The 56,943-nt window shown below is 63.6% G+C and carries 50 protein-coding genes, 1 tRNA gene and 1 riboswitch; of the genes, 37 read left to right on the top strand and 14 right to left on the bottom strand.

Annotation, left to right across the window (positions count from 1 at the left end):
• Positions 1–349: 349 nt before the first annotated feature.
• From HKD46_RS12085 to HKD46_RS12055, 7 genes are all read left to right on the top strand, one after another.
• Entirely contained in the window at positions 350–985 is a 636-nt protein-coding gene (locus HKD46_RS12085) for a YchE family NAAT transporter (protein ID WP_010674328.1), read from the top strand.
• A gap of 280 nt (positions 986–1,265) precedes the next feature.
• Positions 1,266–2,885 carry an ABC transporter substrate-binding protein gene (locus tag HKD46_RS12080; RefSeq protein WP_041212840.1) on the top strand — a complete coding sequence of 540 codons (1,620 nt, stop codon included), beginning with the start codon at positions 1,266–1,268 and terminating at the stop codon, positions 2,883–2,885.
• Between the two features lie 97 nt (positions 2,886–2,982).
• On the top strand, positions 2,983–3,903 hold the full coding sequence (oppB, locus tag HKD46_RS12075) for an oligopeptide ABC transporter permease OppB (RefSeq protein ID WP_010674330.1): 921 nt from the start codon (positions 2,983–2,985) through the stop codon (positions 3,901–3,903).
• A 14-nt stretch (positions 3,904–3,917) separates the two neighbouring features.
• Positions 3,918–4,829, top strand: a complete 912-nt coding sequence (gene oppC, locus HKD46_RS12070; protein ID WP_010674331.1) for an oligopeptide ABC transporter permease OppC — start codon at positions 3,918–3,920, stop codon at positions 4,827–4,829.
• A 108-nt stretch (positions 4,830–4,937) separates the two neighbouring features.
• Complete coding sequence (locus tag HKD46_RS12065) at positions 4,938–5,918, top strand: ABC transporter ATP-binding protein (RefSeq protein ID WP_039038983.1); 981 nt, start codon at positions 4,938–4,940, stop codon at positions 5,916–5,918.
• Positions 5,919–6,914 (top strand): murein tripeptide/oligopeptide ABC transporter ATP binding protein OppF, encoded by a 996-nt coding sequence (gene oppF, locus HKD46_RS12060; RefSeq protein ID WP_010674333.1) that lies wholly within the window; start codon positions 5,919–5,921, stop codon positions 6,912–6,914.
• 292 nt (positions 6,915–7,206) lie between these two features.
• Positions 7,207–8,151 carry a TerC family protein gene (locus tag HKD46_RS12055; protein ID WP_041212841.1) on the top strand — a complete coding sequence of 315 codons (945 nt, stop codon included), beginning with the start codon at positions 7,207–7,209 and terminating at the stop codon, positions 8,149–8,151.
• Positions 8,152–8,208: 57 nt separating this feature from the next.
• Here HKD46_RS12055 and alr read toward each other — a convergent pair whose 3' ends face one another.
• Complete coding sequence (alr, locus tag HKD46_RS12050; protein WP_041212842.1) at positions 8,209–9,435, bottom strand: alanine racemase; 1,227 nt, start codon at positions 9,433–9,435, stop codon at positions 8,209–8,211.
• 179 nt (positions 9,436–9,614) lie between these two features.
• On the opposite strand from alr, the gene HKD46_RS12045 reads away from it, so the two are divergent.
• A complete protein-coding gene (locus HKD46_RS12045; RefSeq protein ID WP_010674336.1) occupies positions 9,615–10,061 on the top strand; it encodes an isoprenylcysteine carboxylmethyltransferase family protein in 447 nt (148 codons plus the stop codon).
• A gap of 73 nt (positions 10,062–10,134) precedes the next feature.
• On the opposite strand, the gene HKD46_RS12040 is transcribed toward HKD46_RS12045, so the two are convergent.
• The 3 genes from HKD46_RS12040 to HKD46_RS12030 form a co-directional block, all read right to left on the bottom strand.
• Positions 10,135–11,394, bottom strand: a complete 1,260-nt coding sequence (locus tag HKD46_RS12040) for a dicarboxylate/amino acid:cation symporter (protein WP_041212843.1) — start codon at positions 11,392–11,394, stop codon at positions 10,135–10,137.
• A 203-nt stretch (positions 11,395–11,597) separates the two neighbouring features.
• A complete protein-coding gene (locus HKD46_RS12035) occupies positions 11,598–12,074 on the bottom strand; it encodes a CC0125/CC1285 family lipoprotein (RefSeq protein ID WP_041212844.1) in 477 nt (158 codons plus the stop codon).
• 120 nt (positions 12,075–12,194) lie between these two features.
• Positions 12,195–12,271, bottom strand: a tRNA-Pro gene (locus HKD46_RS12030).
• 33 nt (positions 12,272–12,304) lie between these two features.
• On the opposite strand from HKD46_RS12030, the gene HKD46_RS12025 reads away from it, so the two are divergent.
• Entirely contained in the window at positions 12,305–12,619 is a 315-nt protein-coding gene (locus HKD46_RS12025; RefSeq protein WP_041212845.1) for a hypothetical protein, read from the top strand.
• Here HKD46_RS12025 and HKD46_RS12020 read toward each other — a convergent pair.
• The gene (locus HKD46_RS12020; protein WP_041212846.1) at positions 12,609–13,952 is read right to left on the bottom strand and encodes a dihydroorotase; all 1,344 of its coding nucleotides are present in this window, start codon (positions 13,950–13,952) and stop codon (positions 12,609–12,611) included. The genes HKD46_RS12025 and HKD46_RS12020 overlap by 11 nt on opposite strands.
• A gap of 79 nt (positions 13,953–14,031) precedes the next feature.
• Here HKD46_RS12020 and HKD46_RS12015 point away from each other — a divergent pair, with 79 nt between their 5' ends.
• The gene (locus HKD46_RS12015) at positions 14,032–14,916 is read left to right on the top strand and encodes a 6-carboxytetrahydropterin synthase (RefSeq protein WP_069652656.1); all 885 of its coding nucleotides are present in this window, start codon (positions 14,032–14,034) and stop codon (positions 14,914–14,916) included.
• A 67-nt stretch (positions 14,917–14,983) separates the two neighbouring features.
• Here the strand turns inward: HKD46_RS12015 and HKD46_RS12010 are convergent, their stop codons facing one another.
• A complete protein-coding gene (locus HKD46_RS12010; protein WP_171865462.1) occupies positions 14,984–16,996 on the bottom strand; it encodes a methyl-accepting chemotaxis protein in 2,013 nt (670 codons plus the stop codon).
• Between the two features lie 256 nt (positions 16,997–17,252).
• Between HKD46_RS12010 and hinT the strand changes: the two genes are divergently transcribed.
• The 10 genes from hinT to HKD46_RS11960 all read left to right on the top strand — a co-directional run bounded on the left by hinT (position 17,253) and on the right by HKD46_RS11960 (position 27,270).
• Positions 17,253–17,603: a purine nucleoside phosphoramidase gene (gene hinT / locus HKD46_RS12005; protein ID WP_010674343.1), complete on the top strand. Its 351-nt coding sequence runs from the start codon at positions 17,253–17,255 to the stop codon at positions 17,601–17,603.
• A complete protein-coding gene (locus HKD46_RS12000; protein ID WP_171865461.1) occupies positions 17,603–19,024 on the top strand; it encodes a COG3014 family protein in 1,422 nt (473 codons plus the stop codon). Before hinT ends, HKD46_RS12000 begins: the two co-directional genes overlap by 1 nt.
• Positions 19,025–19,092: 68 nt before the next feature.
• Entirely contained in the window at positions 19,093–19,491 is a 399-nt protein-coding gene (locus HKD46_RS11995; protein ID WP_010674345.1) for a YcfL family protein, read from the top strand.
• Positions 19,491–20,087, top strand: a complete 597-nt coding sequence (gene lpoB, locus HKD46_RS11990; RefSeq protein ID WP_103261852.1) for a penicillin-binding protein activator LpoB — start codon at positions 19,491–19,493, stop codon at positions 20,085–20,087. The genes HKD46_RS11995 and lpoB overlap by 1 nt, the downstream gene beginning before the upstream one ends.
• On the top strand, positions 20,077–20,940 hold the full coding sequence (locus HKD46_RS11985) for a phosphotransferase (protein WP_171865460.1): 864 nt from the start codon (positions 20,077–20,079) through the stop codon (positions 20,938–20,940). Before lpoB ends, HKD46_RS11985 begins: the two co-directional genes overlap by 11 nt.
• Before the next feature lie 51 nt (positions 20,941–20,991).
• Entirely contained in the window at positions 20,992–21,852 is an 861-nt protein-coding gene (locus HKD46_RS11980) for a DUF6279 family lipoprotein (RefSeq protein ID WP_041215412.1), read from the top strand.
• A gap of 106 nt (positions 21,853–21,958) precedes the next feature.
• Positions 21,959–22,426, top strand: a complete 468-nt coding sequence (locus HKD46_RS11975) for a hypothetical protein (protein WP_041212852.1) — start codon at positions 21,959–21,961, stop codon at positions 22,424–22,426.
• Between the two features lie 148 nt (positions 22,427–22,574).
• Positions 22,575–24,377: a protein translocase subunit SecD gene (secD, locus tag HKD46_RS11970; RefSeq protein ID WP_103261854.1), complete on the top strand. Its 1,803-nt coding sequence runs from the start codon at positions 22,575–22,577 to the stop codon at positions 24,375–24,377.
• A gap of 109 nt (positions 24,378–24,486) precedes the next feature.
• Positions 24,487–25,401, top strand: a complete 915-nt coding sequence (gene secF, locus HKD46_RS11965) for a protein translocase subunit SecF (RefSeq protein WP_029314368.1) — start codon at positions 24,487–24,489, stop codon at positions 25,399–25,401.
• 249 nt (positions 25,402–25,650) lie between these two features.
• A complete protein-coding gene (locus tag HKD46_RS11960; RefSeq protein ID WP_171865459.1) occupies positions 25,651–27,270 on the top strand; it encodes a methyl-accepting chemotaxis protein in 1,620 nt (539 codons plus the stop codon).
• A gap of 54 nt (positions 27,271–27,324) precedes the next feature.
• On the opposite strand, the gene HKD46_RS11955 is transcribed toward HKD46_RS11960, so the two are convergent.
• Complete coding sequence (locus HKD46_RS11955; protein WP_139700309.1) at positions 27,325–27,927, bottom strand: DUF924 family protein; 603 nt, start codon at positions 27,925–27,927, stop codon at positions 27,325–27,327.
• Between the two features lie 206 nt (positions 27,928–28,133).
• Here HKD46_RS11955 and HKD46_RS11950 point away from each other — a divergent pair, with 206 nt between their 5' ends.
• The 7 genes from HKD46_RS11950 to HKD46_RS11920 all read left to right on the top strand — a co-directional run bounded on the left by HKD46_RS11950 (position 28,134) and on the right by HKD46_RS11920 (position 37,041).
• On the top strand, positions 28,134–29,045 hold the full coding sequence (locus tag HKD46_RS11950) for a DUF808 domain-containing protein (protein ID WP_139700307.1): 912 nt from the start codon (positions 28,134–28,136) through the stop codon (positions 29,043–29,045).
• Between the two features lie 169 nt (positions 29,046–29,214).
• Positions 29,215–31,005, top strand: coding sequence for a M3 family oligoendopeptidase (locus tag HKD46_RS11945; protein ID WP_139700305.1), 1,791 nt, complete (start codon positions 29,215–29,217; stop codon positions 31,003–31,005).
• 78 nt (positions 31,006–31,083) lie between these two features.
• Positions 31,084–32,892: a M3 family oligoendopeptidase gene (locus tag HKD46_RS11940; RefSeq protein ID WP_161470746.1), complete on the top strand. Its 1,809-nt coding sequence runs from the start codon at positions 31,084–31,086 to the stop codon at positions 32,890–32,892.
• A 184-nt stretch (positions 32,893–33,076) separates the two neighbouring features.
• A complete protein-coding gene (ycfP, locus tag HKD46_RS11935) occupies positions 33,077–33,616 on the top strand; it encodes an alpha/beta hydrolase YcfP (protein ID WP_005331594.1) in 540 nt (179 codons plus the stop codon).
• Positions 33,617–33,690: 74 nt separating this feature from the next.
• Positions 33,691–34,983, top strand: coding sequence for an NAD(P)/FAD-dependent oxidoreductase (locus tag HKD46_RS11930; RefSeq protein WP_041212859.1), 1,293 nt, complete (start codon positions 33,691–33,693; stop codon positions 34,981–34,983).
• A gap of 379 nt (positions 34,984–35,362) precedes the next feature.
• Complete coding sequence (locus tag HKD46_RS11925) at positions 35,363–35,680, top strand: heavy metal-binding domain-containing protein (RefSeq protein ID WP_124244354.1); 318 nt, start codon at positions 35,363–35,365, stop codon at positions 35,678–35,680.
• Between the two features lie 347 nt (positions 35,681–36,027).
• The gene (locus HKD46_RS11920; protein WP_171865458.1) at positions 36,028–37,041 is read left to right on the top strand and encodes a S66 peptidase family protein; all 1,014 of its coding nucleotides are present in this window, start codon (positions 36,028–36,030) and stop codon (positions 37,039–37,041) included.
• Between the two features lie 151 nt (positions 37,042–37,192).
• Here the strand turns inward: HKD46_RS11920 and HKD46_RS11915 are convergent, their stop codons facing one another.
• On the bottom strand, positions 37,193–39,463 hold the full coding sequence (locus HKD46_RS11915; RefSeq protein WP_171865457.1) for an LTA synthase family protein: 2,271 nt from the start codon (positions 39,461–39,463) through the stop codon (positions 37,193–37,195).
• 251 nt (positions 39,464–39,714) lie between these two features.
• On the opposite strand from HKD46_RS11915, the gene HKD46_RS11910 reads away from it, so the two are divergent.
• Positions 39,715–40,809: a hypothetical protein gene (locus HKD46_RS11910; protein ID WP_161470427.1), complete on the top strand. Its 1,095-nt coding sequence runs from the start codon at positions 39,715–39,717 to the stop codon at positions 40,807–40,809.
• A gap of 105 nt (positions 40,810–40,914) precedes the next feature.
• On the opposite strand, the gene lysC is transcribed toward HKD46_RS11910, so the two are convergent.
• Together lysC and argA are read right to left on the bottom strand one after the other, a co-directional pair.
• A complete protein-coding gene (gene lysC, locus HKD46_RS11905; RefSeq protein ID WP_128297322.1) occupies positions 40,915–42,267 on the bottom strand; it encodes a lysine-sensitive aspartokinase 3 in 1,353 nt (450 codons plus the stop codon).
• Positions 42,268–42,353: 86 nt separating this feature from the next.
• Positions 42,354–42,579: riboswitch (Lysine riboswitch) on the bottom strand.
• Positions 42,580–42,688: 109 nt separating this feature from the next.
• A complete protein-coding gene (gene argA, locus HKD46_RS11900; RefSeq protein ID WP_041215931.1) occupies positions 42,689–44,017 on the bottom strand; it encodes an amino-acid N-acetyltransferase in 1,329 nt (442 codons plus the stop codon).
• Positions 44,018–44,269: 252 nt separating this feature from the next.
• Here argA and msrA point away from each other — a divergent pair, with 252 nt between their 5' ends.
• Entirely contained in the window at positions 44,270–44,902 is a 633-nt protein-coding gene (gene msrA, locus HKD46_RS11895; protein WP_010674365.1) for a peptide-methionine (S)-S-oxide reductase MsrA, read from the top strand.
• A 304-nt stretch (positions 44,903–45,206) separates the two neighbouring features.
• Here msrA and HKD46_RS11890 read toward each other — a convergent pair whose 3' ends face one another.
• From HKD46_RS11890 to HKD46_RS11880, 3 genes are read right to left on the bottom strand one after another with little or no spacing between them, the layout of a single operon-like run.
• Positions 45,207–45,542 carry a DUF3802 family protein gene (locus HKD46_RS11890; RefSeq protein ID WP_010674366.1) on the bottom strand — a complete coding sequence of 112 codons (336 nt, stop codon included), beginning with the start codon at positions 45,540–45,542 and terminating at the stop codon, positions 45,207–45,209.
• Positions 45,543–45,602: 60 nt separating this feature from the next.
• Positions 45,603–46,082 (bottom strand): GNAT family N-acetyltransferase, encoded by a 480-nt coding sequence (locus tag HKD46_RS11885; RefSeq protein WP_139700296.1) that lies wholly within the window; start codon positions 46,080–46,082, stop codon positions 45,603–45,605.
• A gap of 3 nt (positions 46,083–46,085) precedes the next feature.
• A complete protein-coding gene (locus HKD46_RS11880; protein WP_039038958.1) occupies positions 46,086–46,457 on the bottom strand; it encodes an MmcQ/YjbR family DNA-binding protein in 372 nt (123 codons plus the stop codon).
• Between the two features lie 107 nt (positions 46,458–46,564).
• Between HKD46_RS11880 and HKD46_RS11875 the strand changes: the two genes are divergently transcribed.
• Positions 46,565–47,359, top strand: a complete 795-nt coding sequence (locus HKD46_RS11875; RefSeq protein WP_010674369.1) for an alpha/beta fold hydrolase — start codon at positions 46,565–46,567, stop codon at positions 47,357–47,359.
• A 15-nt stretch (positions 47,360–47,374) separates the two neighbouring features.
• On the opposite strand, the gene HKD46_RS11870 is transcribed toward HKD46_RS11875, so the two are convergent.
• Complete coding sequence (locus HKD46_RS11870) at positions 47,375–48,352, bottom strand: LysR family transcriptional regulator (protein WP_080988704.1); 978 nt, start codon at positions 48,350–48,352, stop codon at positions 47,375–47,377.
• Between the two features lie 61 nt (positions 48,353–48,413).
• On the opposite strand from HKD46_RS11870, the gene HKD46_RS11865 reads away from it, so the two are divergent.
• The 7 genes from HKD46_RS11865 to HKD46_RS11835 all read left to right on the top strand — a co-directional run bounded on the left by HKD46_RS11865 (position 48,414) and on the right by HKD46_RS11835 (position 56,704).
• A complete protein-coding gene (locus HKD46_RS11865; RefSeq protein ID WP_139700293.1) occupies positions 48,414–50,111 on the top strand; it encodes an L-lactate permease in 1,698 nt (565 codons plus the stop codon).
• A gap of 12 nt (positions 50,112–50,123) precedes the next feature.
• Positions 50,124–50,915 carry a (Fe-S)-binding protein gene (locus tag HKD46_RS11860; protein WP_139700331.1) on the top strand — a complete coding sequence of 264 codons (792 nt, stop codon included), beginning with the start codon at positions 50,124–50,126 and terminating at the stop codon, positions 50,913–50,915.
• Positions 50,908–52,344, top strand: a complete 1,437-nt coding sequence (locus HKD46_RS11855) for a LutB/LldF family L-lactate oxidation iron-sulfur protein (protein WP_139700292.1) — start codon at positions 50,908–50,910, stop codon at positions 52,342–52,344. Before HKD46_RS11860 ends, HKD46_RS11855 begins: the two co-directional genes overlap by 8 nt.
• A 1-nt stretch (position 52,345) precedes the next feature.
• Entirely contained in the window at positions 52,346–52,990 is a 645-nt protein-coding gene (locus HKD46_RS11850; RefSeq protein ID WP_124813430.1) for an LUD domain-containing protein, read from the top strand.
• Positions 52,990–55,797, top strand: a complete 2,808-nt coding sequence (locus HKD46_RS11845) for an FAD-binding and (Fe-S)-binding domain-containing protein (RefSeq protein WP_171865456.1) — start codon at positions 52,990–52,992, stop codon at positions 55,795–55,797. The genes HKD46_RS11850 and HKD46_RS11845 overlap by 1 nt, the downstream gene beginning before the upstream one ends.
• Positions 55,798–55,931: 134 nt before the next feature.
• Positions 55,932–56,489, top strand: a complete 558-nt coding sequence (locus HKD46_RS11840; RefSeq protein ID WP_139700289.1) for a hypothetical protein — start codon at positions 55,932–55,934, stop codon at positions 56,487–56,489.
• Between the two features lie 62 nt (positions 56,490–56,551).
• Entirely contained in the window at positions 56,552–56,704 is a 153-nt protein-coding gene (locus HKD46_RS11835) for a hypothetical protein (RefSeq protein WP_171865455.1), read from the top strand.
• The last annotated feature ends 239 nt before the right edge of the window (positions 56,705–56,943 follow it).

Genomic DNA, 56,943 nt, shown 5'->3' with positions numbered 1-56,943 from the left:
GCCCCGCTTGCGCCGCACCAGGGTGAGAAAGGCCAAAAATCGGGGTCACAGGAGCGGGTGGGGGCGGCAAGCAGGCGTGGTGAGAAGCAAGGGTGCCATTTGCCGAAAATATCGTTTCTTGGCTGAGGGTTGATATAACGCGCTGCCATGGCACCCGGCGATGTTAATGGCGGCCTCTCTCCCTTAACAACCCGATATGTTGAATTTTATCGATACATTAGCGGAACTAACTAAAAAGCCCCGGTAAGGGTGAGATTATTTGATTGGAGAAGGGAAAAGCCATGGTGTAAATTTACGCGCAGTTTGGGGGTTGGCCCCTTGTGGCTCGTATTGGTTCTGGATGGCGCCTATGGCAGCAATAGACTTCTCTTTATACCTGAAATTTTTCGTCGGCCTGTTTGCGATCATCAACCCGCTGGGTCTGTTGCCGGTTTTTGTGAGCCTGACGGGCCACATGTCGCCGGAGGAGCGACGCAAGACCAACACCACCGCCCACATTGCCGTGATGATCATCCTGATGGTCTCCATGTGCATGGGACAGCTCATCCTCGACAGTTTCGGCATCTCCCTGGCATCGTTTCGCATTGCCGGTGGCTCGCTGATCACCCTGATCGCCTGGTCCATGCTGCAGGGCAAGCTGGGGGAGGTGAAGCACAACAAGCAGGAGAAGGGTGAACTGGCTGCGCGTGAATCCATTGCCGTGGTGCCCCTGGCTCTGCCGCTGATGGCCGGACCCGGTGCCATCTCCTCTTCCATCGTCTATGCCAGCCAGAAGACCCTGCCCCAGATGGCCGGCATGTTCGTGGTGGTGGTGGCGTTTGCCTGCTGCTCCTGGCTCATCTTCCGCGCCGCTCCCCTGCTGTTCAAGCTGATGGGCAACACCGGCATCAACGTGGTGACCCGTATCATGGGTCTCATCATGATGTCCCTTGGCATCGAGATCATCGTGGCGGGCATCAAGGGAGTCTTCCCCGGTCTGGTGTGAGCCAGGTCCGTTTTTGTCGGAGCCGGTCCTTGTGACCGGCTTTTTATTGTTTCTTTTTTGTTGGTCATTTCCTAGAATCGAGCTGCCTTGTACGAAAAATGACCGCTGCGGGATATTTAAATGCTGAATAAATGGTTTTAAGTTGTTTTTTTGACCATGAAAGCGGCCTGTTCCTGATGATATCTATTGCATTATCAGAATTGTCAGGGAATTATGCGGGCAGCGAGGTGTTTGTCTCGTGGATAACAAATGCATGGAATGTTCTTGTTGGAGTATGGAAATGACTCATAGAAAAACAATTATTAATACCCTTTTATTGACTGCACTTTTCGGTGGCGCCACCCTGGCTCACGCCGCCGATGTCCCCGCCGGTACCAAGCTTGCTCCCGAGCAAACCCTGGTGAAAGGCAATGGTTCCGAACCCGCCACCCTGGATCCCCAGAAAGTGGAAGGTACCCCCGAATCCAACGTATTGCGTGACCTGTTCGAAGGTCTCGTCTCCTCCGGCCCCAAGGGTGAGACCCTGCCCGGCGTCGCCGAGTCCTGGGAAACCAAGGACAACAAACATTACGTGTTCCACCTGCGCAAGGATGCCAAGTGGTCCAACGGGGATCCCGTCACCGCTCATGACTTCGTCTTTGCCTTCCAGCGCGCGGTGGATCCCAAGACGGCCTCTCCCTACTCCTGGTACATGGAGATCCCGACCATCATCAATGCCTCCGACATCATCGCGGGCAAGAAGCCGGCCGACACTCTGGGTGTGAAGGCGGTGGACGATCATACCTTCGAGGTGCAGCTGGAGAAGGCGGTGCCTTACTTCGTCAGCATGCTCTCCCACACCACCACCTATCCGGTCCCGAAGAAGGTGATCGAGAAGTTCGGTGACAAGTGGACCCAGCCCGGCAACATGGTATCCAACGGCGCCTACGTGCTGAAGGACTGGGTGGTCAACGAGCGCGTCGACGTCGAGCGCAACCCCAACTACTGGAACAACGGCAAGACCGTCATCAACAAGGTGACCTACCTGCCCATCCAGTCCACCAACGCCGAGCTGAACCGCTATCTGGCTGGCGAAGTGGATCTGACCTACAACATGCCCATCGAACGCTTCAAGCAGATGAAGAAAGAGCTGCCGGACGAAGTAAAGGTCAGCGGCTATGTGGGCACCTACTACTACCAGTACAACTTCAAGCACAAGCCGTTTGACGACGTGCGGGTGCGTACCGCCCTCTCCTATGCCATCGATCGCAACGTGATCGCCGACAAGGTGATGGGCAAGGGCGAAACCCCGGGCTACACGCTCGTGCCTGACTTTGTAGATGGCTTCAAGCCGGTGGCGCCGGCCTGGTCCAAGCTGACCCAGGCAGAGCGCGATGCCAAGGCGAAAGAGCTGCTGACCGAAGCCGGTTACGGCCCGGGCAAGCCGCTCAAGTTCGAGCTGCTCTACAACACCGACGACAACCACAAAAAGGTGGCCGTGGCCGTCGCCTCCATGTGGAAGAAGCTCGGCGTGCAGGTGAGCCTGGTGAACCAGGAGTGGAAGACCTACCTGGAGACCAAGAAGCAGGGTAACTTCGACGTGGGCCGCGCCGGCTGGATTGCGGACTACAACGAAGCCTCCTCCATGCTGGATCTGATGCAGACCACTCACGGCAACAACGACGGCAAATACTCCAACCCGACGTTCGACAAGCTGATGAGCGAGTCCCGCAACCAGGTGGATGCCGAGGCGCGCAACAAGCTCTATGTCCAGGCCGAAGAGATCCTGGCCAAGGACATGCCGATCGCCCCCATCTATCAGTACGTGACCTCCCGCATGGTCAAGCCCTACGTGGGCGGCTACCCGGCCAACCCGCTGGACAACATCTACAGCAAAGACATGTACATCGTTGCTCACTGAGTAAAGAAACAAGTCGCATAACAAGCAGGGCCCGCCAGACGGCGGGCCTTTATTACAACCGCGACCCTTTGGAAGCAGTACAGGACAGGAAATGTCTATGTTGAAATTCATCCTTAAACGTCTACTGGAAGCGATCCCGACTCTGCTGGTCTTGATCACCGTCTCCTTCTTCATGATGCGCTTCGCCCCGGGTAACCCCTTCACCAGCGAACGCGCCCTGCCGCCGGAAGTCCTGGCCAACATCGAAGCCAAATATGGCCTGGACAAGCCCATCGGCATGCAATACCTCACTTACCTCGGCAACCTGGTCCAGGGGGATCTGGGGCCCTCCTTCAAATACAAGGACTTCACCGTCAATGATCTGGTGAGCCAGGCCCTGCCTGTCTCCGCCAAGATAGGCTCGGTCGCCTTCCTGCTGGCAGTGACCCTGGGGGTCACCTTCGGCACCATTGCGGCCCTGAAACAGAACACCCTCATCGACTACCTGTTGATGTCGTCGGCCATGGCCGGGGTGGTGATACCCGGCTTCGTGCTGGCACCGCTGCTGGTGCTCTTCTTCAGTATCTATCTGGGCTGGTTCCCGGCGGGAGGCTGGCAGGGGGGAGGCGCCCAGTTCATGGTACTGCCGGTGTTCGGCATGATGATGTACTACATCTCCGCCATCTCCCGCATCATGCGCGGCAGCATGATCGAGACCATGAACTCCAACTTCATCCGTACCGCCCGCGCCAAGGGGCTGCCCCTGCGTCACATCATCCTCAAGCACGCGCTGCGCCCGGCCATGCTGCCGGTGGTCTCCTACCTGGGACCGGCCTTCGTGGGCATCATCACCGGCTCCGTGGTCATCGAGACCATCTTCGGCCTGCCGGGGATCGGCCAGCTGTTCGTCAACGGTGCCCTCAACCGTGATTACTCCATGGTGCTCGGTCTGACCATTCTGGTCGGCGCCCTCACCATCACCTTTAACGCCGTGGTCGATATTCTCTATGCCGTCATCGATCCCAAGATCCGTTACTAAGCCGGGAGTTCATCATGGTAGTCACAACTGAAAAGCGCGAAGCCGTCGAGGCGTTCGCCCAGAAAGTGGAAGTGGTGGAAGGACGCTCCCTGTGGAAGGATGCCCGTCGCCGTTTCCTGCGCAACAAGGCGGCCCTGACCAGCCTCATCATCCTGACCATCATCGGTCTGGCGGTGATCGTGGGGCCCCACCTGTCCCAGTACACGTTCGATGACCCGGACTGGGGGGCCATGCAGAGTGCCCCGGACATGGAGACCGGCCACTGGTTCGGCACCGACAGCCTGGGGCGCGACCTGTTCGTGCGTACCTTGCTCGGCGGACGCATCTCCCTGATGGTCGGCATCATGGGGGCCCTGGTGGCTGTCATCATCGGCACCCTCTACGGCGCCGCGTCCGGCTTCATCGGCGGTCGCGTCGACAGCCTGATGATGCGCGTGCTTGAGATCCTCAACGCCTTCCCCTTCATGTTCTTCGTGATCATGCTGGTGACCTTCTTCGGTCGCAATCTGGCCCTCATCTTCCTCGCCATCGGCGCGGTGAGCTGGCTCGACATGGCGCGGATCGTGCGCGGCCAGACCCTGAGTCTCAAGAGCAAGGAGTTCATCGAGGCGGCCCACGTCTGCGGCGTCTCCAAGTGGAAGATCATCACCCGTCATATCGTGCCCAACGTGCTCGGCATAGTGGCGGTTTACGCCACCCTGCTGGTGCCGGGGATGATCATGTTCGAATCCTTCCTGAGCTTCCTGGGTCTGGGCGTGCAAGAGCCCATGACCAGCTGGGGCGCCCTGCTGGATGAAGGCTCCAAGTCGATGGAAGTGGCCATCTGGCAACTCCTGTTCCCCGCCGGTTTCATGGTGGTGACCCTGTTCTGCTTCAACTTCCTCGGGGATGGTCTGCGTGATGCCCTGGATCCCAAGGATCGCTGATACCCAGGGACCGGCAAGACGCCAAGGGGCCATCAGACCCGTTCAGGGAACGCACCGCGTTCACCACGGGCAGGCCCCCATCACGACAGCGCGATAAGGAGTACTGAGATGAAATTACTGGATGTGAAAGATCTGCGGGTCGAGTTCAAGACCCCGGACGGCAATGTGGTGGCCGTCAACGACCTCAACTTTTCTCTTTCTGCCGGCGAAACCCTGGGGATCGTCGGGGAGTCGGGCTCAGGCAAGTCCCAGACTGCCTTTGCCATCATGGGGCTACTCGCCAAGAACGGTGTCATCACCGGCTCGGCCAAATTTCAGGGGGACGAGATCCTGAATCTGCCGGAGCACAAGCTCAACAAGATCCGCTCCGAGAAGATCGCCATGATCTTCCAGGACCCCATGACGTCGCTCAACCCCTACATGAAGGTCAAGGATCAGCTGATGGAAGTGCTGATGCTGCACAAGGGGATGACCAAGGCTGCCGCCTTCGAGGAGTCGGTGCGCATGCTGGACGCGGTGAAGATCCCCGAGTCGCGCAAGCGGATGAACATGTACCCCCACGAGTTCTCCGGCGGCATGCGTCAGCGGGTGATGATCGCCATGGCGCTCCTGTGCCGGCCGCAGCTGCTCATCGCCGACGAGCCGACCACGGCGCTGGACGTGACGGTACAGGCCCAGATCATGACCCTGATGAACGAGCTCAAGCGCGAGTTCAACACCGCCATCATCATGATCACCCACGATCTTGGCGTCGTGGCCGGCATCTGCGACAAGGTGCTGGTGATGTACGCAGGCCGGACCATGGAGTACGGCCGGGTCAACGATATCTTCTATCGCCCGAGCCACCCCTATACCGAAGGCTTGCTGCGCGCCATTCCCCGCCTCGACACCGAAGGGGAAGAGCTGCCCACCATTCCGGGCAATCCGCCCAACCTGCTGCGTTTGCCCACCGGCTGTCCCTTCCAGGAGCGTTGCCACCGGGTGAGCGAGATTTGTGGCCAGCAATCGCCGATCCTGACACCGTTCAACGACGGTCGGGAGCGGGCGTGCCACTGGGTATCGGATGCCATGATCAAGGGAGTGAACTAAATGGGTACTGACAAGAAACTGCTGCTGGAAGTGTCCGACCTCAAGGTTCACTTCCATATCAAGAGTGACAAGGCCTGGCCCTGGGCCAAGCCCTCCGCCCTGAAGGCGGTGGACGGGGTGACCCTGCGCCTCTACGAAGGGGAGACCCTGGGCGTAGTGGGGGAGTCCGGTTGCGGCAAATCCACCTTCGCCCGTGCCCTCATCGGCCTGGTACCGGCCACCGACGGCAAGGTGGTGTGGCTTGGGCAGGACTTGACCAAGCTCGAGCAGAACGCCCTGCGGGAGAAGCGCAAGGAGATCCAGATGATCTTCCAGGATCCGCTGGCCTCCCTGAACCCCCGCATGACCATAGGGGACATCATCGCCGAGCCCCTCATCACCTTCTACCCGACCCTGCCAAGGGAAGAGGTGAAGGAGAAGGTGCGCGCCATGATGACCAAGGTGGGTCTGTTGCCGAACCTGGTGAACCGTTACCCCCATGAGTTCTCCGGCGGCCAGTGCCAGCGCATCGGCATTGCCCGGGCGCTCATCCTCGAGCCCAAGATGATCATCTGTGACGAGCCGGTCTCGGCGCTGGATGTCTCCATCCAGGCTCAGGTGGTGAACCTGCTCAAATCCCTGCAAAAGGAGATGGGTCTCTCCCTCATCTTCATCGCCCACGACCTCTCAGTGGTCAAACACATCTCCGATCGGGTGCTGGTGATGTACCTGGGCAACGCGGTGGAGCTGGGGACCGGCAAGGAGATCTTCGCCAATCCCCTGCACCCCTATACCAAGGCGCTGATGTCGGCGGTCCCCATCCCGGATCCGGATCTGGAGCGCAGCAAGGTCATCCAGATCCTGGAAGGGGACCTGCCATCCCCCATGAATCCGCCCTCCGGCTGCGTGTTTCGCACCCGCTGCCCGGTGGCAGGTCCGGAGTGCGCCAAGACCCGGCCCCAGCTCGAGGGCAACTTCGACCACGCGGTTTCCTGTCTCAAGGTGGACCCGCTCTGAGGATGGGAGCGTGACAGGGGCGCCCGGGTGGCGCCCCTCTTTTTTGCCTGCCCATCAAATCCTCTCTTGGCGCCAGCGGTTGTCGCTGCTACTATCCGCCTTACAAGGGGAGTAACTTCTCGCCGGTTTGTCGTCATTACGGTGCACCCATATCCTGCAGTGCACCCGGCAGCCGGGCAGTTGACGCAAGTCGGCTGTAAGTGAGACCTTGCCGAGAGGCAAGGTGTATCTGCTCCAAACGCGAACCCACTGCCTCCCGGCCGTGGGTTTTGTCGTTTTGGGAGAAGTGAAAATGGGTGAATGGTGGATGTGGACCGGTTTCTTCAGCATAGTGCTGGTCCTGTTGTGGATTGATATCCGCTTTGTCGGTGGCGGCAAGGCGCACAAGGTGTCCCTGAAAGAGGCGGGCATCTGGTCTCTCATCTGGGTCAGCGTGGCGCTCCTGTTCAACCTGGCCATCTGGCTCTGGCTGGATCACAGTGCCGGGCGCGAAATCGCGAACCAGAAGGGGCTGGAGTTTCTCACCGGCTACCTCATCGAAAAGGCACTGGCGGTGGACAACGTCTTCGTCTGGCTGATGCTGTTCGGCTACTTCGCCATCCCGGCGGAGCTGCAGCGCCGGGTCCTGCTCTACGGGGTGCTGGGGGCCATCGTGATGCGCGCGGGCATGGTGTTCGCGGGCAGCTGGCTCATCGAGCAGTTCCACTGGATCCTCTACCTGTTCGGGGCCTTCTTGCTGCTGACCGGTGCCAAGATGCTGTGGGCGGCCGACAAGGAGCCGGATCTCGAGAACAATGCCCTGCTCGGCTGGATGCGTCGTCGCTTCAAGGTGACCGAGACGCTGGAGGGGGAGAAGTTCTTCGTCTGGCGTGACGGTGTGCGCTACGCGACCCCGCTGCTGCTCATCCTGGTGCTGGTGGAGGTGAGCGACCTCATCTTCGCGGTGGACAGTATCCCGGCCATCTTCGCGGTGACCACGGATCCCTTCATCGTGCTCACCTCCAACATCTTCGCCATCATGGGGCTGCGCGCCATGTACTTCCTGCTGGCCGGGGTGGCCGATCGCTTCGCCCTGCTCAAATACGGCCTGGCGCTGATCCTGATGTTCATCGGGGTCAAGATGTTGCTGCTCGATATCTTCAAGATACCGACCGGCATCGCCCTTGGCGTGGTGGCGCTGATCCTGCTGGCCTCCATGGGACTGAGTCTGCTGATGACCCGCAAAAAGACGGCGTGAACGGCGCAGTAAAAAAAAGGGCTCCATAGGGGGCCCTTTTTCATGTCAGCAATTTGCTTAGCGCTTGATCTTCTTGGGGTTGGTGTAGCCCCAGACGGTGTACATGTCCGCCAAGAGGGCACCGTTGTACTCCTCCAGATCAGATTGTTTCACCTCGGCATCACCCTGGCGTCCGAACAGGACCACCTCGTCACCGGGTTTGATCCCCTTGATGTCGGTGACGTCCACCATGGTGGTGTTCATGGAAGTCTTGCCCACGACGGGGGCCTTCTGGCCATGGATCAGCACATAGGCCTTGTTGCTCATGGCGCGGCGGTAGCCGTCGGAGTAGCCCATCGGCAGGTTGGCCAGCAGGGAGTCGCGCTTGAGGGTGAAGGTGCGGTCATAGCCGACGGTGTTGCCCGCCGGGTAGTGGTTGACGGAGGCGACCTGGGTCTTGAACGCCATCACCTTCTTGTACTCGGTGTAGGAGGGAATGGTGTCGCCATAGATGATACCGCCAGGGCGCACCATGTCAAAGTAGGCTTCCGGCACTTCCAGGGTGGCGAAGGAGTTGGCGGCGTGGATGGTGAGCTTGCTGCGATCCAGCTTGCCGGCGTCGATGAGCCACTGGTAGTCCAGCTTGAACTGGGCCAGCCCCAGCTTGACGTCCTCTTTCTCCTCCACCGGGAAGTGGGTCATGATGCCGACCGGGGTGATCCCCTTGAGCTTGAGCATGGCCAGGGCATCGGCCTTGGCATCGTCCTGGCGCAGATCGATGCCGTTGCGGCTCATGCCGGCGGAGTTCAGGCCGATGTGCACCGGGATGTTGGTGTGATGGCGCTGGGCGATGCCGGCGATCCCCTTGGCGCTCTCCAGGCTGCCGATGAGCTCCTCCAGCTTGTAGGGCAGGGCCTGCTCCACTTCATCCGGGGTGGCGGCCCGCACCCGCATCAGGCGACCTTCGAAGCCCTTCTCGCGAGCAACACGTGCTTCTTCGTTGCTGGCGATGCCGATGCAAGGGATGCCTGCCTTGACCACGGAAGGGACCAGCAGGTCGATGCCGTGACCGTAGGCGTCCGCCTTCATGATGGCGCAGATCTGCGGGCCCTTGTCACCGAGGCGATTCTTCAGGGTCTGGATGTTGTGCTCGAAGGCACCGAGATCCACTTCCAGCCAGGCGTTGGCGGCGGTCTGTTCCTGACCGTTGCGGTGGTCGTCGGCGAGCGGCAGATAGGGGGCGGCGACCGCCTGGCCGGCCAGCAGGCCAAAAATCAGGGTCGCGAGCAGTGTTTTCTTGTGCATGGGGCAAGTCCTTTCTTATTGTCTTGAGTTGAGGCTGGGCTCATCGCTGAGGCGAGCTGCGGCAGGGCTGGTCATAGCATGTTGCTATGCTAATGATATATTTCACTTTTTATCCAGATGCCGACTCTGGGAGTGTATCTCAACGGCGTCAATCGTGGCACGTGTTGCAGGAAGAAAATATGAAGCTGACGTTGCGGATTCCACCGTTGCTGCTGTTCGTCGTCATCGTGCTCGCCATGTGGCTGGGGCGGGGTGAGGGGAGGGCGGCGCCCCTGTGGCTGGTGCTGGTCGCCACGCTGTGGCTGGCGGGAGCCCTGCTGGGGGGCGGTGCGCTTCTGCATTTCTGGCAGCAGCGCACCACTGTGCACCCCCAGCGGCTGGAGAGCAGCCGGGTGCTGGTGACCCGGGGCGTCTATCGCATCAGCCGCAATCCCATGTACCTGGGGCTGCTCTGCTGGACCCTGGCGCTGGCGTGCTATCTGGGAGGCATGGCAGTGTGGCTCGGGCCGCTGCTGCTCTGGGGCTGGCTTACCCGCTTCCAGATCCTGGCGGAGGAGCAGGCGCTGCGGCGACAATTCGGCGATGCCTATGACGACTATTGCCGACAGGTCAGGCGCTGGTGCTGAGGCGCGGCGTGCCCCATCAGGCATATGACAACGGCCCGCAGAAGCGGGCCGTTGTCATGGGGGTCAGGGGGGATCACGCCTTGGCGGTGTCCACCTCGCCGAGGGGGGCGGTCTCCCCCAGGCTGTCTTCGCTCTTGGCCACCACGCTCGCGGCGATGGCGTTGCCCAGCACGTTGGTGGCGGAGCGCCCCATGTCGAGGAAGTGGTCGATACCGAGCAGCAGCAGGATGCCCGCTTCCGGGATGTGGAACTGGTTGAGGGTGGCGGCAATCACCACCAGGGAGGCGCGGGGCACCCCGGCCATTCCCTTGGAGGTGACCATCAGCAGCAGCAGCATGGTGATCTGCTGGGCCGTGGAGAGCTCGATGCCATAGGCCTGGGCGATGAACATCACCGCGAAGGTGCAGTACATCATGGAACCGTCCAGGTTGAAGGAGTAGCCCATGGGGAGCACGAAGCTGGCGATGCGCTTGTCACAGCCAAATTTCTCCAGCCTGTCCAGGGTCTTGGGGTAGGCGGCCTCGGAGCTGGCGGTGGAGAAGGCCAGCAGGATGGGCTCGCGGATGAGGGCGAGCAGTGTCAGGATGCGGCGGCGGATGAAGAGGCTGCCCATGGCGATGAGCAGCAGCCATAGGCAGCCGAGCGCCAGATAGAACTGGGCCATGAAGGTGCCATAGGTAGCGAGGATGCCGAGCCCCTCCTTGGCGACCATGGCGGCGATGGCGCCAAACACCGCGAACGGGGCGAAGTTCATCACGTAGCCGGTCACCTTGAGCATGATCTCGGCGCCGCTGGCCATCAGCTTGACCACGGGCTTGGCGTCGTCCCCCAGGGCGGCGGCGGCCAGCCCGAAGAAGAGGGAGAAGACCACGATCTGCAGGATCTCGTTGGTGGCCATCGCCTCGACCACGCTTTTCGGGATGGCGTGGGTCACGAAATCCTTGAGGGAGATGGCGGTGGCAAGCACGCCGGAGCTGGCGCCGTCATCGGGCAGGGAGAGGGAGAGCCCCACCCCAGGTTGCATCAGGTGGACCATGACCAGCCCCAGGGTCAGAGACATCAGGGAGGCGAGCATGAACCAGCCCAGGGTCTTGACGCCGATGCGGCCCACGGTGCGGGTGTCACCCATCTTGGCGATGCCGACCACGAGCGTGGTGAACACCAGGGGGGCGATGATCATCTTGATGAGGCGCAGGAAGATGTCGGTCAGCAGGGTGATGTCATCGGCAAAGCCTGCGGCCTGTGCGGGCGCGAGCAGGCGATAACCCTGCCCGGTCACGATGCCAAGCAACATCGCAATGAGGATGGCAACGGTCAACTTGTTCATTTTCATGGGGGAGTTCCGGTTTCGATAGGTGCAATGCCTGTGCAGGCGGCGAGGGGCCGCCTCAGTCCTTTTTTGTGATCCGGGCGGTGGAATCCAGACAGCCGGTGTGCTGGAGCATGCCTAATCGCGAAGGGGAAATCCAGTGACTTGTTTCGGAGTTTTGCGCTATTGTTAGCTGCATTTGATATGCATCTTGTGATTTATTTGTATTAATCGCTGTTTATTTTAATTTTTGCGAGATAAACGGCTTCCATGCTCTGTGCGTCCCGGGGGCTGGCCTCCAGGGTGAAGACGAGCAGGGCCGAGGTGCGATGTTCCACCTGCATGTCGTCCATGAAGGTGTCTGGCTCGTACTCGTCGAACCCGAATTGGGGGCGGGTCGGGGTGACCCTGACGGCATCCCGCGACAGGGTCAGCGTCTCGACCCGAATCCAGGGGTATCCCTTTGCCAGTGCCACCTCACCGGCCCGCTTGAGCACGTATTTGCGCGCCGTTTCCCTGTCCACCAGATCGTTTCCCACAAACTCCAGTTGCCAGCGGGCCGGGCCAAGCTGGGTCTGTGAAAAACCGGTCTGGCCATTCCAGAACGATTTTTCACTGTCATAGGCGGTGGCGCAGCCCGCGAGCTGGCCGACCAGCAGGGCGCTGAGGGCAAGGGTGCAGAAAGTACGAAGGGAAGGCAACATGATGCGGGCCGCTTGGCAAAGGGGGTTTTACTACAGCACAAAGGGATCGGAGAGACAATCGCGGTGGAAGACCATAAAAGAAAAGGCCTTGTCGTCTGACAAGGCCTTTCTCGGGGAATTTGGTCGGTGTGAGAGGATTCGAACCTCCGACCCTCTACACCCCATGCAGATGCGCTACCTGGCTGCGCTACACACCGACGGAGTCAGCTCGGCTGACGGGGAGGGAGTTTATGGAGATGCCCCGACCCTGTCAACAGGGGAAATTCAGGTTCGAGATCGTTTGCCTGCTTTGCGAGCAACTTCGGATCAAAGTGCGACCAGTGGTGCATTTTGTCGGCACCTCACCGCTGTCTTGCAGGAAAAACGGCCACCCGGAGGTGGCCGTTTGGCGTGATGCTCTCAAGCCGAGATCAGCGGTTGAAGGTGAGACGCTTGCCCAATACCTTGTCGGTGACTTGGCCGTTCTGCCAGGCTATTTGCCCGTTGACCAGGGTCATCTCAAGCAGGGCGCGCTGGAAGCGGTCATCATCCAGATCAGCGGTTGAAGGTGAGTCGCTTGCCCAATACCTTGTCGGTGACTTGGCCGTTCTGCCAGGCTATTTGTCCGTTCACCAGGGTCATCTCGATGGTGCTCTGGAAGCGGTAGCCGTTGAACGGGGACCAGCCGCACAGGTAGAGCAGGTTGCTGTCGGTGACCACGTAGGGCTTGCCGAGATCCAGCAGCACCAGGTCGGCGAAGTAACCTTCCCGGATGTAGCCGCGATCCTGCACCTGGAAGCGCTCGGCCACCGCGTGGGAGGTCTTCTTGACGATGGTTTCCAGCGAGAAGACGCCGTTGTGGTAGAGCTCCAGCAGCGCCTGCAGGGAGTGCTGCACCAGGGGCACGCCGGAGGGCGCCTTGAAGTAGCTGTTCTGCTTCTCTTCCCAGGTGTGGGGAGCGTGGTCGGTGGCGATGATGTCGAGCACGTCGTTGCGTACCGCATCCAGCAGGGCGTGCTGGTCGGCAGCGCTCTTCACCGCCGGGTTGCACTTGATCTGGCTGCCCAGGGTGTCGTAGTCCGCCTCGTTGAAGAAGAGGTGGTGGACGCACACTTCGGCGGTGATGTTCTTGTCCTTGAGATCCTTCAGATCCGGGGTGGCGGTAAAGAGTGAGAGCTCTTTCGCCGTGGTCAGGTGCAGCACGTGCAGCTTGGCGCCGTACTGCTTGGCCAGGGAGACCGCCATGCTGGAGGATTTGTAGCAGGCGTCCGCGCTGCGGATGCGGCCGTGCTCGCGCATGGGCACGTCTTCGCCCCACTTGGCGCGAGCTTCGTCTTCCAGCACCTTGATGGACGGGGTGTCCTCGCAGTGGGTGACGATCATCACCGGGCTCTCGCGGAAGATGGCTGCCAGGGTCTCCTGGTTGTCCACCAGCATGTTGCCGGTGGAGGCCCCCATGAAGATCTTGATGCCGCAGGACTGCTTGGGATCGAGCTTCTTGATCTCTTCCAGGTTGTCGTTGGTGGCACCCAGGTAGAAGCTGTAGTTGGCGGCGGCGGAGTTGGCGGCGATCTGGTATTTGGCTTCGAGGGCTTCGATGGTGGTGGTCTGGGGATTGACGTTGGGCATTTCCATGAAGCTGGTGGTGCCACCGGCCACGGCGGCCCGGGATTCACTGGCGATGGTTCCCTTGTGGGTCAGGCCGGGTTCCCGGAAGTGGACCTGATCATCGATCATCCCGGGGATGAGATGACGGCCCGTTGCATCGATCACCACGGCATCGGGGGCACTGATGTCCGGGGCGACGCGGGCGATCCGCTCACCCTCGATCAGGACGTCGGAGGCATAGATGCGGCCTTCGTTGACCAGGGTGGCATTCTTGATAAGCAATTTGTTCATGGGGGGTTCCAGTTCCTTTGCCGATAATCCGGGGTCATAATATCGCAAACTGCACTTTCTCTGTAGCAAGGCCTGAGTAATGAAGTTATTTGTTAGAGATTTGACTGTGATCGATTCCAGCTATTTATGCGAGCGCCGCGGCATGGTGGGCGAGAGCTGGCTGGTGGACATCGAGATGAGTGGCGAGCTCAACGAGATGAGCATGTTGCTGGACTTCGGTCGGGTGAAGAAGCTCATCAAGTCGATCATCGATGAAGAGGTGGATCACAAGCTGCTGGTGCCGACGGAATGTCCCCTGGTCCATGTCCACGCGCTGGAGAACGACGAGAGCACCGTGGATCTGCTGCGTCCGGGTCGCGCCATCCACCTGCGCTGCCCGACCCAAGGGTTTGCCTTCATTCCCGCCCCCCAGGTGGATAAAGAGTCGGTGACCCGCTATCTGCTGGGGGTACTGGCCAAGCGTCTGCCCGGCAACATCAAGGATCTCTCCCTGACGTTGCGCTCGGAGCGCATCGAGGGCGCCTTCTACCACTACAGCCACGGCCTCAAGAAGCACGACGGCAACTGCCAGCGCATCGCCCACGGCCACCGCTCTCCCGTCGAGATCCTGGTGGATGGAGAGCGTGACGAGGAGCTGGAGTTCAACTGGGCCGAGCGCTGGGCCGACATCTACCTGGGCACCGAAGAGGACAGGGTGGCCCTTGGCGAACTCGCCCTGAGCGAGCGGGCCGAGGCGTCACTGAAAGAAGGGGACGCTCACTACATCGGCTTCAAGTATGTGGCGCCCCAGGGGTTGTTCCAGCTCGCCATGCCGGCGGCGGAGGTGGAGATGATCGACACCGATACCACCATCGAGCTGCTGGCCCATTACATCGCCCGCGAGGTGAAGAAGCAGGTAGGGGACAAGTTCGTCAAGATTGTCGCCTATGAAGGGGTCGGCAAGGGCGCCATCGCCTACGCCTGAGCCAGGTTCTTCGCTGCCATGAAAAGGCCCCGCCAATGCGGGGCCTTGTCGTATCGGGTCGTGGCCATCAGGCACTGAGGCGGAAGCGCTGGACCAGCCCCTCCTGCTGCTCGGCAAGGGAGTCGAGCTGCTGGCTGGTCTCGGCGACCCGCTCTATGCCCTGATAGTTGAGATCCGAGATGTCGGAGATGCGGTTGAGGTTGGTGGCGATGTCGGCGCTGGTGGCCTGCTGCTGCTCGGCGGCGGAGGCTATCTGGCTCGACATGTCGCTGATGAGCACCACGATGCCCTGTACCTCTTCCATGGCGTTGTTGGCCTGGGAGCTCTGATCCACGCAGCTGTCCATCTCGCGGGAGCACTCCTGCATCACGTTGACTGCCCGGGCGACGCCTTGCTGCAGGTTCTCGATCATGGTCTGGATTTCGCTGGTGGACTGGGCGGTGCGGCCAGCCAGGTTGCGCACCTCGTCGGCCACCACCGCAAACCCGCGTCCCTGATCGCCGGCGCGGGCCGCCTCGATGGCGGCGTTGAGGGCCAGCAGGTTGGTCTGCTCGGCGATGCCGCGGATGACGTCGAGGATGTTGCCAATCTGGCCGCTCATGGCGCTCACGTCGCCAATCACCTTGCCGGTCTGCTGCAGCTTGCCCGCGAGCTGATGGGTGGTGGTGATGTTGCCTGCCATTACCTTGCGCCCCATCTCGGAGGCCTTCTCCACATCCTGCACCCGCTCCAGGGTCTGGTTGGCGGCCTGGGCCACCTCCCGCACCGAGGCCTCCATCTGGGTCATGGCGGCGGCGACCGAGGCGGTCTCCTGACGCTGTTTCTCCAGATCCGCCCGCACCGATTCGGTGGTGTGGCGGTTGTCGTGGGCGGCGCTGTTGAGCTGGGTCGAAGCCTGGGAGAGCTGCTTTAGCACATCCCCCATCTGGTGGATCAACAGGTTGATCTGGCTGGCGAGCTGGCCGAATTCGTTCTGGCTCTTGAAGCCGACCCGCTGGGTCATGTCACCCTGGGTCACTTCGGTCAGCACCCGCAGCAGCTCTTTCAGGGGGCGGCGGATGGCCTTGCCCAGGGTGAAGGCCACCAGGATGGCGACGAAGATGGCGATGGCGATGCTGACCCCCTGGGTCAGGGTACTCTGGGTCTGCACCCGATCGGAGGCCTGGATGCTGGCGTTCATCAGCTGCTGGCTCTGGGCGGTGATCCCCTCCAGCTTGTTCTGGATGCTGAGGATGAGCTGGCTCGCCTGCTTGCTCTGCTCGCGCATGGCCTGCTGCTGCTTCATCAGGGCCAGGTATTGGGAGAGCACGCCGTCATTGCCCGTGGTGTCACGCACGAAGCCATGGACGTAGTGGCCCATGTTGTTGTCGAAATCCTTGAGCTCTCCCTGGAGATCCTTGATGGTGCTGTTGAAGCCCTCGATCTGCATCTTGTTGCGCTTGAGCGCCGCCTCGATGGGGGCGGGGATGCTCTGGTTGAGGGCATCCATGGTGGAGAGCTCGATGGCGGAGAGCTTGGTGGTCAGGGTCTCGGAGAGCATCTTGATGAAGCTGTCGTCGATGGTGACCATCATGTCCCCCAGGTTCTTCTTGAACTGGGGCAGGCTGACCTGGAACTGGCCCTTGGCCTGATTGACCTTGTGCAGCCGGGTGAGCAGGGCCTCGTGTTCGCCGGGCAGGGTCTGGGTCAGTTGCAGGTAGTCATCCACCAGCTTGACGAGTGCAGTCATGTCCGCCTGCAACTGGGGATGAACCGCCACCTGCTGCTTGAGGCTGGCGACCATCTTGTCGACCTGGCCCTTGGCCTGTTGCAACTCGGCCACTTCCGCAGGCAGTTGCTTGAGATCCTGCTCGGTCAGCACGTCGGTGAGCCATTTGTTGGCGCTGAGCAGGCTTATCTGGGTCTGGCTGCTGGCGAGTACCAGCGGCATGGACTCCTGGGTCACCTGATCCAGGGCGCCGCTGAGTTCGCTCTGGCCGCGAAAGGTCAGTACCGCACTGGCGACCATGACGGCGACCAGGATGGCAAAGCCCAGATAGACTCTCTGTAGGATCGAGAGGTCTGACATTGTTTGTTTCATTATTGTCCCGCTGTCTGTGCAAAAGTCCCTTGCCTGAGTACCCCGTCCCTTTGATACCCTGCATGCCCCGAAGGGGATGCCGTTGTGGTTCGCGGGACGTCTCCTCGCTATCGGTATTCTTCACAATAACTGAAGCGATTGGGACAACGGCTGTGCCAAATGTCGGCTTGTGTCACACTTGGCGCATTGCGGCGGCCTGTTTGGGAGCCGCTTGAGCTTTGTATTGAATTTTCTTTTTCCTATAAAGGAGTTACCCATGGCGCAAGAAACCATTTTCAGCAAAATCATCCGCAAGGAGATCCCCGCCGACATCCTTTATCAAGACGATCTGGTGACCGCGTTTCGCGACATCCAGCCCAAGGCCAAGACCCATATCCTGATCATTCCCAACGTGCTCATCCCCACCGTCAACGACGTGGAGCCGGATCACGAGCTGGCGCTGGGCCGGATGTTCACCGTGGCCCGCAAGCTCGCCAGCGACGCGGGCATCGCCGAGGACGGCTACCGCCTCATCATGAACTGCAACCGTCACGGCGGGCAGGAGGTCTATCACATCCACCTGCACCTGGTCGGTGGCGAGCCCCTGGGACCCCTGCTGAGCCTGTGATGCGCCTCGTCCCGTCGACCGGCCTGCTGTTGGCCGGTCTGCTGCTGGGGGGCTGTGCCTCCCAGTGGAAAGACATGTTCGTCTCCTACTCGGATCAGATGGTGCCCCTGCGCAACCAGCTGCTGCTGGGCCATGCCGCCGAGGCCCTGCTCGAGGTGCGCGAATCGACCCCGGGGGACGACACCTTCGTGCTCGACCAGCTGGAGAAGGGGCGCATCGCCTGGCTAGCGGGTCAGGACGGCCCCAGCAAGCAGGCCTTTGCCGCCGCCGACAGCCGGCTTGCGTGGGAAGACAGTCAGGCCGAGTACCGCCTGAGCCAGGGACTGGCCCAGGCGGGCAGCCTGCTCACCAACGATCAGACCCTGGCTTACCAGGCGCCCGATTACGAGCGCACCATGCTGCACCACTATCTGGCGCTCAACTACTTGCAGCGCGGGGATGCCGACGGCGCCCTGGTAGAGGTGCGCCGTGCCAACCAGGTGCAGGAGCAGGCCCTTAAACGGCGGGCCGACGAGGTGCGCAAGGCCGCGCAGGAGGGGGAGCAGGAGGACGAAGCCGGGGAGATGCGCCAGCTGATGTCGCGCGGCGCCCCCGAGCTCGATCGCCTGATAGGCCAGGTGAAAAACGGTTTCCAGAACGCCTACACCTTCTATTTCTCCGGCGTGCTCTACGAGGCGGCCGGGGATCTCAACGACGCCTGGGTCGATTACCAGCGCGGCTATCAGATAGCGCCGGACAACCAGAGCCTGCAGGATGCCCTGCTGCGCCTGGCCCGGCTTCGCGGCTCTCCCGAGGAGCTCAAGGAGACCGAGCAACGGATGGGCCGCAAGGCGCCGCCCTTGGCCAAGGATCAGGGCCAGCTGGTGGTGCTGTTTGAAGATGGCCTCATCCCGGCGCGCCGGGAGCTCTTCCTGCCGCTGCCCATCTCCACCTCCAGCGGCGATTTTCGTACCTTTACCGTGGCGGTGCCCTATTACGACAATCGGGCCAGCGACGGCGCCCCGCTTACCCTGTCGGTGGGCAAGGGGGTGGCACAGACCAGCGAGCTGGTGAGGCTGGAGGCGCTGGCGGCCAAGGATCTGCAGGAGCGGCTGCCCGGCATGCTGACCCGGCAGGCCCTGCGGCTGGTGGCCAAGGAGCAGGTACGGCGCACCGCCGCCAAGGAGGGGGGGGATGTGGGCAACATCCTGGTGGGGATCTTCAACACCCTCTCGGAGCGGGCGGATACCCGCAGCTGGCTGACGCTGCCCGCAAAGGCCTCGAGCTGGCAGGGGATGGTCCCGGCCGGGAACGTCACCCTGACCCTGGGGGCGGGCAGCGCCATGCGTACCCTGCCACTCAGCGTCCACGCCGGGCGCACCACCCTGGTGTGGGTACAGCGCCTGGGGAGCGGGCTCACGACCCGGGTGATGCCCCTCTAGGGGGAACCGCATATGGCAACTCAGATGAATGACCGGTCAGGCCGACGGCCACCGGCAAGGAGAACAAGATGAAAGCACAAGGGTTGGCCCTGGGCCTGGTTCTGCTGCTGACGGGCTGTGCCACCAATACTTCCGGCGTGGCGCTCTATGGCGCGGCCGGTGCGGCGGCGGTGGCCGAGCAGCATCAAAACGTCAACGTCACCCTGACCGAACTCAGCCGGCGCCAGCAGAACGGCCTGTTGCAGGTCAACGTGGCGGCGGCCAGCACCCAGCGTGGTGACAACACGCTGCAATATCTCTTCTACTGGTATGACGACGCGGGGCAGGAGGTGGCCAGCGATGGCCGCGGCTGGACCCCCCTCAAGCTGCATGGCTACCAGACCCGCACCCTGTCCGCCCTGGCGCCGAGCCCGGCTGCACGGGGTTACCGGATTTACGTTCGCGAAGTGATGGAGGAATCCTACTGATGAAAATGAATCATGCCCTGCTGATCCTGACCAGCGCCCTGCTGCTGGGCGGCTGTTCCAGCACCACCGTCAGCTATGGCGATCCCACCGAGACCGAGACGGTGACCGTCGATTACGGCTCCTCCGACTTGCAGGCCATCGCCGACAAGATGGCGGATTCCATGCTGGCGTCCCCGGCCACCAGCGAGATCACCGCCGGGGGCCGCCCGGTGATGTTCATGGACTCCATCCGCAACAAGACCTCGGAGCACATCGACACCGAGGCCATCACCGACACTATCCGCACCAAGCTGCTGCGCTCGGGCAAGTTCCGCTTCGTGGACATGAGCAAGGTGGCGGCGGTCAAGCAGCAGCTCGAATACCAGCAGGGCAGCGGCATGGTGGATCCCGCCACCATGGTGCGGCTCGGCAAGCAGACCGGTGCCCGCTACATGGTCTATGGCAACCTCGCCAGCATCGTCAAGGACAACGGCAAGGTGAAGGACGTCTACTACCAGATGACCATGAACCTGATGGATGTGGAGAACGGCGAACTGCTGTGGGCCGATCAGAAAGAGATCCGCAAACAGGCCAAGAAGTCCACCTTTGGCTGGTGAGGACCCGCGGGGGCAGGGGGATCTGGCGGAGCTGGCGCTCCTCGCCAGCCTGCCGGCGCCTTGGGATCAGGGGCGCCTTGAGCCGCTGGGTCAGGGCCTGACCAACGGCAACTACCGGCTTTGCCTCCCCACTGGCGAGCAGGCCTTCCTGCGCCGCGGTCATCCGGATCCGGTGCGCCTTGGCATCGACCGGGCCACCGAGTGGCAGCTCTACCAGGGGGCGGTGGGGCAGGGGCTGGCGTTGCCCTGTCATCACGGCGATCCCGCCACCGGCCTGATGCTGCTGGCGTGGTGCGACGAACCCAACTGGGCCGAGCAGGCGCCGCCTCTCGCCGCGCAACCCCGCCTGATGGCGGAGGTGCTGGTACGGCTGCACCGCCTGCCGGTGCCGACCGTGGTGATGGCGGTGCGGGCCCACAGCGGCGGTTATCGGCAGCGTCTGGCCCATATCCCTCCCTGGCTGCCCGCGCTGGAGCGGGCCCTGCTCGCGAGCCGGGAGCCGGACGACTGCTGGCTCCCTTGCCATCACGATCTCAATCCGGCTAACTTGTTGGGGGCGCGGCCCTGGGTCATCGACTGGGAGTACGGTGCCGCCGGTCATCCTGGGTTCGAGGTCGCCAGCATCCAGCGCACCCACGGCTGGAGCGAAGAGCAGCGGTGCCAGTTGGAGAGCTGCTATCTTGAAGCCATGGACGGGGCACCGACGGGGCTGGGGCACCGGGGATTTCAGGCCGATGCCTTCCTGCCCTGGGTCGATTACATCGGCCTGCTGTGGGCGCTGCTGATGGCCGAACAGCAACCCGGGCCCGAATATCAGGCCCTGATCGATATCAACCGCCAGCGCCTGGAGTGATGCCAGGCAACGGCCCGCGCGACGCGTGTATTCAATGAATGGGAGGCATGCATGGTGACCACATTCTCATGGCGTCAACCGCGTAGCTGGAGCCTGCTGCTGCTCTGCCTGCTGCTGACGGGTTGCGCCACCCGGGTGATCTACTACTGGCTCGACTCGGCCATCGTCTGGCAACTGGACGACTACTTCTCCCTGGACCGCAGCCAGAAGAAGCTGCTGGACCAGGAGGTGAAGGGGCTGATGGCCTGGCACCGGCAGCATGAGCTGCCCATCTATGCCCGGGATCTCGACGCCCTGGCCAAGGCGGTGGCCAGCCCCATGAGCCCGGCCCAGGTGACCCTGCATCTGGACAGAACCCAGGCGAGCCTGACCCGTACTCTGGAGAATGCCATTCCCCGCACGGTGCGCCTCGCCAAGACCCTGACCGACGAGCAGGTGGCTCGCTTCATGGCCGATCGGGTGAAGCGCCAGCAGGAGCGCCAGCACGATTTTGCCACCCAGTCGAAGGCCGAGATGATCAAGGGCTTTCGGGAGAAGATGAACGAGCGCCTGGTGTTCTGGATTGGCAAGGTGAAGCCGGCCCAGGAGCCCCTCATCACGCAGTGGGCCGAGTGGCAATACGAGATGATGGCCCCCTGGCTCGACTTTCAGGAGGCCTGGACCAAGGAGCTGGATCGGCTGATGAAACAGCGCCAGAGCCCGGATTTCGGCCAGGAGCTGACCCGCTTGCTCCAGCAGGGGGACGGCCTGATGGATGGCCGCTTCACCGGCTACACGGACCAGTCCCGCCAGCGCACCATCCAGTGGCTGAGCGATCTCAGCCACTCCATGGATCTCTCCCAGCGGGCCCACCTCTACACCCTGCTCAAGGACTATGCCGAGGACTTCGAGGGCATGACCCGCAGCCGCTGAGGACGCGGTGAGACAACACAAGGGCGGCGGGCCCCGGGCCTGCCGCCCTTGTTCTTGTGGGGCAGGCTGTGGTAGCTTGCCCTTTCTATTGTGTGGGAATTAACTTTTGAACCTGACCGACAACGTGAAACTGGCGGCGATGACCCTGCTCATCACCCTCGCACTGTTGTTCTCTACCCTCTCGGTGGAGGGGGTCAAGGTACCCGCGTTCCAGCCCTCGGCCCAGCAGGCCCACTCGCTGGCGGAGGGGGCGGCACCTGCCGACGCAAGCCCGGCGGCCCACGGCGTCAGCGGCAGTGACGATGGCATCGTCAAGTTCGTCGGCTCCCACCAGAATCACCTGCTGCGCCTCGAGCACTCCCTGAGCCGCGATCATCAGCCCGGCAGCGTGGTCTACGAGCTGGTGATGAGCTGGTCCCAGCAGGCGATCCTGCTGCTGCTGTGCGGCCTGCTGTTCTATGCCGCCCTCTTCTACCCGGGGACGAGCTTTCGCGATCACTTCGCCGGCATTCACAGGCGCCGCCTGCAGCGCCGGCATCTGCAGTACCGCTTCGCCCAGAGCTTCCTCGCCTGACCCCGATGGGGTCAGCTTGCCACCTGTTGCCTCATCTTCTCTCTGTTGCTGTTCACTTTTAGTGAACGGCTAGGCTGTCTTGTTTCATTTTTTTGCACGGTGCGACCCCGGTGTCGCCCCTTGCCATCGCCTGACAGAGGCCGATTTCATGAGAAAAAAGAGTCATACCGTGTTGAACCGCATGAGCCTGTGGCAGTACGCCCTGTTGCTGCTGATGCTGGTCACGTTCGCGTTCTATTCCCTGCCCACCTTCTTCGGTGAGCAGCCCTCCCTCGGTCTGCACGGCCAGTCGCGCCTGAGCGACGCGCAGCGCACCCTGCTGGCCGAGAACCACATCGACCCCCTCAAGCAGATCGCCCAGGGTGGCCGGATGGCGCTGGTGTTCGCCAGCCAGGGGGAGCAGCAACTGGCCAAGCAGTTGCTGGAGCAGCAGGGGCTGGACAGCGCCGCCCTGACCCTGGAGTTCTACTCCAACGCCCCGGCCTGGATCAGCCGGCTCGGCGCCGATCCCATCAAGCTCGGGCTGGACCTGCGCGGTGGCTCCCAGCTGCTGATCGGGGTGGACGTGGATTTTGTCATCGACAACCAGACCAAGAACCTGGTGGATACCCTGCGCACCCGTTTTCGCGAGGCCAACCTGCGCGGCGCCAGCGTGATGCGCACCGCCCAGGGGAGCGTGGCCGTCACCCTGCCCGACGTGGCGGGGCAGGAGGCCTGGCTCTCCATCATCAAGGAGAGTGCCGGTACCCGCCAGGATCAGTGGACACTGAGCCGCTCCGGCAATGCACTGACCCTGGTGCTGAGCGACGCCGAGCGCACCTTGCTGGTGAACAACGCCGTGACCCAGAACCTGTCGATCCTGAAAAAGCGGATCAACGAGCTCGGCATCGTCGAGGCCTCGGTGGTGCGTCAGGGGCAGGACGGCATCCGCATCGAGCTGCCGGGGGTGCACAACCCCAAGCAGGCGAAAGAGGTGATCGGCGCCACCGCGTCCCTGGCCTTCTATGAAGCCAAGGCCGACAGCCGCTTCTTCATGGCGGATCGCAGCGGCCAGGCAGTGGGGCTGGCCCGCCAGCCGGTGCTGAGCGGCGAGCACATCGTCGATGCCCGCGCCAACATGGGGGAGATGGGGCAGCCCCAGGTCAACATCGTGCTCGACACCCTGGGGGGGAGCAAGATGAACCAGTTCAGCCGCCAGCACGTGGGCAAGCCCATGGCCACCGTCTTCACCGAGTACAAGACCAACACCGAAGGCAAGCTGCGCGCCCGAAGCGAGGTGATCAACGTCGCCACCATCCAGACCGCCCTTGGCAACCAGTTCCGCATCACCGGGATCGGCAGCCTGCCCGAGGCCCAGGAGCTCGCCATGCTGCTGCGGGCCGGGGCCCTCACCGCGCCGCTGAAGATCCTGGAGGAGCGCAGCATAGGCCCGACCCTGGGTCTGCAGAACATCGAGGCGGGCTTCACCGCCCTGGCGTTCGGCATGGCGGGCATGATGCTGTTCATGATGGCCTGGTATCGCAAGTTCGGCTGGGTCGCCATCACGGCGCTGGTTGCCAACCTGCTGATGCAGGTGGGCATGCTGGCGGTATTGCCGGGGGCCGTGCTGACCCTGCCGGGGATCGCCGGTCTGGTGCTCACCGTCGGCATGGCGGTGGATACCCATGTGCTGATTTTTGAGCGGATCAAGGACCGGCTGCGGGAAGGGGGGTCTTTGGCCAACGCCATCGACTTTGGTTATCGCTCGGCGTTTCGCACCATCTTCGATGCCAACATCACCACCCTCATCTGCGCCGTGGTGCTCTATGCCATCGGCTCCGGGCCGCTGCAGGGCTTCTCCATCACCCTGATCCTGGGGCTCATCTCCAGCATGGTGACCGGCATCTGGGGCACCCGCGCCATCATCAACCCCCTGTGGGGCAACAGCCGCGCCAAGCTGCTGAGGGTATGACCATGAACCGACTTCATCACCATGACGCCGCACCCGTGAGTCTGTATGACCTGCGCACCGACCGCTTCCTGCCGGGAAGTCTGAACCACCTGACGTCGAGGGAAGAACAATGCTGAGAATGATCCTGGCCATGGGGCTGACCCGCTGGCGCTATATCGGGCTGTGGGCCTCCGTGCTGCTGACCCTGGCCTGCGTGGCCGTCCTTGCGACAAAAGGGCTCGCCCTCGGGCTCGATTTCACCGGCGGGATCCTGCTGGAGTTTCGCATCCAGACCCTGAAGGAGGCCCATGAGCTCAACGCCCTGCTGACGGCGCCCCTGGCGGGGGTGGTGGAGCTGCACGGCGCCGGTGTGCCCGGCGAGTGGCTCATCAAGCTGCCCCCCCACGCGCTGCCCTGGGCGGCGGAGGATCTGGCGACCATGCTGGGGCAGCAACTCGCCCTGCCGGTGGAGCTCTTGCGCACCACCATCGTCGGGCCCCAGGTGGGCGCGGAGCTGTTCCAGCAGGGGATGCTGGCGGTGCTGGTGGCCTCGCTCGCCATCTCCGCCTACCTGGCGGTGCGCTTCGAGTGGCGCCAGGCCATCGGCATCCTGGTGTCGGTGTTGCACGACGGTCTGGTGGCCATCGGGCTGCTCGCGCTCTTTGACATCGAGTTCGACCTCAACGTCATCGCGGGCCTGATGGCGGTGATAGGCTACTCCCTCAACGACAGCATCGTCATCTCGGACCGGCTGCGGGACTTGCTGGGGTCGCGTACCCGTATGGGGATCCACGAGTGCTCGGACGTGGCCATCAAGGCCACCTTCAGCCGCACCATGATCACCTCGGGCACCACCCTCTTCACCGTGGGGGCCCTGCTCCTGTTCGGCGGCGACGCCCTCTACGGCTTCTCCTTCACCCTGTTCGCGGGCATCCTGGTGGGGACGCTCTCCTCCATCACGGTGGCCTCCACCGTGCAGGAGCTGCTGGGGCTCTCCCCCCAGGCCTACCAGAAAAAAGAGGAGGAGCTGGCCGAGGCGGCGTGACCGGCGAGCGCCCCGTCACGGGGCACATGGGCGGCCAGTGCGGCCGCCCCGGGCAAAAAAGGAAGGCGAATGCCTTCCTTTTTCCATTCTGCCAGAGGGGGGCGGCGGTCCCGAAGGCCGGGTTGGGGCGGCGGGTGTGACGCGGCCGAGCAGAAGTTGAAAAGTGTAATGAAATGCATGTTTTAGGCGCTATTTTCGGGGCCCGCATCGGCTACACTGGCAGGGAGTCTATGGATGGAGTAAGCACTCATGAATATCGCTCGTCGGCTTCAACTCATTGCCCTGCTGGTCATGCTGGCCCTGGGGTGCCTCAGCTGGTTCAGTATCAGCAGACTCTCCTCCGCCAATGCGGATCTCAGCTATGTAACAGACAACACAGTCCCCAGCATTTCCACGATCAAGGAGATAGAAACAGACTTCTACGCCCTGCATTCATTGATCCAGGCGCACGTGCTCAACACCGACGACGGCAAGATGAGTCAGATAGAGCAGAGCATTGCATCCCTTCACACCAAGATGGACGCCCTGCTGAGCCAGTATGAAAGCGGGATGATCTCCAATGAGGAGGACAGGCAGCTCGTCGCCGATGATCGGCGCCTGGTTGCCCAGTACGGCAAGGCCTCTGAAGACGTCCTGCGCCTGTCCCGCGAGAACAAGAATGTGGAGGCCAGAGAGGCGATCGACAAGGCGCTTGCCCCCTTGTTTGAGCAGCTTTCCCAGGCCATCGACAAGCACGTCCACTTCAACATCCAGCAAGGTGACGCCGTCAAGCTGCGAGGCGAGCAGAATGCCGATAGCAGCATGCAGGCCCTGTTGTTCATCTCGGTGGGCACGGGAGCCCTCACGCTGGTGCTCTTTCTCTGGCTGTTCAGGCAGGTCGCCAATCCCCTCCGTCTGGCCATGGCGACCCTGTCCGAGATCCAGCGCGACCTGAACTTCACCCTGCGGGCCAATGTGAGCCAGCAGGACGAGATCGGCCAGACGCTGACGGCGGTCAACCGCCTGCTGGACACCTTGCAGCAGACCTTCACCGAGTTCTCGGTGGGCAGCCTGCAAATCAAGAGCACGGCAGAGTTCCTCTCCCAGGCGGCCCAGCACATGGCGGAGTCGGCGAGTCAGGCCAATGACGCCACCAGCCTTATCGCCGCCGGAGTGGAGGAGATGAGCGTGAGCATCACTGACATCTCCCAGCGCACCCAGGAGACCAGCCGCATCACCAATGAATCCGGCAAGCTCGCCAGTGACGGCGGGGCCACCATAGAGCGCACTGTGCTCGCCATCAACGACATCGCCGACGCCATTCGTCAGGCCTCCCGCGATGTGACGGCGCTGGGGGAGGGGATCTCCCGCATCGGTGGGGTGGTGAACGTCATCAACGATGTGGCGGGGCAGACCAACCTGCTGGCGCTCAACGCCGCCATCGAGGCGGCGCGGGCCGGTGAGCAGGGACGCGGCTTTGCGGTGGTCGCCGACGAGGTGCGCAAGCTGGCGGAGCGGACTGCCCAGTCGACCCAGGAGATCTCAAGGACGGTGGAGGCTATCCAGCAAGGGTCCGAGGCCACGGTGGCCAGAATGGTCCTGGTGGAGGAGAAGGTGGCGCAAGGGGTGGCCATGGCGACGGAAAGCGGGGCCATCATCACCCAGATCCGCCAGGCCTCCCATCGCGTCATGGATCAGGTCGGCGAGATCACCCTGGCCATCCGCGAGCAGACCTCGGCGGCGGAATCCATCGCCCTCCAGGTCGAGCAGATAGCCCAGGTGGTGCAGCAGACCAGCAGCACGGCGGAGGAGACCTCCGCCGCCGCAGAGGAGCTGAACGTGACCACGGAGAATATCCACCAGCAGATCTCCCGCTATCGCATCCAGTGATGCGCGGATCGGTTGTTCTCTCCCCGCCATGCCCATGGCGGGGATTTTTTTATGTCAGAACCCCGAACCGGGCTGTTGCAGGAAGGCGGCCTCTTCCTCCGTGCTCGCCCTGCCCAGGATGGCGTTGCGGTGGGGGAAGCGGCCAAAGCGATCGACGATCACCTGGTGGCGCCGGGCAAAGTCGGCAAAGCCTTCGAAGGTGGCCCGGGCCGGGCCTGTGACCTGCTCGTCGGCCAGCGCCTCGAACAGGGCGACGCTTCTGGCCTGCTGCTCTCTGGACTCCGCGTGCTCGAGGGGCAGATAGAAGAAGACCCGGGCCAGCGGCGAGAGCCCCTTGTCGACCCCGAGGGTGAGCCCCTTGAGGCACAGCGCCCTGGCCTTGTCGTCCTGGGCGAAGGCGGCGGGGGTGTGGCGGTGAAGGTTTCGCGGCAGCTGGTCCAGCAGCAGGATGAGGGCCAGGCGCCCTGCGGGATCGCCCTCCCAATGGGCGAGCTCGCCCGCTGCGGCACGGGCCGCCAGTTCGCCGAAGCGTGAGGCCAGCAGGGCATCGGTCTCGCTGCTCTTGCCCCACCAGAGGGGGGCCTGACGGGCGGCACGGGGGGCGTCGTCTGCGTCATCGCCAAACCAGAAATCGAGCAGAGGTTGCCAGGGTTGCATGGGAACTCCTTGGGCCGGTGGCCGTGAGGTGAAAACGGAGCAGGGGATCTGCCATGGGGGGCTGCCGCCGTGGCGGCTTCCCGTTACACTGTGCCATCTTTTGCCCCAAAGGGTGATCCCCGGATGGGCCCGTGCTCCCCTGACCCCCTCATCACCCTGACCGGGGCAGCCCGGATGTGTCCCACTCAATAGAAGGAATGCCAGATATGGCCGGAGCCAGTTTGTTGACCCTGCTCGATGATATTGCCAGCGTGCTCGATGATGTCGCCCTGATGACCAAGGTGGCGGCGAAGAAGACGGCCGGGGTGCTGGGGGACGATCTCGCCCTCAATGCAGAGCAGGTCTCCGGGGTGCGGGCCGAGCGTGAGCTGCCGGTGGTGTGGGCGGTGGCCAAGGGATCGTTTCGCAACAAGCTCATCCTGGTGCCTGCCGCCATCGCCATCAGTGCTCTTATCCCCTGGCTCATCACCCCGCTCCTGATGCTGGGGGGGGCCTACCTCTGTTTCGAGGGGGCGGAGAAGCTGGTCCACAAGTTCCTGCCCCACGAGGAAGAGGCGCATCAGGCGGCGCCGGTGCCCGAGGATCTGGCGGCCTATGAGCACCAGAAGGTGAAGGGGGCCATTCGCACCGATTTCATCCTCTCGGCGGAGATCATCGTGATCGCCCTCGGCACCGTGCAGGGGTCGAGCCTGGGCCTGCAGATCGCCGTGGTAGCGGGCATCGCCCTGCTGATGACCGTCGGGGTCTATGGCCTGGTGGGGCTCATCGTCAAGCTCGACGACATCGGTCTGCACCTGCTGCAAAAGCCCGATGGGGGCGCCGTGCGCCGGGCGGTGGGGCAGGGGCTGCTGGTGACGGCGCCCCGTCTGATGCACCTGCTTGCCCTGGTGGGCACCATCGCCATGTTCATGGTCGGCGGCGGCATTCTGGTCCATGGCTGGCCCTTCCTCCATCATCTCATCGAAGGGACGGCGGACACGGTGGCCGCCCTGCCCGGGGTCGGCGGGGTACTGGCCGTGGTGACGCCCACCCTGCTGAGCGCCCTGGCCGGCGTGGTGGCAGGGCTGGTGCTGGTGGTGGCCATGACCCTGGTGAGCAAGCTTCAGCCCGCCAAATAGGTCGCTTGTCGGGGGAGGGCCGACAGGGGCCGTCGCACCCGGGGGCGCTCTTCTGCTGGTTGCCTCGAATGGGGGCTAGGCAAGTGCCTGGCCCCCTTCGTACTATCCGGTTTCACCCGCCCGCAGAGGCGGGGTGACCCGATATGGACGCAAACAGACAAGGACAACCATGAAACCACCCGTTTGGCGAGATGATCACATCTATGCCGCCCCCGACGATCCTGCCATCGAGGCCGCCTTCCAGGAGGCTGCCCGCGCCCTCACCCGGCTTGACGCCCTCCTGGCGGACCTGCCGGATCCCGCCCATCCCGTTGCGGATGCCAATGCCCTGCGCCACCTGCTGCGGGCCATCCGCCGCGAGGCCAACGGGGTGAAGAGCCTGGCCTGGAACAGTCAGGTCTATGGTTACAACCGGCTGAGCCAGAACGGGCGCGACGAGGAGGCCCGGGTACTGCTTTCCCGGGGCCAGCAGCTGGAGGCGACCCTGGCCCAGCGCAGCAAGCCGGTGGACCTGTTCTGGGTTCGCGCCCCCGAGTCACTGGTGTGCACCCTGCTGCAAGACCCCGAGCTCTTCGAGCTGGCCTACCAGATCCATCACGACAGAGCGCTGCAGGATCAGTGGCTTTCGCTCGAGAGCGAGCAGCTCATCGAGGGGTTGGCGGTGGACGGCCTGCAGGGGTGGGGGGATCTCTACGACAACCTGGTGGGGCGGCTGCTGCCGGTGGTGGAGGGGATGCCCATGGGGCTTGCCCAGGCGGACAACCTGCTCGCCCACCCGGACAGGGCGCGGCGCGCCAGCGCCTGGCACGCCATCCAGGACGCCTGGGAGGCGGAGCAGGAGACGGTGGCCGCCATTCTCAACGCCATCAACGGCTGGCGCAACGAACTCGGCCGCCAGCGCGGCAAGGGGCGCAGGCTGGATGCCCTCGAGGTCACCTGCCATCAGGAGCACATCACGGGCGCGACCCTGGAGACCCTGATGGCGGCGGCCGAGGAGCACAGGGAGCTCGGGCGCCGCGCCTTGCGTGCCATGGCCTGTGCCCAGCAGATCACCGACTTCGCCCCCTGGGATCTCTTTGCCCCGGCGCCCCAGGCCGTACACGGCAAGTTCGGCGTCGAGCAGGCGCTGAATCTGGTGATGGAGGCCTTTGCCGCCTTCGATCCCGAGATGGGGGCGTTTGTCCGCATGATGGCCGACAAGGGGTGGATCGATGCCGCCCCGAGCGAGCACAGGCGAAGTGGCGCCTATTGCACCGAGTATGCCGATCCACCCGAGCCAAGGGTCTTCCTCACCTTCGAGGGGACCATGGACAACGTCATCACCCTGGCCCATGAGCTCGGTCACGCCTGGCACAGCTGGTTGCTGCGGGATCTTCCCTTCGAACAGCGGGGCTACCCCAAGACGCTGGCGGAGACCGCCTCCCTCTTTGCCGAGATCCTGGTGCGCGATGCCCTGCTGGCCGCCACCGACAAGGTGGAGCCGCGCCGGGCCATCGCCTGGCTGGACGGGGAGCGGGCCGCGAGCCTGCTTCTCGACATCCCCGCCCGCTTTGCCTTCGAGCGCGCCCTGGTGACGGCGCGGGAGGCGGGTTACGTGGGGGCGAGCCAGATGCGGGAGATGATGAAATCGGCGCAGCAGCAGTGCTATGGTGACGCCCTCAGCCAGTATGACGAGCTGTTCTGGGCCAGCAAGGGTCACTTCTCCATCGCCGAGTCCGGGTTTTACAACTACCCCTATCTGTTTGGCTATCTCTTCAGCCTGGGGCTCTATGCCCAGCATGCGCGGGCCGGGGGCGAGTTTGTGCCCGCCTATCGCGCCCTGCTGCGAGATACCGGCCGCATGAGCGCCGAGGCGCTGGTGGAGAAGCACCTGGGGGTCGACATCCGCGAACCCGGGTTCTGGCAGGAGAGCCTGCGCTATGTGGAAGAGGCGGTGGTGCGCCTCGAGCGGCTGGTGTGATGCCTGCCCGCGAAGGTGGTGGCTCTGGCCACCTGGATTTCACGACGGGCCAGGCCCGTCCCTGACGATGAGCGTTCGATGCAACAACGAGTCTATCCACAGCAGTGGCAAAATGATCACATCTACCCCTCCCTCGACAGCTGTGTCCTCGAGGCGGACATGAGCCTGGCCCGCGCCAGCCTGGCCGAGCTGAGCGGTTTTATCGAGGGACTGACCCTGGTTCCTCGCACTCCAGGCGCCTTGCAGGACTTCCTCAGGGAGGTACGCCTGCGGGCCCGGCGCATTCGCGACATCGGCTGGAACATCGCCGTGCTGGCCGCCTGCAAGGGGAGCCAGGACGCCCGGGATCCCCTCGCCAAGCAGGTTGCCTCCCGGGCCCGGGCCCTCAATGCGGATCTGTTCAAGACGCTTGCCCCCATCGAAGATCTGATGCTGGGGCTGCCTGCGCCCGAGTTTGAGCAACTGATGGCCGACCCCCTGCTCGGGGAGGAGGGGTACCGGCTGCGCCACGAGCGTCGCCTGCAGGATCAGCGGCTGCCGGTGGAGGCGGAGCAGCTGGTCATCGGCCTTGGCACCGACGGCCTGCACGCCTGGGGCAACCTCTACAACGATCTGGTGGGCAAGATAAGGCTGGTGATCGCGGGTCGCGAGATGGGGCTGGCAGAGGCGAGCAACCTGCTCTCCAACCCGGATCGTGCCCTGCGCAAAGAGGCCTTCGATGCCATCAGCGCCGGCTGGGAAGGGGAGCAGGAGACGGTGGCAGCCATCCTCAACGCCCTCAACGGCTGGCGCCTGGAGCTCTCGCGCCAGCGCGGCAAACACCGGCGCCTCGATGCCCTGGATCTCTCCTGCCACCAGAGTCACATCGAGCGGGCGACCCTGGATACCCTGATGACGGAGACCTGGCAGGCCCGCCATCTGGGCCAGCGGGCCCTGGGGCTGATGGCCGGTCACCTCGGCCTCGAGGTGCTGGGGCCGGAGGATCTCTTTGCGCCGCCCCCTGCCGCCAGCCGCCGGGAGATCCCCTTCGAGGAGGCGGTCGACATCATCGCCCTGGCCTTCGCGCGCTTTGACCCCGAGATGGGGGACTTTGCCCGCATGATGGCCGAGCGCGGCTGGATTGATGCCGCCCCCACCCCCAACCGGCGCACCGGGGCCTATTGCACCAAGTTTGCCGAGCCGGTGGAGCCGCGGGTCTTCATCACCTATGCGGGCACCATGGACAACGTCATCACGCTGGCCCACGAGCTCGGTCACGCCTGGCACAACTGGCTCATCCGCGATTTGCCCATGAGCCAGCGCAGCTACCCCATGACCCTGGCGGAGACCGCCTCCATCTTCGCCGAGACCCTGGTGCGCAGCGCCCTCTACGAGCAGGCCCGAAGCGCCGAGGAGCGTCTGGCCATCGCCTGGGCGGATGCCGATGGCGCCGCCACCTTCCTGGTCAACATCCCGGCCCGCTTCGACTTCGAGCGGGCCCTGGTGGCCGAGCGCGAGCAGGGCTATGTGTCGTCGGCCCGGCTCAAGGGGCTCACCGACGAGGCCTGGGGGCGCTGGTACGAGCAGAGCCTCGACCGTTATCACCCCCTGTTCTGGGCCGCCAAGGCGCACTTCTCCATCGCGGGCTTCGGTTTTTACAACTACCCCTACCTCTTTGGCTATCTGTTCAGCCTCGGGGTCTATCAGCAGCTGATGAGCCGCCAGGCCGCAGGGGAGGAGGGGGTGGCGAAGGCCTACCGCACCCTGCTGCGAGACACAGGTCGCATGAGCGCCGAAGAACTGGTCGAACGGCATTTGGGGCAGGACATTCGAAAACCCGCCTTCTGGCAGGGGAGCCTGGCCCTGGTGGAAGCGGCGGTGGCGCGCTTCGCCCAGTGCGGCAGTTAACCTCGCCAGACCCGGTTTGCGCCATGTCCCGCTGGGGCATGGCGCTGCCACAGCGGCCCCGACGCGCGGTTTGGTGGCCCGAAGGGGCGTGATCCAAAGCAAGAAAGTGGGATGTTTTGGTGGCGCAAGGCCCTGTCGCTGGGGTAGTTTCGATAGAACCGACACAGTTTTTGAGGTCTTGTCCATGATCATCTATCTGCATGGCTTTGATGCCACCAGCCCCGGCAATCATGAAAAAGTGCTGCAGTTGCAGTTTATCGATGATGATGTGCGTTTCGTGCACTACAGCACGGTTCACCCCCGCCACGACATGAGCCATCTGCTCAAGGAAGTGAAGAAGCAGCTCGACATGAGCACCGATCCCAAACCCCTCATCTGCGGCGTGGGCCTGGGTGGCTACTGGAGCGAGCGGATCGGGTTTCTGTGCGGCATCAAGCAGGTGGTCTTCAACCCCAATCTGCACCCGGAAGAGAACATGCAGGGCAAGATCGACAGGCCGGAAGAGTACGAGGACATCGGCACCAAGTGTGTAACCGAATTTCGTAATAAAAATTCAGGAAACTGCCTGTGCATCCTTTCCGTTCAGGATGAAATCCGCGATAATCGGGACACTGAACGTGAATTGAAGAACTATTACGACATCGTATGGGATGAGCGCGAGACCCATAAGTTCAAGAACATCTCGCACCATCTGCAACGGATGAAGGCCTTCAAAGAAGCCTGAGCCATCACGTCAACCGATTTCGTTTTAGGGAGCCAATGGCTCCCTTTCGTTTTGAGGAACCAAGGAAAATCATCATGATGAATATTGTCGTTGTAGGCGGTGGCGCCGGTGGTCTCGAGCTTGCGACCAGCCTGGGCCGCAAGCTGGGCAAGAAGAACAAGGCCAGGATCACCCTGGTGGATCGCAATCGCACCCACCTGTGGAAACCCCTGCTGCACGAAGTGGCCACCGGCTCCATGGATGCGGGCATCGATGCCCTGAGCTACCAGTCCCACGCCAAGAACCACGGCTTCGAATTCCAGCTCGGCAGCCTGACCGACATCAAGCGCGACGAGAAACGCATCGTGCTGGCCCCCATCCACGACGAGAGCGGCGCCCTGGTGGTCAACGAGCGGGAAGTGGCTTACGACATTCTGGTGATGGCCATCGGCTCGGTCTCCAACGACTTCAACACCAAGGGCATCAAGGATCACTGCATCTTCCTGGACAGCCCCTCCCAGGCGCACCGCTTCTACAACAGCATGATGAACCGCTTCCTGCAGTTCGCCACCGAATACCAGCCCGGTGACAAGGTGAAGATCGCCATCGTCGGCGGCGGCGCCACCGGCGTCGAACTCTCCGCCGAGCTCTACAACGCGGTGGAGCAGCTCTACGCCTACGGCTTCAAGAACCTCACCACCGACAGCCTCAAGGTGACCCTGGTGGAAGCGGGCCCCCGCATCCTGCCGGCCCTGCCGGAGCGCATCAGCGGCTCCGCCCATCAGGAGCTGGTGAAGCTGGGCGTGGACGTGCGCACCGCCACCATGATCACCGAGGCCACCGCCGAGGGCCTGCACACCAAGGATGGGGAGCTGATTGAAGCAGACCTTATGGTGTGGGCCGCGGGCATCAAGGCGCCGGACTTCATGAAGGAGATCGCGGGCCTGGAAACCAACCGCATCAACCAGCTGGTGGTCCACGAGACCCTGCAGACCACCCGGGACGAGAATATCTTCGTCATCGGCGACTGCGCCGCCTGCCCGCAGCCGGACGGCAAGTTCGTGCCGCCCCGCGCCCAGTCCGCCCACCAGATGGCGACCCAGGCGTTCAAGAACATCCTGGCCAAGATGAACGGCGGCGAGATGAAGCCCTACCGCTACCACGACCACGGCTCCCTGGTCTCCTTGAGCCGCTTCTCCACCGTGGGCAGCCTGATGGGCAACCTGATGCGGGGCTCCATGATGGTGGAGGGCTACATCGCCCGCATCGTCTACATCTCCCTCTACCGGATGCACCAGGTGGCCCTGCACGGCTACATCAAGACCGGCCTCATCATGCTGGTGGGCCGCATCAACCGGGTGCTGCGCCCGAGCATGAAGCTGCACTGAGTGCATGGCGGCTGCCGCTGCGAACATCAAAAAGGAGAGGCTTGCCTCTCCTTTTTTTATGGCCGACGCGGGGCGCTCCTGGCAGCGCCTGCCGCCGTTCAGGGCGAAGACGCAGAGGGCCGGTGCAGCTGCCGTCGTGTCTGCATCATCAAGGCCCCGCTTTCATCGCGGCCCGGAAGCCCTCTCCCCAGCACCGGTGCCCAAGGTCGCTGTGCGGGGGAAAGTGGCACGACACAGGCTCTATGGATGGCTCCTTGATGAACCTGGCGGGCGCTGTGCTTGAAGCCCCTGGCCACGCCGGGCTTATGCTTTGGCCAACGCCTTGCTACCATGACGGCAACGGTGCTTCGCGCACCCAGCCCAACTCACAGGAGACCTCATGATCCTCTCAACCACCCCCACCCTGGAAGGCAAGACCATTCGCGAGTACCGCGGCATCGTCGTGGGCGAAGCCATCCTCGGCGCCAACATTTTCAAGGATCTGTTCGCCGGCATCCGCGACATCATCGGCGGTCGCTCCGGCGCCTACGAAAAAGAGCTGGCCCGGGCCCGGGAGATCGCCTTCGAGGAGCTCAAAGAGCGTGCCCAGGCGCTGGGGGCCAACGCCGTGGTGGGCATCGACATCGACTACGAGGTAGTGGGCCAGAATGGCAGCATGCTGATGGTCAGCATCAGCGGCACCGCCGTGGTGGTGTGAGCCTGCGCTCACGCCGTTAGAAGCCAATGCCCAAGCCGATCGCGAGATCGGCTTTTTTATTGGGGAACGGCGGCGGGATATCGTCGGGAGAGGCGGGAACTGACCTCGCGGCCATGTATCAGCGCGTGATAGGCACCTTAAAGCCGGGAAAAGGGCGCGATCTGTGTTGTCATTGTTCAGTCTTTATGTGCATGTAGCGAGAGTCATTTAATTTTTCTAAACAAAAACGAGCACTGTGAGTGTGATTCTTCGCCCTTGTCGGGCGTTCAAAGGCCGCAGTAGGATGCAGTCTGGCGCCGGGATCGCATCTCCCGGCGGCGTTCAACTCATATGGCAGGGCTGCATCCATGACCTTACTCAAACCGCCGGGGCTCAACCCCGGCGACACCATAGGTTTCTTCTCTCCCTCCAGCGCGGCCACCGCCTGGGCGCCGAACCGCTTTGCTCGCGCCAAGGCTTATCTGGCGGCGCAGGGCTTCGAACTCAAGGCGGGCAGCCTGACCGGCGAACAGGATCACTGGCGCTCCGGCTCCATCGCGGCGCGGGCTGACGAACTCAATGCCCTCATTCGCGATCCGCAAGTGCGAGCAATCATGTCGGTGATTGGCGGCAGCAACTCCAACTCCCTGCTGCCCTACCTCGATTTTGATGCGCTGAAGCGGGATCCCAAGATAGTCATCGGCTACTCCGACGTAACGGCCCTGCTGCTCGGCATTTATGCCCAGACCGGCCTCGTGACCTTCTATGGCCCGGCGCTGGTGGCTTCCTTTGGCGAGCTCTCGCCGCTGGTGGACGAGACCCTGGTCGGCTTCCTGTCCGTTTGCATGGCCGGTGGTGCCAGCCTGCCCCACCGGTTGCCGACTCCGACGCAATGGACTGAGGAGCGGCTCGACTGGGAGCATCAGACCCGGGCCAAGCAGTGCTGGCCAAACCGGCTGATCTCGGTGGGCACTGGCCGGGTGCGGGGTCGGCTCATTGGCGGCAACCTCAATACCCTGGCGGGGATCTGGAGTTCCCCCTTTATGCCGTCCATCGAGCGGGGCGACATTCTGCTGCTGGAAGACAGCCTCAAAACCGCCGAAACGGTGGAGCGCTCCTTTGCCCACCTCAAGCTGTGCGGGGTGTTTGAGCGCATCGGTGCCCTGGTGCTCGGCAAACACGAGCTGTTCGACAGCCAGGGCAGCGGCAGGCGGCCCCTCGACATCCTGCTGGAGGTCGTGGGGGAGCCGACCTTCCCCATTCTGGCGGAGTATGACTGTGCCCACACCCACCCCATGTTGACCCTGCCCCTTGGCATCGAGGCCGAACTGGATCTCGATGCCCAGAGCCTCACCCTGTGCGAGTCCTGGCTTGGGGAGTGAGTCACTGCACTGCCTGCCATAGTTGCATCGGCACATAGACAAAGAGGCCGCTCGGGCGACCTCTTTGTCGTCTGCTAGTTCGCTGCGGATCAGGGCAGGGCATCGCCCCGGAAGGTGTTGCAAGGATCTGTGTCCCTAGTGTCTCAATCGATCAGGGCAATGCATCGGGCCGGAAGCTGGCGCGGATCTGCGGCACCAGGGGGGAGGGGTCGAAGCCTTTCTCCTCCCCGAGCACCGGGTGGAGCAGGGGTTGGCCCCGGATAGGGGTGAGGTCCCCCGCCAGCAGCTGCCTTGTGGCTTGGCCCATCTGGTAGAGCTGGCGCACCGGGTCGAACTGGCGGGCGAGATCCAGCCCGTCCCCGGCCCGGGTGAAGGCCATCATGGGGATCTGGTAGCTGGCATCCCGTGGCGGTTTGGCGCCGTGGATGCCCTTGCCGGCCGACATCAGGAAGGGCTGGTGGTCCCCGAAGGCCACCACCAGGTAGCGCTTGCCGGAGCTGTCCAGGGTCTTGAGCAGCCGCTCCAGGGAGGCCATGGCATCCACCACCCCGGTGTAGTAGGTGTTGAGCAACTGGGTATCCGCCGGGCTCTGATCCGGGCAGGCGCCGCTGCGCTGCTGGGCCCGGTAGCGATCCCCGTCGAAGGGGCCGTGCCCCTGCATGGTGACCGCGTAGGCGAACAGGGGCTGATCGTCCTGGTTGCTGCGTTTGAGCAGGTGATCGATGAGGGCATCGTCGGAGATGTAGAGCCCCTTGTGCTCGAGGGCGGTGAAGCGGGTATCGAACCAGCGCTCCTGGTAGCCGAGGGCCGGGATCGCCTTGGCGCGGCCCCAGAACTTCTCCACATAGGGGTGGGCGAACAGGGTCTGGTAGCCGCTTTGGGCTGCGCTGCGCGCAAGGCCGGGCACCTTGTCCGAGAGGTAGTAGTAGGGCACCACCCCCTGTTTGAGCAGGCCCACCGGCAGGCCGGTGTTCATCTCGAACTCCGCCAGCACCGTCATGCCGCCTGTGGTGGGGGAGTGGATAGTCTTGCGCCATTGGGCCACGCTGGCGGGCAGGTTCAAGGTGGGGGCGGGGGCGCAGAGACGGCCCTGCCAGTCAAGCCAGAGCGACTCGTATTGCAGCACGATCACCAGATCGAAGCGGGGAGCCCTGGGCTGGGCGGGCAGGCTCAGCTCCGGGGTGCGCTCGTTGATCTGCAAGGGGTAGCGAAACACGTTGCCGCTTTGCAGCATCTCGTCCACCAGGTTGAACAGGTAGAGGCCGGGGCCGGCGCGGATGATGTCCCTGTGGTAGTTCACCGCCCTGTCCACATAGCGGATGTTGGCCCCGAGCAGCTTGTTGCCGGTCTGGGTGGCGAACACGCAGAGGGCAAAGAAGGCGGCGGTGGCGGCGGCGGTGCGCAGCAAGCCCCGCAGGATCCAGCGGGAGAGGGCGAAGCGCCACACCAGAAAGAGGAGCCCCAGCACGACGAGCACCGGCACCACAGGGTGCTGATCGAGCAGGATGTGCAGCAGGGCCAGCAGGTTGCCCAGATCGTCCCCCCCCAGCGGCACCCCGTAGATGGCGATCTTCATGAAGTTGGCGAGCAGCCCGATGCCCGAGAGGGCGGTGAAGAGCAGCCCCATATAGAGGCTGAAGCCTGCGAGGGCGCAGAGGCTCCAGCCCAGCACCATGCTGCCCCAGGCGAGGTAGTAGTGCTCGGGCCGAAAGCCCGACCAGAACAGGAATTCCCCCAGCTTGAACACCACGAAGCCGTGCAGCAGCACGAAGGTGAGGTTGCCGAGCAGCAGGCTGCCTGCCACCCGGGCGCGGTAGCTTCGGCGCAGCCGCGGCAGCAGGGTCTTGAGCACGGCGGCGCTCACCAGCAGCACCAGCAGCAGGCTGGTCATCAGGTAGAGGAGGTTGAAACCGCGCTCCGGCAGGGTCTGGAGGATCTGGCTGTATTCGGCGCTCTCCGGCCTGTCTGCCAGCAGCAGCCCGATGCGCAGCTGGTAGCGGCTGTCCAGGGCGTCGTCGGGGGCGCGCAGGGCGCTGTTGAGGCTCAGGGTGCAGCGCTCCTTGCGGCACTTCTGGCGCTTGTCCACCGCCTGGCTCAGCTGATCGATGCGCACCCCTTTGTCGTTGAGCAGCTCCACCCGCACCCTGTCCCCCTCCTGCAGGGGTTTGAGCAGTTGCCACTGGCTGCGCACCACCAGATAGAAGCCCCGGTTGTCACTTTTGTAGAGCAGGCTGTAGCGATTGAGGGTAGCGATGGGCTGATCCGCCGGGCCCAGAATGAGGGGGGCGGCACGCCCGAGCCAGCTGACGGGGTTGAGCAGCGGCAGGGCGAGGGTCAGCAGCAGCAGGGCGGTCAGCAGACCCAGCAACAGCCCGGCCAGGGGCTGGGAGGCGGGGCGGTGGCCGGTGACGGGGGCATTCATAAGGGCTCATCCTTGGAGCGGTCATGGCAGCGACGACTGCCTCTATTTTGACCCGATGGTGCGTGGCTTGTTCCTTGATGTCAATTTAATGACAACAAGATGAATATTCCGTGATGAGCACAGTGAAGCAATTTGTGATCCCGATCCGCCAGGGGCACTCATTCTGTGATGAAAGCGTCATCATGAGCCTTTGCTGCTGGTCTGGGAGGGGGGCGCTGTTTAGTCTCTCAGTAACGGTTGGAGGTACATGTATGAATCCCAAAGTTGCGGCGCGTCAGGCCAGATTGCTCCAGATGCTGGAGAGCAAAGAAGAGATCCGGATCGGGCGGGAGCGGGACTGCCCCCTGCCGCTGCCCCAGCTCGTCCGGCTGACCGAGGCTCACCCGGACGTCGTCAAGGTCTACGGTCACGGGCTCACCGCCGAGGTGTTCCATCTCAAGGTGGAGGGGCACCACTGGTGCCTGAAACGCTGCCGCCAGGACTCTCTGGTGGCCAATGTGGACGGCAAGACCGCCTTTCTCACCGAGCTGGAGCGGCGCCGGGAGATAGAGAGCCTGCGGGAGCTGCACCCCACCATCCTCTCCAACGTGGTCTGCACCAGTTTCGGCTCCGCCCGGGCCGGGGTGCTGGTCTCCCCTTGGCTGCGGGGGGAGCCGGTGCGCACGCTCTGCGAGCGGAACCTGGCGCAGATGCTGGCGGTGGAGGCGGAGCTGGCCCGCTGGGGTTGGTTTGACTGGGATCCGAGCCCGGGCAACCTGCTGGATGACGGCCAGCATATCTCGGTGTTCGATTTTGGCTACATGTGGCCCTTCGATCCCCTGCACGAGTTCAATTCCAACGGCCTCACCGATCCCGACTTCCACGTGCCTGAGCGGCTGGAAACCCGCACCCTCTCCGGGCTCTGGCTGGACGAGGCGGATCCCTTGCCGCTGTTTCGCCGCTGGCGCGAGCTCTGCCTCGCCTGGGCCAGGGGAGAGTTGCAATACCTGTCGCGGGAGGGGGCGAGCGCCCCCGTGCTGGCGCGGATGCAGGGACTGGTGGGGGAGTGGAGTGCGGCGCTGGCAAGCGACGAGGCGCTGGCGGCCAACTGGTGGCGCGACATGTACCGCAGCCATCGGCTCGACATCCTGGACGATCTCAGCGGCAAGAGCTGCGGCCCGCTCACCCTGCGCCGTCTCGACTGGCTGGAGCAGGCGGTACGGGAGCACTTCCCGGCCCTGGTGGACAATCTGGCTCCTGACGAAGCGGGGCTCGGTCAGGCCGGGTTGCTGCAACGGCTGGGAGGGCTGCGCGAGCAGATCCGGGCCAATCTGCTGCCCACCCGGGCCACCCTGGTCACCAGCTGATGGTGGAAGAAGAGTGACAAGAGGGGCGCCGCGGCGCCCCTCTTTGCTGAGTGGGGAAGTGTGATGGGGCGGAGGAGGCTCGTTGTGTGCCAGCGCCGGGGCGACTCAGTCGAGCAGTTCCCGGTGCAGGCAATTGACGATGTGGCCCGCCTCGTCCTCTTTGACCAGGAAGCAGAGGTTGTGGGCGCTGGCGCCGTAGCAGATCATCCGGATGTTGTGCTCGCGGATGGCGTCGAACACCTGGCTGCCTACCCCGGCCGCCTCGCTCATGCGGTTGCCGATGAGCGCCACCAGGGCGAAACCGGTCTCCACTTCGACCTTGCACAGCTGGCCGAGCTCCGCCAGCACCTTGTCGTTCAGGATGGGTTCGCCGTTGCTCTGGCTGCCGGTGTGATCCAGGGTCAGGGAGACGCTCACCTCGGAGGTGGTGATGAGATCCACCGAGATGCGGTGACGGGCCAGGATGCCGAACACCTCGGCCAGGAAGCCGTAGGCGTGGAACATGTTGAGGCTGTGCAGGGTCACCAGCACCTGCTGGCGGCGCAGGGCCACGGCCCGGAACAGCGGGTTGCTGCGGGTGGTGGCGCGGATCCAGGTGCCACCGGCGGCGGGGTCCTTGGCGGAGCCCACGAACACCGGGATGTCCTGGCGCAGCGCGGGTTGCAGGGTGGCCGGGTGCAGCACCTTGGCGCCGAAGGTGGCCATCTCCGCCGCCTCCACGAAGCTGATTTCGGGGATGGGGCGGGCGCGGGTAACCAGGCGGGGATCCGTGGTGTAGATGCCGGGCACGTCGGTCCAGATCTCGATGCTGCCTGCGTCCAGTGCCTCGGCCAGGAGGGCCGCGCTGTAGTCGGAGCCGCCACGGCCGAGGGTGGTGGTGCGACCATCGCCGTCGGCACCGATGAAGCCCTGGGTGATGACCAGGCTGTCACCCAGCAACGGGCCCACCGCCTGCTGGCAGAGGGCGCGGGTCGCCGCGAGATCCACGGTGGCCTTGCCAAAGCGGCTGTCGGTGCGCAGCAGTTGGCGCGCATCCTGCCACTGGGCCTTGACCCCGCGCTGGTGCAGGAGTTCGGTGAAGAGACGGGTGGACATCAGCTCGCCGCAGGCGATGAGGCGATCGGCGAGTTCGGCGTCGGTGTGCTGACTGGCCTGACGGGCCATGGTGCGAATGTCGCCGAGCTGGGCATGGATGAGGGCGCTCACGTCGCTCGGGTTGCCAAGGGCGGCCAGAATGGCCAGCTGGATGTCGGCAAGACTGGCAAGCTGGGCATCCTGTCCGGCTTCGTCCAGTTCACCCTGAGCCAGGCTCACCAGCAGGTTGGTGACGCCGGCGCTGGCGCTCAGCACCACCACCCGGGTCGCCGGATTGGCCAGCACCACGTCGGCGCAGTGGTTCATGGCCGCGGCATTGGCGACGCTGGTTCCGCCAAACTTGGCGACATTGATCGGGTTCATTGCATACTCCTGTCTCAAGGTGAAAATCCGGTTTCATCGGGCAAATAGAGAGGAGGAGGCAAAAATGGCAGGAAAACGCGAGGATCCCGGCCAGAAGCACTCCACCTGCAGAGCCCATCCCGTACCCGCCCCAGGGTGGGGCGCGGTGTGGGATGACCACTACCGATGACAACCCGGGGGATTCAGCCCCCGCAGCCGACGTGGCGGTGTCCAGTCACTCGCCTCGTCTCGGCGCTGCTCCCCCTGACCCAAGTTCACCGGACACTGGTGTCCTCCCCTGGGCTGCCTGGGCAGCGCTCCTCTTCTGGTGCCACCTGTGACAGGTGGCGTGCATGTACAAATACCTTGGTCTGGATTGCACTGTCAATCGAGTTCGTAAAAAAGAACAAAATTGACGGTAACCAGGCACAAGATCAATCAGTTACGAAATGGTCTTGGACAAAACCTTGGAGCGACGCTGCCAGTTGTAGAAGCGCTGGCGCTCCACCGGCAGATCTTCGACTTCCAGGGGATCGAAGCCCCGCTCCCGGAACCAGTGGATGGAGCGGGTGGTGAGCACGAACAGGCGACGGATGCCGAGCCGCTTGGCCCGCTCGGCCACCTTGGCGATCAGGGTGTCTCCCCGGTTGGAGTTGCGATACTCCGGGTGGATGGCGACGCAGGCCATCTCGGCCATGGCTTCTTCCATGAAGCAATAGAGCGCGGCGCAGCCGATGATGAGGCCGTCCCGCTCGATGATGGTGAACTTGTCTATCTCCATCTCCAGCTGCTCCCGGGAGCGGCGCACCAGGATCCCTTCCTCCTCCAGCGGACGGATGAGATCCAGGATGCCGCCGATGTCCTCAATGGTGGCGGCCCGGGCCCGCTCGGCGCTTTCGCGCACGATCTGGGTACCCAGCCCCTCGCGGCTGAACAGCTCCTGCAGCATGGCGCCGTCGTCCTGATAGCTCACCAGGTGGGAGCGGGGCACGCCACCCCGGCAGGAGGCGATGGCCGCGCGCAGGTAGCGGGCGGTGCCTGACATCTCTTCCCCCGCCTGCTCCAGCGCCACCAGCAGCTCTTCGGCCTGCTCGGGGAAGAGCTCGGAGATGGCCTCCCCGTGCCTGTCCATTACCCCCTGGGTGCTGCTGAAGCAGATGAGCTTGTCGGCTTTGAGATCCACCGCCACCCGGCGGGCTACCTCTTCCGAGCTCAGGTTGAAGCTCTCGCCGGTGACCGAGCAGCCGATGGGGGAGATGAGCACCAGGCCGTGCTGATCCAGCTGGCGGGTGATCCCCTCCACATCGATGCGACGCACCCGGCCGCTGTGACAGAAGTCGATGCCGTCATCCACACCCAGCGGCTGGGCGGTGACGAAGTTGCCGCTCACCACACTGATGCGGGCCCCCTGCATGGGGGTGTTGGCGAGGCCCATGGAGAGCTGGGCGGTGATGTCGTATTGCAGACCGCCGCACACCTGCTTGATGATGGCGAAACTGGCATCGTCGGTGACCCGGATCCGCTTGTGATACTGGGCCTGGATGCCGGCGCGGGCCAGGGCCTCGTCATTTTGCGGACGCGAACCAAACACCAGCACCAGGCGGATCCCCAAGGTCTGCAGCAGGGCGATGTCGCTGACGATGTTGGCGAAATTGGGGTGACAAATGGCTTCCCCGCCGATCATCAGGACGAAGGTGGCACCCCGGTGCACATTGACATAGGGGGTGGATTGCCGAAAGGCATGGACCAGGCTGGGTTCGCGTTCACGCACGTGTTTCATTCCATAAAAAAGCAGCAATTCGCCCAATATATGAAAATAAATTCACAAATCAAGACTAAATATCGACTTGGTGTTTTTTTGTCGCCATTTTGACCAGTGCGGGCGGGGAGGGGAAGACGCAGGCGAGGGCGGGAGGGTCGCCCCGGGGGCCGCTCCCTGGTTGATCCGGGCTAATAACCTGATATCTTCGGTGTTCCTTTTCGTCAGCCGCATTGCGCGGGGTTTTATACAAGGACAGGGCATATGGAGCAGATTATTTCACCGGCAGAGGCGCTGCCGGGACGGCGGGAAGCGCTGGAGATTGGCCAGGTGCACGCAGTAAACGGCCATCCGACCCAGGGGCCCTGGCCCGAGGGGATGGAGCTTGCCTGGTTCGGCATGGGCTGTTTCTGGGGGGTGGAGCGTCTGTTCTGGCAGCAGCCCGGGGTCTATTCCACCGCCGCCGGGTATCAGGGGGGGCTGACCCCCAATCCCACCTACAAGGAGGTGTGCAGCGGCCTGACCGGCCACGCCGAGACGGTGCAGGTGGTGTTCGATCCCAAGGTCATCAGCTACGGGGATCTCGTCAAGCTGTTCTGGGAACACCATGATCCGGCCCAGGGGATGCGCCAGGGTGGCGACATCGGCACCCAGTATCGCTCCGTCATCTTCGTCGGGGACGACACCCAGGAGGCGATTGCCCAGCAGAGCCTGGCCGCCTACCAGCAGGCCATGACGGCGAGCGGTGACGGGCGCACCATCACCACCCGCATCCTGCCGCTGGCCCCCTTCTACTATGCCGAGGATTATCACCAGCAATATCTGGAGAAGAATCCCGAGGGGTATTGCGGCTTGGGGGGCATTGGCGTCTGCCTGCCTCCCAGCCTGAATCGCTGAGGCGTCATCACAATGACACGGGGGCCATCAGGCCCCCGTGTCATTGTGATGAAAAATAATTGAAAAAAATGCGTCAGGTGGGGAACTAAACTGAACCCTGGCTGACCAACAGGGTAGCGACCACGGATGGTTGCCAAGACCAGACACATTTTTTTGCCCCGAAATTCATTACTCTGACAAGCGCGATGAATTGACAATGCTAGCAAGCAGGGCTGCCCGATGAGGCGGCCCTTTTCATTGGGCGTCCCGCCTCACTCCTCGCCTCATTGCATCTCGTCCCCTTGCCGTCACGGCAGGGATGGGATCAGCTGATGGTGCTGTCGAACAGGTTCTTGATGAGGTCGATGAACTCGATGAGGAAGGCTTGCTGGGCTTCGCTGGGGGCGGACAACCAGACGGCGGAGAGCACCTCTTCCAGGTCGGCGACCACGGCATCGGCCTCCTGCATGATCAGGAAGCGCACCTTGGGGTCGAGCTGGGGGTTCTGCTCGCAGATGGCCATCAGGTTGTCGGCCACCCGGCTGCTCACCAGATCCTCGATGGTCTGGGCGCCGCCGCCCTGCTGCTGGCTCTCGAACAGACCCAGACTCTCTACCAGATACTCGATCAGCGCAATGTAACCGTCGCTCTCTACCACCATGATGGCTGCCCTTTCTTCATTGCCTTGGGGAAATGGTGCGTATTTTAGTGGCTGAACCCGTCATGGCAAGCGGCAGTGGAGCCGATGGCGGATAAATTGGACACCGCCGCGCTCCACCGTCTCCAATCCGGTCAGCAGGAAGCCGTGACGCAGGAAGAGGGCGAGGCTGAAGGCGCTCGCCTCCGTGGTGAGGCTGCCAAGTCCCATCTGGCTGGCGGCTGCCAGCACCCGCTCCAGCAGCAGGGTGCCGAGCCCCTGGCGCGGATGATCCGGGCTCACGTAGAGCAGGCTGAGATGACCGTCATCGCTCAGGGTGGCAAAGCCAAGGGGCACATCGTCTTGCTCGATGACCCAGCCATGGTGCTCGCGCAACTGGCTGGCAAGCCCCGGGTGATGGGCGCCCCTGGCCCACTGCTCCACCTGCTCCGGGCTGTAGTGTGCAGGCCCCAGGCGGCGTACCGACTGCTCGAACAGATCCAGCAGCCTTGGTATGTGCGCCTCCTCGAGGGGGACGATGCGAGAAGAAGAAAGAGACGGCATGGGTCAACCCTCCCTGATGGTCGCGCGGGGGGCCTGGGGCCGCTTCGCCCTGGGCAGACCCGCCACCACCCGCTCATAGGAGTGGACTATCCAGCCCTGCCAGAGATCGTCAGACAGGCCTTCACTCAGGGTCACCGTGTTCCAGTGCTGCTTGTTCATGTGCCAGCCCGGTTTCACCTCGGGGTGGATCTCCCGCAGCAGCAGGGCGAGCTCGGGTTCGCACTTCAGGTTGATGGAGAGGGGCTCCGCCTGCCAGTCCACCAGGGCAAACATCTTGCCGGCGATGCGGTAGACCAGGATCTCCGGGCCGAAGGGGGTGTCCTCGGTGGCGCCGGGCTGGCTGAGCAAAAATTCACGCAATTGAACGAGGGTCATGGAGAACTCCGCTCTGGTCCGATCATGGTGGAAGCATGTTCACCGGGGTGAGCCTTCTGTTAATATGCGCGCCGAGTATACCCCCCATCACCCCGGGAGCCCATGAGATGTTGTACCACAAGACCTTTGAACTGGGTCCCGATCGGGATTGGGTGGTGTTCGTGCACGGTGCGGGCGGCAGCTCCTCCATCTGGTTCAAGCAGTTGCGGGCCTACCGGGAGCACTTCAACGTGCTGCTGCTGGACCTTCGCGGTCACGGCCAGTCCAACCAGCTGCAGCAGGTGGTAAAGGGGCACTACAGCTTTCGGGCCGTGACCGAGGATATCCTGCGCCTGCTGGATCACCTGCGCATCCCCCACGCCCATTTTGTCGGCATCTCCCTTGGCACCATCCTCATTCGCCATTTGGCGGAGCTTCGCCCCGAGCGGGTCAAGAGCATGGTGCTCGGCGGTGCCATCCTGCGTCTCGACATCCGCTCCCGGGTGCTGGTGCAGCTTGGTCGCCTTGGCCAGCACTTCCTGCCCTACATGTGGCTCTACCGCCTGTTCGCCTTCATCATCATGCCGCGCCAGCACCATCAGGAGTCCCGCAACCTCTTCGTGCGCGAGGCCAGAAAGCTGTGCCAGAAGGAGTTCAAGCGCTGGTTCCGTCTCGCCACCGAGGTGAACCCCCTGATGCGCTACTTTCGCGAGCGGGCCCTGCCCATTCCCACCCTCTACGTGATGGGGGAGGAGGATCACATGTTCCTCGCCCCGGTGCGCGAGCAGGTAGCCCGCGACCCTTACAGCCGCCTCGAAATCATCGAAAAGTGCGGCCACGTCTGCAACGTGGAGCAGCCGGATCACTTCAACCGCCAGTCCCTGGCGTTTCTCTCCCGTCAGGCGGCGTCATCCGCCCTTTGAGGCCCGACAAGGGCCTCAGATGAAGTAGTGGCCAATCTCCAGATAGCGCTGGCGGATGTGCTCGATGAGCAGCCTTATCTTGCGCGGCGGCTGGCGGGTGAAGGGGTAGACGGCGTAGATGCCGAGCTTCTTGCCCACCCGGTCGGGAAACAAGTCCACCAGATCCCCCTGCATCAGGTCGTGATAGACCAGACAGCGCGGCACATAGACGATGCCGCGCCCCCCCAGCGCCGCCTTGCGCAGGGCCCCGGCGTTGTCGGTTGAAAAGCTCCCCGACACCGACACCAGATAGTTGCCCTCTTCCCCCTTGAAGGCCCACTCCGAGGCCCCCGTGCTCTGGTAGGCGTAGCGCAGGCAGTTGTGGGTGAGCAAATCCGACGGCTCGCGCGGTGCCCCGAAGCGGCGCACATAGGCGGGGGCGGCGCAGATGACCCACTGGGAGTCGAGAATGTGGCGGGCAATCAGGCTCGAGTCATCCAGATAGCCGGTGCGAATGACCAGATCGAACCCCTCTTCCACCAGGTTGACGAAGCGGTTGTCGAGCGACATCTCCACCGTGAGCCCCGGGTGCTGCTGGCAAAAATCGGCCACCGCATCGGCGAGCAAGAGCTCGCCGGAGATGGTGGGCACCGACATCCGCACATGACCGCTCACCTTTTCACCAAATCCCGCCACCGCGTCGAAGGCGTCCAGTGCGGCGGCCTTCACATTTTTGGCACCTTGATAGAGCGCCTTGCCCGCCTCGCTCAGGGTGAGCCGGCGGGTGGTGCGATAGAGGAGCTGCACCCCGAGTTCTTCCTCCAGGCGTCCGATCCGCTTGCTAACCACTGAATTTGTCAGGGAATTTTGTTCAGCTACCTTGCTGAAGGAGCCGGCCTCCACCACCTGGGCGAAGAGGATGAGGTCGTCGGTACTGGCCATATTGATCAACTTTTGGAACGAATGTTGTTCATTATTTCCATATATCGCGAAAAAGGAACAGGGTAAGGTCACGTCCGCTTAACAAAACAACAACAAGGTGCGCCTCTGCACCCCTCTGGACAAGGACGCAATGATGACAGACACCCTGCTGGCCCTGGTGGCCTTCTCGCCGATCCTGGTGGCCGCCGTGCTGCTGGTCGGCCTCAACTGGCCCGCCAAGCGCGCCATGCCCGTCGCCTTCCTGTTGACCGTGTTCATCGCCCTCTGGGGCTGGCAGATGAGCCCGACCCGGGTCTTCGCCTCCACCCTGCAGGGGCTGGTGATCACGGTGACCGTGCTCTGGATCGTGTTCGGCGCCATCCTGATGCTCAACACCCTCAAACACACCGGTGCCATCACCGCCATTCGCGGCGGTTTCACCAACATCTCGCCGGACAGGCGCATCCAGGCCATCATCATCGCCTGGTGCTTCGGCGCCTTTATCGAAGGGGCCTCGGGTTTTGGCACCCCGGCCGCCATCGCCGCGCCGCTGCTGGTGGCCATCGGCTTTCCGGCGCTCGCCGCCGTGCTGCTCGGCATGATGATCCAGTCCACCCCGGTGTCGTTCGGCGCGGTGGGCACCCCCATCCTGGTGGGCATCAACAAGGGGCTGGATAACCAGGCCATCGGCCAGACCCTGAGCGCCGGTGGCAGCAGCTGGGACATCTACCTGCAACAGGTGACCACCAACGTGGCCCTCATTCACGCCACCGTCGGCACCCTGATGCCGGTGCTGATGGTGATGATGCTGACCCGCTTCTTCGGCCGCAACCGCAGCTGGACCGAAGGGCTCTCCATCCTGCCGTTTGCGATTTTCGCCGGGCTCGCCTTCACCGTCCCCTATGCCCTCACCGGCATGCTGCTCGGCCCCGAGTTCCCGTCCCTCATCGGCGGTCTGGTGGGGCTGGCCCTGGTGGTGACGGCGGCGCGAGCCGGTTTTCTGGTGCCCAAGAACTCCTGGGATTTCGCCCCCGAGAACGAGTGGCCCGCCGAGTGGCTGGGCTCCTTGAAGCTCGATCTCAAAGAGGCCGCCGGCCGCCCCATGTCGCTCATGCTGGCCTGGCTCCCCTATGTGGCGCTGGCGCTCCTGCTGGTGGCGAGCCGGGTGAGCCCGGCATTCAAGGCAAGCCTCCTGTCGGTGAGCCTCGCCTTCACGGATCTGCTGGGTGAGAAGGGGGTCAGCGCCTCCATTGAGCCGCTCTACCTGCCGGGGGGGCTGCTGGTGCTTTGCGCCCTGCTCGCCACCTGGCTGCAATCGCGCTCCCTAGCCCCCTTCGGGCGGGCGCTGGGGGAGTCCAGCCGCACCCTGATCGGCGCCGGCTTCGTGCTGATTTTTACCGTGCCCATGGTGCGCATCTTCATCAACTCCGGCGTCAACGGGGCGGATCTCGCCAGCATGCCGGTGACCACCGCCAATTTTGCCGCCGGGCTGGTGGGGGAGTTCTTCCCGGCGCTCAGCGCCACCATCGGTGCGCTGGGGGCCTTTATCGCCGGATCCAACACGGTATCGAACATGATGTTCAGCCAGTTCCAGTTCGAGGTGGCCCAGACCCTGGGGGTCTCCACCGCCGCCATGCTGGCGCTGCAGGCAGTCGGCGCCGCCGCGGGCAACATGATTGCCATTCACAACGTGGTGGCGGCCTCGGCCACCGTGGGGCTGCTCGGTCGTGAGGGGGCGACGCTGCGCAAGACGGCGCTGCCGACCCTCTACTACCTGCTGGTCACCGGCCTTATCGGGCTGGCGCTCATGTACAGCTTCCACATCTCGGACGCACTGCTGCAGCTCAAGTAAGGAGAGCAAGTGATGAAGGTAATGCGGGTCTACCCGGCCAAGCCGGCCGATGTCTATCTCTACGCCACCTGTCTGGTGGACCTGTTCGACCCGGTGGCGGGGCTCGATGCCATCGCCCTGATCGAGCGGGAAGGGATAAGGGTGCACTTTGTCGAGAAACAGACCTGCTGCGGGCAGCCGGCCTACACCTCGGGTCACGAGGAGGAGGCGCGCAAGGTGGCGCAAAGCCAGATGGCGCTCTTCCCCGAGCCCTGGCCGGTGGTGGTGCTGTCTGGCTCCTGCGGCGGCATGATGCATCACCACTACCGCCGACTCTTCCCCGAGAGCTCCGAGGTGGCGGCGTTTTGCGAGCGGGTGTTCGAGCTCACCGAGTTTCTGGTCCGGATCTGCCGGGTGCGCTGGCAGGGGGTGGGGAGGGCGAGTATCGTCATGCACACCTCCTGCTCGGCCCGGCGCGAGATGCAGGTGCACACCACGGCCCGCAGCCTGCTGGGGCAGCTCGAGGGCGTCACCTTGCACGAGCAGGCCTACGAGAGCGAGTGCTGCGGCTTTGGCGGCACCTTCTCGGTGCGCCATCCCCACATCAGCCAGGCCATGGTGGAGGACAAGACCCGCCACCTGCTGGCCAGCGGCGCCGACACCCTGGTGAGCGCGGACTGGGGGTGTCTCTTGAACATCAAGGGATCCCTGGCCTATCAGGGCAAGACACTGCCCGCCATGCACCTGGCCAGCTTCCTGCTAGCCCACAGCGAGCCGGTGGCTCAGGGCTTACAAGCGCAAAAACAGGGGGCTAATCATGAGTGATCACGCCAAGTATTCGCCACGCCGCTTCCATCCCCAGGCCGAGGCGGCCCTGGCCGACCCCGTGCTGCGCCAGAACTTTCGCGGCGCCATGGATTATCTGCGCGCCAAGCGCCGCGATGCCTTCGCGGACCCCGCCGAAGAAGCGGCGGTGCGCGATGCGGCGGAGCAGATTCGCCAGCGCTGCCTCTCGCGCCTGCCCGATCTTTTGGTGCAGCTCGAAACCAACTGCGAGCGCAACGGCATCCGGGTGCACTGGGCCCAGACGCCGGCCGAGGCCAATGCCATCATCCTTCGCATCGCCCAGCAACACGGGGTGAGCTCCATCGTCAAGGGCAAGTCCATGGTGAGCGAGGAGGTAGGCTTCAACCACGAGATGGCGCGCCACGGCATCCGCTGCCTTGAGAGCGACATGGGGGAGTTTATCGTCCAGCTCGACGGCGACACCCCGTCCCACATCATCATGCCCGCCATCCACAAGAACAAGCAGGAGGTGAGCGACACCTTCGCAAGCAACCTGGAAGGCTTCACCCCCACCACGGACGTGGACGCCCTGATCCAGACCGGGCGGCGGGCCCTGCGCGAAGAGTTTCGCCGCGCCGGCATGGGGCTCTCCGGCGTCAACTTTGCGGTGGCCGAGACCGGCAGCCTGTGTCTGGTGGAGAACGAGGGCAACGGGCGCATGTGCACTACTGTGCCGAAAGTGCACGTGGCCATCACCGGCATCGAGAAGGTGGTGGAGTGCCTATCCGACGTGCCGCCCCTCTACAGTGCCCTGACCCGCTCGGCCACCGGTCAGGCCATCACCACCTACTTCAACGTCATCAGCGGCCCGCGCCGGGCAGGGGAGCTGGACGGCCCGGACGAGGTGCACCTGGTGCTGCTCGACAACGGCCGCAGCCAGGCTTACCGGGATGAGGAGCTGCGCAAGACATTGCAGTGCATCCGCTGCGGCGCCTGCATGAACCACTGCCCTGTCTACACCCGCATCGGCGGCCACGCCTACGGCACCATCTACCCGGGCCCCATCGGCAAAATCATCTCCCCCCATCTGCTGGGGTTGGAGAGCACGCAGGATCTGGTGACGGCCTCGAGCCTGTGCGGTGCCTGCGGCGAGGTGTGCCCGGTGCGCATCCCCATTCCCGACATGTTGCAGCGCCTGCGCCGGGAGGCCAAGCACGACGCACAGCCCGGCCACGAACCGCTGGCGGGGCAGGGGGCGGCCAGGAGCCGGCTCGAGACCCTCGCCATGCAGGGCTTTGCCTTCGCCGCCACCCACCCGCGCCTCTACCACGCCGCAACCGGTGTGGCCGGTCGCTTGCGGGGCTTGATGCCCAAACACCTGGGCCCCTGGACCCAGTGCCGCGAAGCTCCCAAACCCGCCCCCCAGAGCCTGCACGCCCTGTTGCGCCAGAAGAAGAAGGAGTCCTGAGATGTCGAGCAAAGAGGCCATATTAAGCCGCCTGCGCGGCGCCGCCACCCCCATGGCCCACGCCCCCCATGGCTGGCAGCCCTGGCGCGGGGAGGATGAACAGGCACGGCGCGAGCGCTTTGTTGCCGGGATCAGCGCCAGCCACGCCGAGATCCTGACCGTCAAGGAAGCAACCCTTGCCCGGGATCTGAGCGCCTGGCTGGATGAAGAGGGCGTGACGCATCTGGCCTGTGGCCAGGGTGGCCGCTGGCAGGCGGCCGCCCTGGCCGCCTGCGCCGGGCGATCTGTGTTGACCCCCTCTGGCGAGTTCGCGAGCTGGAAGGACGATCTGTTCGATGTCTGTCAGGCGGGCATCACCCACTGCGCGGGCGCCATCGCCGATACCGGCACCCTGGTGTTGCTGCCCGATGGCGGCGAGCCGCGTACCTTGTCCCTGGTGCCCCCCTGCCATATCGCCCTGCTGGCGGCTTCCACCATCGCCGACAACCTGGCGGGGCTGGTGGCGGCCGGGCGCTGGCAGCAGGCCATGCCCACCAATCTGCTGCTGGTCTCCGGCCCCTCCAAGACCGCCGACATCCAGCAGACCCTGGCCTACGGCGCCCACGGCCCGAGCCGCCTCTTGGTGGTGCTGGTGGAGGATTGCTGATGCGCTGGAATGAATTTGACGCCGCCGTGCTCTCGCGCATCCCGCCCGAGCGGCTGGTGAGCGACCCGGACTTGCGATTGGCCCACGGCACGGACGCCAGCTTCTACCGCCTGGTGCCAGAGCGCATCGTGCGCCTCGACTCTTTGGATGAAGTGCGCTTCGTGCTGTCGGTGTGCCGCGAATTGGGTCTGCCGTGCACCTTTCGCGCCGCCGGCACCAGCCTCTCGGGCCAGGCCCTGAGCGATTCGGTGCTCATCACCCTGACCGACAGCTGGCGCGGCCACCGCATTCTGGACGAGGGGGCGCGCATCGCCCTGCAACCCGGGGTGATCGGCGCCGATGCCAACCGCTATCTGGCGCCCCTGGGGCGCAAGATTGGGCCGGATCCCGCCTCCATCAACGCCTGCAAGCTCGGCGGCATCGCCGCCAACAACGCGAGCGGCATGTGCTGCGGCACCGCCCACAACAGCTATCACACCCTGCACGCCATGACCCTGCTGCTGGCCGATGGCACCGTGCTGGAGAGCGGCGACCCCCAGAGCCGCGCCGCCTTTGCGGCCAGGCGCCCGGAGCTGCTGGCCGGGCTCGCCGCCCTGCGTGCCGAGGTGCTGGCGAATGCCGAGCTTGCCGCCAAGATCCGCCACAAGTACCGGCTCAAGAACACCACCGGCTACGCCATCAATGCCCTGCTCGACCATGAGGACCCCGTCGATATCCTCACCCACCTGATGATTGGCTCGGAGGGGACCCTCGGCTTTATTGCCGAGGTGGTGCTCGACACCGTGCCCGAATACCCCCACAAGGCCTCAGCCCTGCTGGTGTTTCGGGACGCCGAGCAGGCCTGTCTGGCCACCTCGCGCCTTAAAGCTGCGCCAGTGGCGGCGGTGGAGCTGATGGATGGGCGCTCCCTTCGCTCGGTGGCGGGCAAGCCCGGCCTGCCGGACTTTATCAAGACGCTGGATCTGGCCGCCTGCGCCCTGCTTGTGGAGGTGCATGGGGAGTCGAAGGAAGAGTTGGTGGATCGCTGCGAGCAGGTGACGGTCATGGCGGCCGAGTTCGCCCAGGTCGCCTCTGTGCCCTTTACCGGCGACAGCGCCAGCCTCTGGGCCATTCGCAAGGGGCTCTTCCCGGCGGTGGGGGCGGTGCGCACCACCGGCACCACCGTCATCATCGAGGATGTCGCCTTTCCCATCGAGCGTCTGGCCGAAGGGGTGGCGGGGCTGCAAGCCCTGTTCGATCGCTTCGAATACGGTGAAGCCATCATCTTTGGCCACGCGCTGGAGGGGAATCTGCACTTCGTCTTTACCCAGGGGTTCGAGGATCCGGCCCAGGTGGCCCGCTATGGCGCCTTTATGGATGCGGTGGCGGAACTCGTCGCCGTGCGCTTTGGCGGGTCCCTCAAGGCCGAGCACGGCACCGGCCGCAACATGGCCCCCTATGTGGAGCTGGAATGGGGGCCGGAGGGGATGGCGCTGATGCGCCGCATCAAGGCGCTGCTGGACCCCGATGGCCTGCTCAATCCCGGCGTCATCATCAACGATGACCCCAAGGCCCACCTGGCACACCTCAAACCCATGCCGGCGAGCGATGCCATCGTGGATCCGTGCATCGAGTGCGGCTTCTGCGAGGCGGTCTGCCCCTCGCGCACCCTGTCGCTCTCGCCGCGCCAGCGCATCGTGCTCTATCGCGAACTGGCCCGCCGCAATCGTGCCGATGAGCCCTCCAACCAGCTGGCCCAGCTATTTGACTATCAGGGCATCGACACCTGCGCCGCCACCGGGCTGTGCGCCGATCGCTGCCCGGTGGGCATCAACACCGGAGCGCTCATCAAGAAGCTGCGCTCTGACAAGTACCAGCGCTTCGTGCCCATCGCCCGCTGGAGCGCCGATCATTTCGCCGGCGTTACCCGCACGGCCCGTGGGGCCCTCGGCTTCAAAGCCATAGCGGGCAAGGTGTTGGGAGACAAGGCGCTGGCAGGGCTGGTGAACGGGGTTCGCCATCTGAGCGGCCAGCGCACACCCGCCTGGTTGCCGACCCTGCCGGGGCCGAGCCGCTACCGGTGGCCGCAAGGGGAGGGGAGCCATGGCGGATCCAGCGAGGACATTGGAGAGGATCGCGCCGTGGTCTATCTGCCGTCCTGCGCCAGCCGGGTGTTCGGCCAGCAGGAGGAAGCCCCGTCACTGCCGGACGTGGTGCAATCACTCCTCAATAAAGCGGGTTGCCGGGTGATAGTGCCGCAAGGTATCGAGGGGCTCTGCTGCGGCATGCCCTATGACAGCAAGGGGATGGTCGAGGTGGCCGCAGCCAAGCGCAGTGAGCTGGCCGAGGCATTGTGGCAGGCAAGCGAGCAGGGGCGCTGGCCCGTGCTGCTCGACACCAGCCCCTGCGTGCAGCGGCTGCTCTCGGGGGCGCTCGGCAAGGGCCTTCGGGTGTTCGAGCCCGCTACCTTTGTGCTGGAACACCTGCTGCCCCACCTTGAGCTGACCCCCATCGATGAGACAGTGATGCTCCATATCACCTGCAGCAGCCGGCGCATGGGGCTGGGGGAGGCGATGCTCAGTGTCGCCCGTGCCTGCGCCCGCGAGGTGATAGTCCCTGAGCATATCCAGTGCTGCGGCTTTGCCGGCGACAAGGGGCTGATGACCCCGGAGCTCAACGCCGCGGCGCTTGCCAGCCTGCCAGCTCAAGTGCCCAGGGATTGCCGTCAGGGATTCAGCAACAGCCGCACCTGTGAAATGGGGCTCAGCCAGCACGCCGGCATTCCCTATCACAGCATCCTCTATCTGGTGGAGCAGGCGGCGAGATAGGGAAACAAAACGGCAGGATAACTATCCTGCCGTTTTCAATGGGGTGAACAAGGTGGCTTAAAAACGGGACTTGTCTGGTGCTACGTGCTATGAAAGGGGCCGATGCTGATACGAGCGATGGCAAGGAAGGATTGATGACGCCGCTAAACCACTATCTGCCTGCCTATCACTTCTGTGAAGAGCACGCTCGCGACATTGCCGCCGACCCGCACACCGTCATCCAGGCGGCGGCCAACTATCGACCGGAAGCGGATCCGACCTTTCGCCACCTGATCGGCTTGCGGGAAGTGCCGATGCGCCTTGGGCACCTTCTCGGCCGCCAACAGAGCGCCAGCCCGCCTCCCTTTGGCTTGGACAGATTCGTGCCGCTCGACAGCCATGACGACAACACGCTGCTCTACGGCCTTGTCGGCCGGTTCTGGCGGCCGGACTTTGGTCTGGTGACCATAGCGGACAGTCAGGCTTATCTGGACTTTGCGGCGCCAGGCGTTGCCAAGCTCGCTCTGGGGTTTTCGGCCAGCCGCCAGCCAAACGGCACCACCCGGTTGACCACCCAGACAAGGGTGTTCTGCCCGGATCTGGCCTGCCGCCTCAAATTCGCACCTTACTGGTATCTGATCCGCCCCGTCAGCGGCCTGATCCGGCGCCGGATACTGGGCGCCATCAAGGCAGAAAGCGAAAGAGGGTTGTAAGGCCATGCCGGAGTGTTCACCTGTACTTTCACTTTTTGGCACAAACAGAAGATGGGGGATTAATGACGTCTGAGTTCCCCATTGCCGTGCTTGCAGCCATGGAATACAGCCGCACCTGCGAAATGGGGCTGACCCAGCACACCGGCATTCCCTATCACCGCATTATTATCTGGTTGATCAGGCTGCGAGATAGTAAAACAAAAACGGCAGGATAAATATCCTGCCGTTTTTGTTGGAATATAGAGATGAATTTTAGTTTTCATAGATGTGCTCTGCTATCCAGTCGGCGCCATAGTATCCAGCCGCACCAGCAACAATACCACCAACCAGGGCTGACGCATCAGTGTTTATACTTTGAACAACCCCATACATTCGAACAAATATTGTTCATTCAGACAGCAGAGCCTGCGCTTGTTGGCCATGCTTAGATTACGTGATTTGTTTTGCTTCAGCA

It is taken from the genome of Aeromonas sp. TW 6, from assembly GCF_013168745.1.
In the GTDB taxonomy this organism is placed as follows: domain Bacteria; phylum Pseudomonadota; class Gammaproteobacteria; order Enterobacterales; family Aeromonadaceae; genus Aeromonas; species Aeromonas caviae.
This window is presented reverse-complemented; position numbering and strand designations above follow the sequence as displayed.

Bases quoted from the DNA above. Each gene is read 5' to 3' on its own strand.
- HKD46_RS12085 (WP_010674328.1), top strand. From the start codon at position 350: ATGGCAGCAATAGACTTCTCTTTATACCTGAAATTTTTCGTCGGCCTG.
- HKD46_RS12080 (WP_041212840.1), top strand. From the start codon at position 1,266: ATGACTCATAGAAAAACAATTATTAATACCCTTTTATTGACTGCACTT.
- oppB (WP_010674330.1), top strand. From the start codon at position 2,983: ATGTTGAAATTCATCCTTAAACGTCTACTGGAAGCGATCCCGACTCTG.
- oppC (WP_010674331.1), top strand. From the start codon at position 3,918: ATGGTAGTCACAACTGAAAAGCGCGAAGCCGTCGAGGCGTTCGCCCAG.
- HKD46_RS12065 (WP_039038983.1), top strand. From the start codon at position 4,938: ATGAAATTACTGGATGTGAAAGATCTGCGGGTCGAGTTCAAGACCCCG.
- oppF (WP_010674333.1), top strand. From the start codon at position 5,919: ATGGGTACTGACAAGAAACTGCTGCTGGAAGTGTCCGACCTCAAGGTT.
- HKD46_RS12055 (WP_041212841.1), top strand. From the start codon at position 7,207: ATGGGTGAATGGTGGATGTGGACCGGTTTCTTCAGCATAGTGCTGGTC.
- alr (WP_041212842.1), bottom strand. From the start codon at position 9,435: ATGCACAAGAAAACACTGCTCGCGACCCTGATTTTTGGCCTGCTGGCC.
- HKD46_RS12045 (WP_010674336.1), top strand. From the start codon at position 9,615: ATGAAGCTGACGTTGCGGATTCCACCGTTGCTGCTGTTCGTCGTCATC.
- HKD46_RS12040 (WP_041212843.1), bottom strand. From the start codon at position 11,394: ATGAAAATGAACAAGTTGACCGTTGCCATCCTCATTGCGATGTTGCTT.
- HKD46_RS12035 (WP_041212844.1), bottom strand. From the start codon at position 12,074: ATGTTGCCTTCCCTTCGTACTTTCTGCACCCTTGCCCTCAGCGCCCTG.
- HKD46_RS12025 (WP_041212845.1), top strand. From the start codon at position 12,305: ATGGAGATGCCCCGACCCTGTCAACAGGGGAAATTCAGGTTCGAGATC.
- HKD46_RS12020 (WP_041212846.1), bottom strand. From the start codon at position 13,952: ATGAACAAATTGCTTATCAAGAATGCCACCCTGGTCAACGAAGGCCGC.
- HKD46_RS12015 (WP_069652656.1), top strand. From the start codon at position 14,032: ATGAAGTTATTTGTTAGAGATTTGACTGTGATCGATTCCAGCTATTTA.
- HKD46_RS12010 (WP_171865462.1), bottom strand. From the start codon at position 16,996: ATGAAACAAACAATGTCAGACCTCTCGATCCTACAGAGAGTCTATCTG.
- hinT (WP_010674343.1), top strand. From the start codon at position 17,253: ATGGCGCAAGAAACCATTTTCAGCAAAATCATCCGCAAGGAGATCCCC.
- HKD46_RS12000 (WP_171865461.1), top strand. From the start codon at position 17,603: ATGCGCCTCGTCCCGTCGACCGGCCTGCTGTTGGCCGGTCTGCTGCTG.
- HKD46_RS11995 (WP_010674345.1), top strand. From the start codon at position 19,093: ATGAAAGCACAAGGGTTGGCCCTGGGCCTGGTTCTGCTGCTGACGGGC.
- lpoB (WP_103261852.1), top strand. From the start codon at position 19,491: ATGAAAATGAATCATGCCCTGCTGATCCTGACCAGCGCCCTGCTGCTG.
- HKD46_RS11980 (WP_041215412.1), top strand. From the start codon at position 20,992: ATGGTGACCACATTCTCATGGCGTCAACCGCGTAGCTGGAGCCTGCTG.
- secD (WP_103261854.1), top strand. From the start codon at position 22,575: ATGAGAAAAAAGAGTCATACCGTGTTGAACCGCATGAGCCTGTGGCAG.
- secF (WP_029314368.1), top strand. From the start codon at position 24,487: ATGCTGAGAATGATCCTGGCCATGGGGCTGACCCGCTGGCGCTATATC.
- HKD46_RS11960 (WP_171865459.1), top strand. From the start codon at position 25,651: ATGAATATCGCTCGTCGGCTTCAACTCATTGCCCTGCTGGTCATGCTG.
- HKD46_RS11955 (WP_139700309.1), bottom strand. From the start codon at position 27,927: ATGCAACCCTGGCAACCTCTGCTCGATTTCTGGTTTGGCGATGACGCA.
- HKD46_RS11950 (WP_139700307.1), top strand. From the start codon at position 28,134: ATGGCCGGAGCCAGTTTGTTGACCCTGCTCGATGATATTGCCAGCGTG.
- HKD46_RS11945 (WP_139700305.1), top strand. From the start codon at position 29,215: ATGAAACCACCCGTTTGGCGAGATGATCACATCTATGCCGCCCCCGAC.
- HKD46_RS11940 (WP_161470746.1), top strand. From the start codon at position 31,084: ATGCAACAACGAGTCTATCCACAGCAGTGGCAAAATGATCACATCTAC.
- ycfP (WP_005331594.1), top strand. From the start codon at position 33,077: ATGATCATCTATCTGCATGGCTTTGATGCCACCAGCCCCGGCAATCAT.
- HKD46_RS11930 (WP_041212859.1), top strand. From the start codon at position 33,691: ATGATGAATATTGTCGTTGTAGGCGGTGGCGCCGGTGGTCTCGAGCTT.
- HKD46_RS11925 (WP_124244354.1), top strand. From the start codon at position 35,363: ATGATCCTCTCAACCACCCCCACCCTGGAAGGCAAGACCATTCGCGAG.
- HKD46_RS11920 (WP_171865458.1), top strand. From the start codon at position 36,028: ATGACCTTACTCAAACCGCCGGGGCTCAACCCCGGCGACACCATAGGT.
- HKD46_RS11915 (WP_171865457.1), bottom strand. From the start codon at position 39,463: ATGAATGCCCCCGTCACCGGCCACCGCCCCGCCTCCCAGCCCCTGGCC.
- HKD46_RS11910 (WP_161470427.1), top strand. From the start codon at position 39,715: ATGAATCCCAAAGTTGCGGCGCGTCAGGCCAGATTGCTCCAGATGCTG.
- lysC (WP_128297322.1), bottom strand. From the start codon at position 42,267: ATGAACCCGATCAATGTCGCCAAGTTTGGCGGAACCAGCGTCGCCAAT.
- msrA (WP_010674365.1), top strand. From the start codon at position 44,270: ATGGAGCAGATTATTTCACCGGCAGAGGCGCTGCCGGGACGGCGGGAA.
- HKD46_RS11890 (WP_010674366.1), bottom strand. From the start codon at position 45,542: ATGGTGGTAGAGAGCGACGGTTACATTGCGCTGATCGAGTATCTGGTA.
- HKD46_RS11885 (WP_139700296.1), bottom strand. From the start codon at position 46,082: ATGCCGTCTCTTTCTTCTTCTCGCATCGTCCCCCTCGAGGAGGCGCAC.
- HKD46_RS11880 (WP_039038958.1), bottom strand. From the start codon at position 46,457: ATGACCCTCGTTCAATTGCGTGAATTTTTGCTCAGCCAGCCCGGCGCC.
- HKD46_RS11875 (WP_010674369.1), top strand. From the start codon at position 46,565: ATGTTGTACCACAAGACCTTTGAACTGGGTCCCGATCGGGATTGGGTG.
- HKD46_RS11865 (WP_139700293.1), top strand. From the start codon at position 48,414: ATGACAGACACCCTGCTGGCCCTGGTGGCCTTCTCGCCGATCCTGGTG.
- HKD46_RS11860 (WP_139700331.1), top strand. From the start codon at position 50,124: ATGAAGGTAATGCGGGTCTACCCGGCCAAGCCGGCCGATGTCTATCTC.
- HKD46_RS11855 (WP_139700292.1), top strand. From the start codon at position 50,908: ATGAGTGATCACGCCAAGTATTCGCCACGCCGCTTCCATCCCCAGGCC.
- HKD46_RS11850 (WP_124813430.1), top strand. From the start codon at position 52,346: ATGTCGAGCAAAGAGGCCATATTAAGCCGCCTGCGCGGCGCCGCCACC.
- HKD46_RS11845 (WP_171865456.1), top strand. From the start codon at position 52,990: ATGCGCTGGAATGAATTTGACGCCGCCGTGCTCTCGCGCATCCCGCCC.
- HKD46_RS11840 (WP_139700289.1), top strand. From the start codon at position 55,932: ATGACGCCGCTAAACCACTATCTGCCTGCCTATCACTTCTGTGAAGAG.
- HKD46_RS11835 (WP_171865455.1), top strand. From the start codon at position 56,552: ATGACGTCTGAGTTCCCCATTGCCGTGCTTGCAGCCATGGAATACAGC.